Source organism: Streptomyces sp. NPDC059201 (genome assembly GCF_042754585.1).
Lineage (GTDB): Bacteria > Actinomycetota > Actinomycetes > Streptomycetales > Streptomycetaceae > Streptomyces.
This window is the reverse complement of the sequence record NZ_JBHZBB010000003.1, coordinates 1-53,882: the sequence shown is the minus strand read 5'-3', so window position 1 is coordinate 53,882 and position 53,882 is coordinate 1. Positions and strand designations below refer to the sequence as shown.

Annotated in this window: 58 protein-coding genes and 8 pseudogenes (1 of these 66 running past the window's edge); 40 read left to right on the top strand and 26 right to left on the bottom strand. The window is 69.2% G+C overall.

Translation table 11 applies throughout. The features are described 5' to 3' along the window. Positions 1 to 221 (bottom strand): annotated as a pseudogene (locus tag ACFXMG_RS10600) (IS5 family transposase); it reaches 667 nt to the left of the window's first position. Positions 222 to 763: 542 nt separating this feature from the next. On the opposite strand from ACFXMG_RS10600, the gene ACFXMG_RS10595 reads away from it, so the two are divergent. After that, positions 764 to 1,114, top strand: coding sequence for a hypothetical protein (locus ACFXMG_RS10595; RefSeq protein ID WP_383814889.1), 351 nt, complete (start codon positions 764 to 766; stop codon positions 1,112 to 1,114). Between the two features lie 141 nt (positions 1,115 to 1,255). Here the strand turns inward: ACFXMG_RS10595 and ACFXMG_RS10590 are convergent, their stop codons facing one another. Next, positions 1,256 to 1,513 (bottom strand): hypothetical protein, encoded by a 258-nt coding sequence (locus ACFXMG_RS10590; RefSeq protein ID WP_383814891.1) that lies wholly within the window; start codon positions 1,511 to 1,513, stop codon positions 1,256 to 1,258. Between the two features lie 85 nt (positions 1,514 to 1,598). After that, positions 1,599 to 2,087: a hypothetical protein gene (locus ACFXMG_RS10585; protein WP_383814893.1), complete on the bottom strand. Its 489-nt coding sequence runs from the start codon at positions 2,085 to 2,087 to the stop codon at positions 1,599 to 1,601. Positions 2,088 to 3,011: 924 nt separating this feature from the next. Between ACFXMG_RS10585 and ACFXMG_RS10580 the strand changes: the two genes are divergently transcribed. The 4 genes from ACFXMG_RS10580 to ACFXMG_RS10565 all read left to right on the top strand — a co-directional run bounded on the left by ACFXMG_RS10580 (position 3,012) and on the right by ACFXMG_RS10565 (position 5,609). Beyond that, entirely contained in the window at positions 3,012 to 3,410 is a 399-nt protein-coding gene (locus tag ACFXMG_RS10580) for an RICIN domain-containing protein (protein WP_383814895.1), read from the top strand. A 257-nt stretch (positions 3,411 to 3,667) separates the two neighbouring features. Further along, positions 3,668 to 4,228 carry a GNAT family N-acetyltransferase gene (locus ACFXMG_RS10575; protein ID WP_383814897.1) on the top strand — a complete coding sequence of 187 codons (561 nt, stop codon included), beginning with the start codon at positions 3,668 to 3,670 and terminating at the stop codon, positions 4,226 to 4,228. A 58-nt stretch (positions 4,229 to 4,286) separates the two neighbouring features. Further along, a complete protein-coding gene (locus ACFXMG_RS10570; RefSeq protein ID WP_383814899.1) occupies positions 4,287 to 5,000 on the top strand; it encodes an alpha/beta fold hydrolase in 714 nt (237 codons plus the stop codon). A gap of 42 nt (positions 5,001 to 5,042) precedes the next feature. Beyond that, entirely contained in the window at positions 5,043 to 5,609 is a 567-nt protein-coding gene (locus ACFXMG_RS10565; RefSeq protein ID WP_383814900.1) for a GNAT family N-acetyltransferase, read from the top strand. 148 nt (positions 5,610 to 5,757) lie between these two features. Here ACFXMG_RS10565 and ACFXMG_RS10560 read toward each other — a convergent pair whose 3' ends face one another. Beyond that, on the bottom strand, positions 5,758 to 6,357 hold the full coding sequence (locus ACFXMG_RS10560; protein WP_383814902.1) for a TetR/AcrR family transcriptional regulator: 600 nt from the start codon (positions 6,355 to 6,357) through the stop codon (positions 5,758 to 5,760). A gap of 146 nt (positions 6,358 to 6,503) precedes the next feature. On the opposite strand from ACFXMG_RS10560, the gene ACFXMG_RS10555 reads away from it, so the two are divergent. The 5 genes from ACFXMG_RS10555 to ACFXMG_RS10535 all read left to right on the top strand — a co-directional run bounded on the left by ACFXMG_RS10555 (position 6,504) and on the right by ACFXMG_RS10535 (position 10,301). Then, positions 6,504 to 6,917: a nuclear transport factor 2 family protein gene (locus ACFXMG_RS10555; RefSeq protein ID WP_383814903.1), complete on the top strand. Its 414-nt coding sequence runs from the start codon at positions 6,504 to 6,506 to the stop codon at positions 6,915 to 6,917. Positions 6,918 to 6,976: 59 nt separating this feature from the next. After that, a complete protein-coding gene (locus tag ACFXMG_RS10550; protein WP_383814905.1) occupies positions 6,977 to 7,513 on the top strand; it encodes an anthrone oxygenase family protein in 537 nt (178 codons plus the stop codon). 858 nt (positions 7,514 to 8,371) lie between these two features. Beyond that, positions 8,372 to 8,599 (top strand): hypothetical protein, encoded by a 228-nt coding sequence (locus tag ACFXMG_RS10545; protein WP_383814907.1) that lies wholly within the window; start codon positions 8,372 to 8,374, stop codon positions 8,597 to 8,599. A 2-nt stretch (positions 8,600 to 8,601) separates the two neighbouring features. After that, positions 8,602 to 9,492, top strand: a complete 891-nt coding sequence (locus tag ACFXMG_RS10540) for a sigma-70 family RNA polymerase sigma factor (RefSeq protein WP_383815001.1) — start codon at positions 8,602 to 8,604, stop codon at positions 9,490 to 9,492. After that, entirely contained in the window at positions 9,489 to 10,301 is an 813-nt protein-coding gene (locus ACFXMG_RS10535) for a hypothetical protein (protein WP_383814909.1), read from the top strand. The genes ACFXMG_RS10540 and ACFXMG_RS10535 overlap by 4 nt, the downstream gene beginning before the upstream one ends. A gap of 34 nt (positions 10,302 to 10,335) precedes the next feature. Here the strand turns inward: ACFXMG_RS10535 and ACFXMG_RS10530 are convergent, their stop codons facing one another. Beyond that, positions 10,336 to 13,074 (bottom strand): SpoIIE family protein phosphatase, encoded by a 2,739-nt coding sequence (locus ACFXMG_RS10530; RefSeq protein ID WP_383814911.1) that lies wholly within the window; start codon positions 13,072 to 13,074, stop codon positions 10,336 to 10,338. Between the two features lie 535 nt (positions 13,075 to 13,609). Between ACFXMG_RS10530 and ACFXMG_RS10525 the strand changes: the two genes are divergently transcribed. Continuing rightward, positions 13,610 to 15,007 carry a DUF4041 domain-containing protein gene (locus ACFXMG_RS10525; protein ID WP_383814913.1) on the top strand — a complete coding sequence of 466 codons (1,398 nt, stop codon included), beginning with the start codon at positions 13,610 to 13,612 and terminating at the stop codon, positions 15,005 to 15,007. A gap of 171 nt (positions 15,008 to 15,178) precedes the next feature. Then, entirely contained in the window at positions 15,179 to 15,613 is a 435-nt protein-coding gene (locus tag ACFXMG_RS10520; protein ID WP_383814915.1) for a hypothetical protein, read from the top strand. A gap of 154 nt (positions 15,614 to 15,767) precedes the next feature. Here ACFXMG_RS10520 and ACFXMG_RS10515 read toward each other — a convergent pair whose 3' ends face one another. Together ACFXMG_RS10515 and ACFXMG_RS10510 are read right to left on the bottom strand one after the other, a co-directional pair. Continuing rightward, positions 15,768 to 17,513 (bottom strand): FG-GAP repeat domain-containing protein, encoded by a 1,746-nt coding sequence (locus tag ACFXMG_RS10515; RefSeq protein ID WP_383814916.1) that lies wholly within the window; start codon positions 17,511 to 17,513, stop codon positions 15,768 to 15,770. 298 nt (positions 17,514 to 17,811) lie between these two features. Beyond that, positions 17,812 to 18,489, bottom strand: a complete 678-nt coding sequence (locus ACFXMG_RS10510; protein WP_383814918.1) for an FG-GAP repeat domain-containing protein — start codon at positions 18,487 to 18,489, stop codon at positions 17,812 to 17,814. Between the two features lie 194 nt (positions 18,490 to 18,683). Between ACFXMG_RS10510 and ACFXMG_RS10505 the strand changes: the two genes are divergently transcribed. Both ACFXMG_RS10505 and ACFXMG_RS10500 read left to right on the top strand, forming a co-directional pair. Next, on the top strand, positions 18,684 to 19,070 hold the full coding sequence (locus ACFXMG_RS10505) for a hypothetical protein (protein ID WP_384119831.1): 387 nt from the start codon (positions 18,684 to 18,686) through the stop codon (positions 19,068 to 19,070). 291 nt (positions 19,071 to 19,361) lie between these two features. Then, positions 19,362 to 19,682: an alkyl sulfatase C-terminal domain-containing protein gene (locus ACFXMG_RS10500; RefSeq protein WP_383814922.1), complete on the top strand. Its 321-nt coding sequence runs from the start codon at positions 19,362 to 19,364 to the stop codon at positions 19,680 to 19,682. A 51-nt stretch (positions 19,683 to 19,733) separates the two neighbouring features. Here the strand turns inward: ACFXMG_RS10500 and ACFXMG_RS10495 are convergent, their stop codons facing one another. Beyond that, a complete protein-coding gene (locus ACFXMG_RS10495; protein WP_383814924.1) occupies positions 19,734 to 20,072 on the bottom strand; it encodes a hypothetical protein in 339 nt (112 codons plus the stop codon). Between ACFXMG_RS10495 and ACFXMG_RS10490 the strand changes: the two genes are divergently transcribed. From ACFXMG_RS10490 to ACFXMG_RS10480, 3 genes are all read left to right on the top strand, one after another. Further along, positions 20,062 to 20,745: a hypothetical protein gene (locus ACFXMG_RS10490; RefSeq protein ID WP_383814926.1), complete on the top strand. Its 684-nt coding sequence runs from the start codon at positions 20,062 to 20,064 to the stop codon at positions 20,743 to 20,745. The two genes, ACFXMG_RS10495 and ACFXMG_RS10490, sit on opposite strands and share 11 nt — an antisense overlap. After that, the gene (locus tag ACFXMG_RS10485; protein ID WP_383814927.1) at positions 20,733 to 20,876 is read left to right on the top strand and encodes a hypothetical protein; all 144 of its coding nucleotides are present in this window, start codon (positions 20,733 to 20,735) and stop codon (positions 20,874 to 20,876) included. Before ACFXMG_RS10490 ends, ACFXMG_RS10485 begins: the two co-directional genes overlap by 13 nt. A gap of 258 nt (positions 20,877 to 21,134) precedes the next feature. After that, positions 21,135 to 22,724: a hypothetical protein gene (locus ACFXMG_RS10480; protein ID WP_383814928.1), complete on the top strand. Its 1,590-nt coding sequence runs from the start codon at positions 21,135 to 21,137 to the stop codon at positions 22,722 to 22,724. A gap of 70 nt (positions 22,725 to 22,794) precedes the next feature. Here ACFXMG_RS10480 and ACFXMG_RS10475 read toward each other — a convergent pair whose 3' ends face one another. The 3 genes from ACFXMG_RS10475 to ACFXMG_RS10465 form a co-directional block, all read right to left on the bottom strand. Further along, positions 22,795 to 23,292 (bottom strand): hypothetical protein, encoded by a 498-nt coding sequence (locus ACFXMG_RS10475; protein ID WP_383814929.1) that lies wholly within the window; start codon positions 23,290 to 23,292, stop codon positions 22,795 to 22,797. Between the two features lie 398 nt (positions 23,293 to 23,690). Beyond that, positions 23,691 to 24,482 (bottom strand): hypothetical protein, encoded by a 792-nt coding sequence (locus ACFXMG_RS10470; protein WP_383814931.1) that lies wholly within the window; start codon positions 24,480 to 24,482, stop codon positions 23,691 to 23,693. 19 nt (positions 24,483 to 24,501) lie between these two features. Beyond that, positions 24,502 to 27,612: a hypothetical protein gene (locus tag ACFXMG_RS10465; protein ID WP_383814933.1), complete on the bottom strand. Its 3,111-nt coding sequence runs from the start codon at positions 27,610 to 27,612 to the stop codon at positions 24,502 to 24,504. A 430-nt stretch (positions 27,613 to 28,042) separates the two neighbouring features. On the opposite strand from ACFXMG_RS10465, the pseudogene ACFXMG_RS10460 reads away from it, so the two are divergent. From ACFXMG_RS10460 to ACFXMG_RS10445, 4 genes and pseudogenes are all read left to right on the top strand, one after another. After that, positions 28,043 to 28,141 (top strand): annotated as a pseudogene (locus tag ACFXMG_RS10460) (SAM-dependent methyltransferase); the annotation flags it as partial. Between the two features lie 129 nt (positions 28,142 to 28,270). After that, on the top strand, positions 28,271 to 28,468 hold the full coding sequence (locus ACFXMG_RS10455) for a hypothetical protein (RefSeq protein ID WP_383815006.1): 198 nt from the start codon (positions 28,271 to 28,273) through the stop codon (positions 28,466 to 28,468). A gap of 101 nt (positions 28,469 to 28,569) precedes the next feature. Next, positions 28,570 to 30,114 carry a helix-turn-helix domain-containing protein gene (locus ACFXMG_RS10450; protein WP_383814935.1) on the top strand — a complete coding sequence of 515 codons (1,545 nt, stop codon included), beginning with the start codon at positions 28,570 to 28,572 and terminating at the stop codon, positions 30,112 to 30,114. Continuing rightward, entirely contained in the window at positions 30,114 to 30,719 is a 606-nt protein-coding gene (locus ACFXMG_RS10445; protein ID WP_383814937.1) for a hypothetical protein, read from the top strand. Before ACFXMG_RS10450 ends, ACFXMG_RS10445 begins: the two co-directional genes overlap by 1 nt. Positions 30,720 to 30,963: 244 nt before the next feature. Here the strand turns inward: ACFXMG_RS10445 and ACFXMG_RS10440 are convergent, their stop codons facing one another. After that, the gene (locus ACFXMG_RS10440; RefSeq protein ID WP_383814938.1) at positions 30,964 to 31,098 is read right to left on the bottom strand and encodes a hypothetical protein; all 135 of its coding nucleotides are present in this window, start codon (positions 31,096 to 31,098) and stop codon (positions 30,964 to 30,966) included. Positions 31,099 to 31,279: 181 nt separating this feature from the next. Here ACFXMG_RS10440 and ACFXMG_RS10435 point away from each other — a divergent pair, with 181 nt between their 5' ends. Beyond that, positions 31,280 to 32,086, top strand: coding sequence for a transposase family protein (locus ACFXMG_RS10435; protein ID WP_383814939.1), 807 nt, complete (start codon positions 31,280 to 31,282; stop codon positions 32,084 to 32,086). A gap of 541 nt (positions 32,087 to 32,627) precedes the next feature. On the opposite strand, the gene ACFXMG_RS10430 is transcribed toward ACFXMG_RS10435, so the two are convergent. The 4 genes and pseudogenes from ACFXMG_RS10430 to ACFXMG_RS10415 form a co-directional block, all read right to left on the bottom strand. Beyond that, positions 32,628 to 33,257 (bottom strand): class F sortase, encoded by a 630-nt coding sequence (locus tag ACFXMG_RS10430; protein WP_383814940.1) that lies wholly within the window; start codon positions 33,255 to 33,257, stop codon positions 32,628 to 32,630. A gap of 9 nt (positions 33,258 to 33,266) precedes the next feature. After that, positions 33,267 to 34,037 carry a hypothetical protein gene (locus ACFXMG_RS10425; protein ID WP_383814942.1) on the bottom strand — a complete coding sequence of 257 codons (771 nt, stop codon included), beginning with the start codon at positions 34,035 to 34,037 and terminating at the stop codon, positions 33,267 to 33,269. Positions 34,038 to 34,592: 555 nt separating this feature from the next. Next, positions 34,593 to 34,748 carry a DUF6529 family protein gene (locus tag ACFXMG_RS10420; RefSeq protein WP_383814944.1) on the bottom strand — a complete coding sequence of 52 codons (156 nt, stop codon included), beginning with the start codon at positions 34,746 to 34,748 and terminating at the stop codon, positions 34,593 to 34,595. A gap of 94 nt (positions 34,749 to 34,842) precedes the next feature. After that, positions 34,843 to 35,118, bottom strand: a pseudogene (locus ACFXMG_RS10415) (DUF6529 family protein); the annotation flags it as partial. A gap of 27 nt (positions 35,119 to 35,145) precedes the next feature. Here ACFXMG_RS10415 and ACFXMG_RS10410 point away from each other — a divergent pair. Next, a pseudogene (locus ACFXMG_RS10410) lies at positions 35,146 to 35,262 on the top strand (glycosyltransferase family 2 protein); the annotation flags it as partial. A 335-nt stretch (positions 35,263 to 35,597) separates the two neighbouring features. After that, positions 35,598 to 35,837 carry a hypothetical protein gene (locus ACFXMG_RS10405; RefSeq protein ID WP_383814946.1) on the top strand — a complete coding sequence of 80 codons (240 nt, stop codon included), beginning with the start codon at positions 35,598 to 35,600 and terminating at the stop codon, positions 35,835 to 35,837. Between the two features lie 213 nt (positions 35,838 to 36,050). On the opposite strand, the gene ACFXMG_RS10400 is transcribed toward ACFXMG_RS10405, so the two are convergent. Further along, the gene (locus ACFXMG_RS10400; protein WP_383814947.1) at positions 36,051 to 36,668 is read right to left on the bottom strand and encodes a hypothetical protein; all 618 of its coding nucleotides are present in this window, start codon (positions 36,666 to 36,668) and stop codon (positions 36,051 to 36,053) included. Between ACFXMG_RS10400 and ACFXMG_RS10395 the strand changes: the two genes are divergently transcribed. Further along, complete coding sequence (locus tag ACFXMG_RS10395) at positions 36,658 to 37,032, top strand: hypothetical protein (protein WP_383814949.1); 375 nt, start codon at positions 36,658 to 36,660, stop codon at positions 37,030 to 37,032. The genes ACFXMG_RS10400 and ACFXMG_RS10395 overlap by 11 nt on opposite strands. A 982-nt stretch (positions 37,033 to 38,014) precedes the next feature. After that, entirely contained in the window at positions 38,015 to 38,290 is a 276-nt protein-coding gene (locus ACFXMG_RS10390) for a hypothetical protein (protein ID WP_383814951.1), read from the top strand. Between the two features lie 125 nt (positions 38,291 to 38,415). Here ACFXMG_RS10390 and ACFXMG_RS10385 read toward each other — a convergent pair whose 3' ends face one another. Further along, a complete protein-coding gene (locus ACFXMG_RS10385) occupies positions 38,416 to 38,964 on the bottom strand; it encodes a putative immunity protein (RefSeq protein ID WP_383814953.1) in 549 nt (182 codons plus the stop codon). Between the two features lie 41 nt (positions 38,965 to 39,005). On the opposite strand from ACFXMG_RS10385, the gene ACFXMG_RS10380 reads away from it, so the two are divergent. The 5 genes from ACFXMG_RS10380 (at position 39,006) to ACFXMG_RS10360 (ending at position 42,410) form a co-directional block, all read left to right on the top strand. Beyond that, positions 39,006 to 39,608 carry a transposase gene (locus tag ACFXMG_RS10380; RefSeq protein WP_383814954.1) on the top strand — a complete coding sequence of 201 codons (603 nt, stop codon included), beginning with the start codon at positions 39,006 to 39,008 and terminating at the stop codon, positions 39,606 to 39,608. 105 nt (positions 39,609 to 39,713) lie between these two features. Then, a complete protein-coding gene (locus tag ACFXMG_RS10375; protein WP_383814956.1) occupies positions 39,714 to 40,034 on the top strand; it encodes a hypothetical protein in 321 nt (106 codons plus the stop codon). A 262-nt stretch (positions 40,035 to 40,296) separates the two neighbouring features. After that, positions 40,297 to 40,629 carry a metalloregulator ArsR/SmtB family transcription factor gene (locus ACFXMG_RS10370; protein WP_383814958.1) on the top strand — a complete coding sequence of 111 codons (333 nt, stop codon included), beginning with the start codon at positions 40,297 to 40,299 and terminating at the stop codon, positions 40,627 to 40,629. Next, a complete protein-coding gene (locus ACFXMG_RS10365; protein ID WP_383814960.1) occupies positions 40,626 to 41,351 on the top strand; it encodes a DUF2071 domain-containing protein in 726 nt (241 codons plus the stop codon). The genes ACFXMG_RS10370 and ACFXMG_RS10365 overlap by 4 nt, the downstream gene beginning before the upstream one ends. Positions 41,352 to 41,633: 282 nt before the next feature. Next, positions 41,634 to 42,410, top strand: coding sequence for a hypothetical protein (locus ACFXMG_RS10360; protein WP_383814961.1), 777 nt, complete (start codon positions 41,634 to 41,636; stop codon positions 42,408 to 42,410). 473 nt (positions 42,411 to 42,883) lie between these two features. Here ACFXMG_RS10360 and ACFXMG_RS10355 read toward each other — a convergent pair whose 3' ends face one another. Beyond that, positions 42,884 to 43,246, bottom strand: a complete 363-nt coding sequence (locus ACFXMG_RS10355; protein ID WP_383814962.1) for a hypothetical protein — start codon at positions 43,244 to 43,246, stop codon at positions 42,884 to 42,886. Positions 43,247 to 43,982: 736 nt separating this feature from the next. On the opposite strand from ACFXMG_RS10355, the gene ACFXMG_RS10350 reads away from it, so the two are divergent. The 3 genes and pseudogenes from ACFXMG_RS10350 to ACFXMG_RS10340 form a co-directional block, all read left to right on the top strand. Next, positions 43,983 to 44,681 (top strand): helix-turn-helix domain-containing protein, encoded by a 699-nt coding sequence (locus tag ACFXMG_RS10350; protein ID WP_383814964.1) that lies wholly within the window; start codon positions 43,983 to 43,985, stop codon positions 44,679 to 44,681. A gap of 143 nt (positions 44,682 to 44,824) precedes the next feature. Beyond that, a complete protein-coding gene (locus ACFXMG_RS10345; RefSeq protein WP_383814966.1) occupies positions 44,825 to 46,264 on the top strand; it encodes an alpha/beta fold hydrolase in 1,440 nt (479 codons plus the stop codon). A gap of 267 nt (positions 46,265 to 46,531) precedes the next feature. Next, positions 46,532 to 47,331 (top strand): annotated as a pseudogene (locus ACFXMG_RS10340) (transposase); the annotation flags it as partial. Positions 47,332 to 47,334: 3 nt separating this feature from the next. On the opposite strand, the gene ACFXMG_RS10335 reads toward ACFXMG_RS10340, so the two are convergent. Continuing rightward, positions 47,335 to 48,024, bottom strand: a complete 690-nt coding sequence (locus ACFXMG_RS10335) for a hypothetical protein (protein WP_383814968.1) — start codon at positions 48,022 to 48,024, stop codon at positions 47,335 to 47,337. 292 nt (positions 48,025 to 48,316) lie between these two features. On the opposite strand from ACFXMG_RS10335, the gene ACFXMG_RS10330 reads away from it, so the two are divergent. After that, on the top strand, positions 48,317 to 49,390 hold the full coding sequence (locus tag ACFXMG_RS10330; RefSeq protein WP_383815002.1) for a DUF5954 family protein: 1,074 nt from the start codon (positions 48,317 to 48,319) through the stop codon (positions 49,388 to 49,390). 92 nt (positions 49,391 to 49,482) lie between these two features. Then, positions 49,483 to 49,638: pseudogene (locus ACFXMG_RS10325) on the top strand (TetR family transcriptional regulator); the annotation flags it as partial. Between the two features lie 20 nt (positions 49,639 to 49,658). Here ACFXMG_RS10325 and ACFXMG_RS10320 read toward each other — a convergent pair. The 4 genes from ACFXMG_RS10320 to ACFXMG_RS10305 form a co-directional block, all read right to left on the bottom strand. Next, complete coding sequence (locus ACFXMG_RS10320) at positions 49,659 to 49,793, bottom strand: hypothetical protein (protein ID WP_383815008.1); 135 nt, start codon at positions 49,791 to 49,793, stop codon at positions 49,659 to 49,661. A 381-nt stretch (positions 49,794 to 50,174) separates the two neighbouring features. Then, positions 50,175 to 50,348: a hypothetical protein gene (locus ACFXMG_RS10315; RefSeq protein ID WP_383814970.1), complete on the bottom strand. Its 174-nt coding sequence runs from the start codon at positions 50,346 to 50,348 to the stop codon at positions 50,175 to 50,177. A 129-nt stretch (positions 50,349 to 50,477) separates the two neighbouring features. Further along, the gene (locus ACFXMG_RS10310) at positions 50,478 to 50,927 is read right to left on the bottom strand and encodes a hypothetical protein (RefSeq protein WP_383814971.1); all 450 of its coding nucleotides are present in this window, start codon (positions 50,925 to 50,927) and stop codon (positions 50,478 to 50,480) included. An 85-nt stretch (positions 50,928 to 51,012) separates the two neighbouring features. Further along, entirely contained in the window at positions 51,013 to 51,219 is a 207-nt protein-coding gene (locus ACFXMG_RS10305; protein WP_383814973.1) for a hypothetical protein, read from the bottom strand. Between the two features lie 65 nt (positions 51,220 to 51,284). Between ACFXMG_RS10305 and ACFXMG_RS10300 the strand changes: the two genes are divergently transcribed. The 3 genes and pseudogenes from ACFXMG_RS10300 to ACFXMG_RS10290 form a co-directional block, all read left to right on the top strand. Further along, positions 51,285 to 51,707 (top strand): hypothetical protein, encoded by a 423-nt coding sequence (locus tag ACFXMG_RS10300; RefSeq protein WP_383814975.1) that lies wholly within the window; start codon positions 51,285 to 51,287, stop codon positions 51,705 to 51,707. 31 nt (positions 51,708 to 51,738) lie between these two features. Next, positions 51,739 to 51,976: pseudogene (locus ACFXMG_RS10295) on the top strand (MFS transporter); the annotation flags it as partial. A 211-nt stretch (positions 51,977 to 52,187) separates the two neighbouring features. Continuing rightward, a pseudogene (locus tag ACFXMG_RS10290) lies at positions 52,188 to 52,360 on the top strand (transposase family protein); the annotation flags it as partial. A 12-nt stretch (positions 52,361 to 52,372) separates the two neighbouring features. On the opposite strand, the gene ACFXMG_RS10285 reads toward ACFXMG_RS10290, so the two are convergent. Further along, positions 52,373 to 52,678: a glycerophosphodiester phosphodiesterase gene (locus tag ACFXMG_RS10285; protein ID WP_383815004.1), complete on the bottom strand. Its 306-nt coding sequence runs from the start codon at positions 52,676 to 52,678 to the stop codon at positions 52,373 to 52,375. A 289-nt stretch (positions 52,679 to 52,967) separates the two neighbouring features. Here ACFXMG_RS10285 and ACFXMG_RS10280 point away from each other — a divergent pair, with 289 nt between their 5' ends. Next, positions 52,968 to 53,537 carry an SMI1/KNR4 family protein gene (locus ACFXMG_RS10280; RefSeq protein ID WP_383814977.1) on the top strand — a complete coding sequence of 190 codons (570 nt, stop codon included), beginning with the start codon at positions 52,968 to 52,970 and terminating at the stop codon, positions 53,535 to 53,537. Positions 53,538 to 53,603: 66 nt separating this feature from the next. On the opposite strand, the gene ACFXMG_RS10275 is transcribed toward ACFXMG_RS10280, so the two are convergent. Then, positions 53,604 to 53,882, bottom strand: a 279-nt coding sequence (locus tag ACFXMG_RS10275; RefSeq protein WP_383814978.1) for a transposase family protein, incomplete at its 5' end; no start/stop codon positions are given.

The window sequence follows — 53,882 nt, the reverse complement described above, 5'->3', positions numbered from 1 at the left end:
TGCCATCGGCGGAACAGGTCGTAGACCCGGCTCCATGGTCCGTACTCGACGGGGATGTCCCGCCATGGGGCACCGGTGCGGACCCGCAACCGTATGCCGTCGATCAGCTGCCTCCGGGGCCAGATGGGTGGCCGGCCCGCCCTGGTGCCCTTCGGCGTGCCCTTCGGCAACAACGGCTCCAGCGCCGACCACTGCTCGTCCGTGAGATCTCCCCGCCCCATGGACCTTGATCATTCACAGACCAAGATCCACTTGCGACACACGACCTAGGGGCGGCCGAGTCCCTCGACCAATGCCTGGTCCGCGGGTATATCCACGGCACGAATGCGATCGTGATCGGCGAGCCCGCCGAACCGCCCGTACAGACGCGCACACCCCATGTCGCGGTCATCTCACATAGGTTGAGTGCCCGTCCCAGCCCGCGTGAGTACGCGTACTCACGCGGAGCGGGGCGGCTTGATCAGAAGCTGTGCACATGAGACGAACCCCTGCCTCGCCCAGCATCCTCGCCCGCTCCTCCCGCCGGCCGCGGCTCACCCTGGCCATGACGGCCGTCGCTGTGCTGGCACTTGGCGCGTGCGGCACTGAGAAGACGACCACAGGTGGAGAGCCGGCCGTGCGCGCAGAGGCCGTGGGGAACCGACAGCCTGATCCGACCCTCGCGGAGATACAGGAGTACATCGAGCAGTCGTGCCCCCCGCCGGGCGCCCCGCCCGTGGCGCAGCCGAGCAGCCCGCCGTCGGTACCGACCGGAGCGGCGCCGTTGGCCGACATTGTCGAGCCGGTCGAGCCCACAGCGGGGCCGGAAGTGGAGCTGAACGGGCGTGACTGGTGCGCGAGCAACCTCCACGAGCAGCGCATCGCCGAGGCGCTCTGGAATGTGGGGGACCCCACCCCCACGAAGGTCAGGGCGATCCTGAACGACCTCGGCTACGTCGACGAGCGCATCCACGACCTGAAGCAGTCCGGTACGACCACGAAGTTCTTCCTCGACCTGCGAGAGAAGGGCGGGCAGCTCTGCCTGGACGGCACGGCAGCCGGCGACGAGACCGTCGTCGACAAGTGCGTAGCCCCCGCGACCGGCCCGTTCACGCCTGAAGGTCGGAAGCAGTGACCGCGAACCTGGCGTGATCGACCCGAGCCAAGGGCACTCGGACCTCGGAAAGAGTCACTCAAGGTCCAGTACGACATGTACGAGCGATGGGCCCCGCCGCCGTGACAGTGCCGTGGTGGCGGGGCCGTGGCGGTGTGAGGGTCAGGAGACCCAGACGTACAGGTCGTACAGGCCGCCCGCGTTGCGGACGCACTTCGCGGATCCGGCGTACGAGTCCCGGAGTTCGACGCAGTCGCGCCTGGAGAACTCGCCCATCCACTCCCAGCCGGCGGCCAGGGTCGGCGCCGAGACTGACGCCCGGACGGGGGCCGGGGCGGCGGAGGCCGCGACCGTCGCCGTCATGATCAGGGCCGCTGCGGTGGCGATCGCGGCGAAGGCTCGCTGTGCTGTCGTGCGCATGGACTCTCCCTCAGGTTGATGATCTGGTGTACGTGCTGTGGCGTGCAGTGGCGTGCAGTGGCGTGCTCTGACGCGCTCCTGTCCGTCAGGAGCAGTACGTGGTGATCGTGCTCGCGTCCGAGGAGACGTTGCCCGAGTAGATCCAGCCGTAGGGGGCGGCACCCCCGACGCTGACGTAGTACCACTTGTTTCCGGACTCGTTGTACGCGTAGCACCAGCCGCCGAGCCGCGTCCCCACCTGGAGCGTGTAGCCACTGGCGTTGCCGCAGCCGGCACCGGGGCCGGTCCTCAGCCAGATGGCCCTCGTAACGCTGGCCCCGCCCGGTCCGTTCGAGCCGGGGTTCTCGTAACACGACGCGGCGGCCGCGCGGGGCGCGTTCGACGGGATCCAGTCCGGGGCCTTGTTCCCCATGGCGGCAGTGGTGGCCGTGGCGGCGGTGGCAGGGGCGGCAGCGCTGGCGCTCCCACGATCGTGGCTCTCCGCCGCGAAGGAGGCGGACGCCGCGGGCACCACGCCCGCCACGATGGCGGCGGCGAGCGATACGGCGGCGAGCGCCGGACGAACCTTGCTCATGGAGTGGGTCTCCCTCGTTAGTCGATAGTCGATCGGTCCCCCGTTCGGCACCAGAAGGTGTCAGGCCGCAGGACCGCCGATCCAGGGCTTCGGCCCGTCCCGGACAGACCGTCCCGTGTCCTCGCAGGCGGGGCAGCCCTCCCCACCCGTGTCCCGGACGCGAGGCCCGTGAGCCAGTCGCGCTCCGGTGACGGCCTGATTCCGGCTGGCTCGGGCGCAGCCGTACCAAGGATGCTCTGGGGCATGCATCCCACACCCGCGCTCCCGAACCCGGCCGAGGCCCGGAACTCCGCTGAACTCATTGTCTGTATGCGGAAGTTGAGAGAGCAGACCGGGCTGACCTATCGGGATCTGGAGCAGCGAGCGGAGCAGGCCGGCGAGGTGCTTCCCCGCAGCACCCTGGCGACGGCCCTGAGCCGGGACGCGCTGCCCCGGCCGGAGTTGTTGCGTGCGTTCGTGATGGCGTGCGGGCAAGGGGACCGGGTCGAGGCGTGGGCGGCAGCGCGTGACCGGATCGCAGCCCAGGGTGGTGGTAGCGCGGAGAGCGCGGCCGGCGAGGTTCCCGGCCTCGAAGGTGCCGGTGAGCGCGCGGGCGCCGTTGACCAGACGGATCCGGGCCCGGGGCCTCGTAGCCGCCTCCGCGCCCGCTCCTCACGATCCACCCACGGAGGTACGCCCCCCACCGGTCGCGCCGGGCCTCTGCGCCGCCTCGCGCTTCCCGCTGCCGCATTACTGGCGCTCGCAGTCCTGGCCATCGGCGGCCGCCTGGCGCAGGCGGGTGCGGGAGCGAGCGACCCGGCCGCCTCTGCCGTCGCAGACGCTGGTTCGCTCTCCGGGCCGGTAGAGCCCGGTACGTACCGGATCCGGGCGGTGAGCTCCGGGCTGTGCCTGGGGGAATCGACCTCTCGGGACGGCGGGGGTGCCGTGGAGCAGTACGCCTGCCCGGCGAGCATCCCCGTCTACCTCCTGGAACCGGCGGGCGGTGACCAGTACACGATCCGCTCCCTGCACCCCGTCATGGGGCACGGCTGCCTCGGCGTGGACGCCGGCCTGAGGACCGACGGCGCCCGGCTGATGAACGACTACTGCGGCCGCCGCGGCACCGCTGAACGCTTCAGCGTCCGAGCCACGGCCGGGGACGGCGACCGTACGTACCGAATCCTGCCGGTCCACACCGCAGCCTGCGTCTCCATCCCCGGCGGCAACCGCACCCCGGGCGCGGCAGTGGTCCAACTACCGTGCACACAAACACAGTCGGGCCAACTCTTCACCTTCGACCCGGTACCGGCCCCCACGGCCATCCCCGACATCAGGTCCAACTGACGCGGACGTAAGGAAAGTGCCGCCGTATCCGCCCACGGTCGCCTGGGTATGGCCTTCATCGCGCTACGGGCCCAAAGCAGTCCGCCTCCCGTGCGAGGAGCCCTGCTGTACCTCCATGTGCCCGGGTCCAGTACTGGACGAAGCTGGTCGGCGTCCCGAGCGTCCGCCGGTACGGGTGTCACCAGGGACGGGCGCGCCCCGGACCGTCCGCAAAAACGGATGGTCCGAGGCGCGCCTGGCGCGGCAGGATGCTCCGCATGACATTGCCCACCCCCGAGCTGCACACCGCCCGCTTGCGACTGCGGCCGTTCACCGGCGCCGACGCGGCGTCGCTCTACGCGCTGCACAGCAGGGCCCACGTGCTTCGTTACTGGGACTCCCCGCCGTGGACGGAGCCGGCCCGGGCCCAGCGCTTCATCGCGACCTGCCGGACGATCGAGGAGGAAGGCACGGGAGCGCGGGTGGCCGTCGAACGCGTCGGCGACGGCGCGTTCATCGGGTGGTGCGGCCTGACCAGCTGGAACCCGGACTTCCGCAGTGCGTCCCTGGGGTATGTCTTCGACGCCGCCGCATGGGGCCACGGCTACGCCACGGAGACCGCCCACGCCGTCCTGCGGTGGGCGTTCGACACCCTGGACCTGAACCGCGTCCAGGCCGAGACCGACACCCGCAACGTGGCGTCCGCCCGGGTCCTGGAGAAGCTCGGCTTCGTCCGTGAAGGCACCCTCCGCGAAGACTGCGTCGTCAACGGCGACGTCTCCGACTCCTGGGTCTTCGGCCTCCTCCGCCGCGACTGGCCCCCGACGACCAGCAGCTAGGGCGTTTATCGAAAGTATTTTCTAGGAGATCGTCAGGCTGCCCGGCTACGGTGCGGGCATGGTGAATTTCGTGCTGGTTGCAGGTGCGCGGCTCGGGGCGTGGGCGTGGGGCGAGGTGGTGCCGTATCTGCGTGCGGCCGGCCATGGCGTCTATCCGTTGACGCTGTCCGGTCTTGCTGAAAAGCGGGGTGTACCGGCGGGGCAAGCGACTCACGTCCAGGACATCGTTGCCGAGGTAGAACGCCAGGACCTGCGTGACGTGGTCCTGGTGGGTCACAGCTACTCGGGCATCCCGGTCGGTCAGGCCGCGGAGCGGATCGGTGACCGACTGGCCCGCGTGGTATTCGTCGACTCAAGTGTTCCAACTGACGGCAAGTCGTTCGTCTCCGCCTGGCCGGACGGTGGGGCGGCAGTGGAAGCATCGATCGCCGAGAACGGAGGGTTTTGGCCGCTCGCGCCGGCTGCTCATTACGACGGCGAAGGTCTCACCGATGAGCAGATCGCACGCATCGTGCGTGGCTCGACGCCTCACCCAGGTGCCACGCTGACCGAGCCCGCTGTGCTGGCGGGGCCGCTCGGCGAACTTCCGGCGACGTACATCCTGTGCGTGATGCCGAGGGCCGAGCCCGACGACGCCGAGCCCGACGAAGATGTGGCCGAGCTGCTGAACAGCAAGTGCTGGCGGCTGGTCAAGATGGACACCGGCCATTGGCCGATGTTCTCCCAGCCGCGCGAGCTGGCGCAGATTCTCCTCGATGCTGCCGTGGAGTGAGAACACCACCTCCATGCCTGCGGGCTCGCATACGCTGCGGCAATGAACGCGCCTGTCACACTCATTGCCGCCGCGACACCGACCGCTCCCGCTCTCGTCCTTCGCCCCTGGTGCGCGGAAGACGTTGCCAGGCTGGTGGACGCTTTCCGTGACCCCGATCTGCGGCGTTGGACGAGCTTGCCCATGGAGAGTGAGGACGATGGGCTGCGATGGGTGATGGCTCAAGAGCGGGGCTGGGCAACGGGCGCGCGGTTCGGTTTCGCTGTCCTTGAGGGGACCGCCGATGCGGGGCCGTCGCGGTTGGTGGGCAACGTGGTGCTCAAGGGAGTCGGACTCGGCAAGCCTTCCGCCGAGGTCGGTTACTGGACGGCAGCACAAGCTCGTGGGCGAGGCGTGGCCCCGCGAGCCCTGGAAGCCCTCACCGTCTGGGCCTTCGATGCCTTCGGGGCGGATGGTCTGGAATGCCTTGAACTTCTCCACCAGGTGGACAACCTGGCATCCTGCCGCGTCGCTGAGAAGAGCGGCTACGCGCTCGACCGCATCCTGCCGTCGGCTCCTCCCTCCTACCCGCTCGATGGGCATCTGCACATACGGTATGCGGCTGCCTGACGTGATGGACGAGGCCCTGGGAGTCGCGCCATCGGGCGACGTCACCCACCGTCCTTTGGCCGCGTTGGTCCGACCGTGAAGATGACGACCGTACTTGCCGGGGCCGCGCTCGCCGCCCTCACCTTCAGGTGCCCCACGAGGTCGCGGTTCACACACGTCGCTCCGTGGCGCCGAGGGCGCGGAAGACCGTGGTGTGCAGCGCGGTCCTTGCCTGGGCGTTCGTCATGCGGTCGGAGTTCACCGCTTCACCGGCGGCGTGTCCGAGAGCGACGATCATGGACACCAGCCAGTGCGGAGGCAGGTCAGGGGCGAACTCGCACGCTTGCTGGCCCCGTTGGATGAGACGCCCCAGGCGGTCGGCGACGGGTTCGTGGCGCGCCTGGTCGTTCCCTACCGCCGTGTCGGTGGGCATGGCCTGGAGCAGCGGTGCGTTGTTCTCGAAGGCATGCCAGGCGACGTCGAGAAACCTTGTCAGTGCGGCCGTGGCCGGTCCTTCGCCGAGGCGGGCGGCGTCCATGGCTGCGACGGCGTCCTTGGTAATCCGGTCGACGGTGGCCGCGAGGAGTGCCTCGCGCGACGAGAAGTGGGCGTAGACCGTCTGCCTCGTCACGCCCGCCTCAGTTGCGATGGCCTCCATGCCGGCGTCCGGGCGCTGCCGCAGCAGGCGGACCGCCGCATCGAGGATGGCAGTCCTGCTGCGCTCGGCGTCGGCGCGCCGTCGACGTTGGGGTTCCCCAGAAGCGGTCATCTCTTACAGCCTTGTCTAAGTTAGCGTTTCCTCTATATCTTACAAAGGCGTAAGAGATCGTAGTCGGGGCGCGCTCTCCGTGCCATGCCCACCACCCGGCCCCCACCACCCGGCCCTCGCCATCCGCATCCGCCGATCGGAGCGTCATGAAGGCACTCGCCGACACCACCCCCGAGCAGTTCATCGAGGACTTCTTCGACTCCCTCACCGCGCACACCGTCCGGGGAGACACCCCGGAATCGGTGATGGACCGTCACTTCACGGCGGATGTCGTCCAGATCAGCGACGGAGTCCGGCTCGACCACGGCCGACTCCTCGCGCACCTCCGCCCCGTGCACCGAAACGTGACCGGCTGGCGGTTCGACGTTCACGACGCCATCGCGAACGGCGGCCGGATCGCTGCCCGCCTCACGATTCACGCCTGGACGCGCAAGGGTGGCATGACTGCCACCGAAGTTCACGTCTTCGCGGAGTTCACCGACGACGGGCGCATGCGCCGGTCGCACCAGCTCACCCGAGTACTGCCGCCGCCGCTCGCCGCCGCGACCGAGCCGGCCTGACACCCGCCCATTGCGTCTGGCTCCGCTTCACGCGGCGCCCCAACGACAGAGGTACCGACATGCGCGTGCGCATCGCCCATGGACTCGCCCTGGTGTCCACCGGTCTGCTCGCCGGCGCCTTCAGCTATGGCGCCGCCAATCTCGTCCCGACCTTCAATGCCGTGCCGATCGACATGAGGCTCGACTTCCACGCCGAGCTGATGAAGGTCAACGGGATCACCGTGCAGGGAGCCATGGTGGTTTCCACCCTCGGCTCCCTCACCCTCGCCGCCCTGACGCGCGGTCGGGCCCGTGCCCTCGCAGCCGCGGCGGGTCTCCTCACCTTCGCGTCCTTCCTGATCACCCGGCTCGGGAACGTCCCGATCAACGGCCGCATCAAACAGTGGGCCGCCACCACACCGCCGGCCGACCACGCCGAGATCCTGCACCGCTGGGAACTGTTCAACAACGCACGGACCCTCACGGCTATCGCCGCCTTCGTCCTCCTGATCCTCCTCGCCCTCTCTGGCGGGCCGTTGAGCAGGGCGCAGGGCCGGACGCGAGCGTCTGATGCCGAATCAGAAGTCCCTCGCCCCGTTCGCCCCGTTGTGATGTGATACCCCGTTCGGAGGCCGGCCCGGACGGGGCGGTGTCGCCAGGCCGTCCGGGTCGCCGAACGAGCCCAGTTCACCGCCCGCGCTACTTCACCCTCGACGGCACCGACCACGCCACGAGGAACGTGCGGGGACCATCGCAGTGCAGCTCATCGGCTGGTCGCAGGACGGGCAACAGGATGCCGTGCTCTTTGCTTCCACTGCCCGAAGGTAGTGCCTCCGCGCAGCGGACCGCCCCCCCGACCCGCGATCCCTCGCCAACAGGGCAAACGTTGCCTTACGCAGCACTAGCTCTCCGTCACCGCCTACCACCGACGGGTGCACCGGGCATCCGCCTGCGCCGACTTTGCCGCCGCGTGCAGTGACGTCGTTGCTGCCCACTCAGTTCGTAGCGAGCGAGCGAGCGCGCACGGCGCAGGGCGTTGTCAGTGGCCTGCGTTACGGTCGTCGTTCCCTGTGGGGTGCCCCTGCCCCACCCGGCCTTTATGGCAGGCCGGGTGGGGCAGGGATGGCACGTCCCCCATTTTCGGCACGAGGGTCGGGCCGCTTCCGGATGGAAGGGCGACACCGAGGTGTCCTGCCTCCATATGAGGGGGTCTCCGGCTCGAATGCAAGGAAAACGGGGAACTTCGTCGGCGCGGCTGCTCCGGCGTGCCGCACATGTGTGGGAACGGTCATTTCCAGCCGTTCGGATGCCCGTTCGGGACTCGTAATGTTCCGCGATTTCATGATCACGTCGCGTGATCTTCCTCCGTGGGTCCATGCTGATGCTCCCTCAGAAGCGGCTCGGCACCCGCTTGTTGAGGGAACTCACTGGCGTGGTCTCCCGGATGGCTGCGGCACGACCCGAGGAAGGGTGACGTGAAGAGGAAGAAGATGGCGCCGGCAACGGTGCTGGCGCTGACGTTCGTGGTGTTCGGCTGGAGCGTGACCATGGCGGCCATGGGCCACGCGGCCCTCATAGCCCTCGCGGCCCCCGCGCTGGGCCTGACCGTGACCCAGGTCCTCGACGGAGTCCGTACGGGCACCGCACCGGCCTCCCGCCGCCCGGCCGCGGCGACCTCTGACAAGGAGGACGACGCCCCGTGACCATGTCGTCCACCAACCCGGGACCGGACGAACCGGCTCCGCTGCGCCCAGGCCGGAAGCTGGGTCCCATCGCCGACAGTGTCGGCAGCGCCCACCGCTACTGGCTGGACCCCACCCGCGCACGCTACCTGGCCACCGGCCGCACCCTCAGCGACCTCAGCTTCCGCGTCCACCTGGCCAAGTCCAAGCTCTCCGAGCTTCTGCGCGGCGTGGGCCGCTACCCGCGCTGGGAGGTCATCCACAGCCTGGCCGGGGAACTCGGCATCCCCGGCTGGCCCCTGTACCGGCTGTGGAGACAGGCCGCCCTCGACGCCGGGAAGACCCACGACTGGGTCGACCGCTCCTCCAGCAACGCCGTCATGACCGACCGGCCCGGCCCGCCCCTCGCCCACGGAGCCCTCCGCGCGATCGTCGTCGAGGACTACCGCCGCTACGCCGGCGTCTTCCTGCCCGACGCCGCCCGCGACATCGCCGTCGAGGACACCTTCGCCATCCTGTGGCTGTCCTTCGACGACGCCCTCGCCAGCCCCGACACCCGCCGCTACGCCTGGGAGATCCTGCGCGCCACCGTCAAGGCCAAGGCCGACCACCGTGACCACCGGCCCCTGCTCGCCAAGGCCGCGTTCGAGACCGTCGCCCTGCGCGAACAGACCACCCTCGAAGGCGAGATGGCACAGCTGGCCGAGAGCCTGGAGCTGTTCACGGTGATCAGCCGCCTCCCCGACGCCCAGCTCGACGTCATCGTGCTTCGGCGTCTGTGCGGATTCTCCACCGAGAAGGTCTCCGACCTCCTCGGCATCCCGCTGGCCGCCGTCCGCTCCAACGAGCGCCATGCCATCCGATTCCTGGAAGACACCATCGAGCGGCCCGACACCGGAGGAACGACCCCATGACCAAGCTCGACGACATCCTTTCCAGGGCGCTGCTCGCACCACGCGGCGCCGCTCCCCGCGACACCACCCCGCCCCACCCCCGCACCGGACCGGCCACCTACCCCGTCATCCCCGGCCACACGACACCCTCGTCCGTGATCGCCGCACAGGACCTGCGTGCCCTGTGCGAGGCCCTCGTCCGACAGGCCCCCGCCCACGCCGTCTCCGACTTCGTCACGGATCAGATACCCGAACCCCACAGCGCCCTGTTCCTGGCGTGCATCCTGCAACTCGCGGACACCGACGAAGCCGCGAGGTTCTGGTGGCAGTACGCCGCCGGTGCCGGTCACGTCGGGGCCGCCTACTGCCTCTACCTGCACCATCTCGCTCTGGGTGAGACCCACACGGCCCGTTGGTGGCACACGCAGACCAACGAGGACACACCTCCTCGGAAGATGTGGACCAAGGTCCACGCGACCGGCGCCCTGTTCGACCTGTGCCACGAGGACAGGGCATCCACCACCACGATCATGCGGGTGCTGCGCAACCTGACCCGGAACGTCAGCCGCCCCCGGTCCGCCGTCGTCACCGAGCTGATGGAGTACATCTCCACGGCCGTCGCCGTCGGCTATCTCCGCGAGCCGGACAGCGAACTGCCCCTGCCCGGCCCCTCCTTCGCCCGCGAGGTCGAAGCACTCCTCGACGAAGCCGCCGCTCCGTCCCGCCGCCCCGCCGACCGACCGGAGCACCCTGGCGACCACCCGGTCCCACGAAGGAACCCACGCCACACAGCACCAGCCCGTGACACCGGTGAGGCCGCCGTCCGCTGAACCGACTCCGACTGTGTGCCCATGGTGCGCTCTCTCACCATTCACCGTCGTCCCACTGGTCGAGCACAGCCTCGGCGTCCAGCGTGGATTCGGCGACCTGCTCGTTCAGGGTCTGTTCCGCCCAGATGACCTTGCCGCGGTCGGAGTAACGCGCGCCCCAGCGTTGGGCGAAGCGGGCGATGAGGAAGAGTCCTCGTCCGCCTTCGTCGGTGAGGGCGGCTTTGCGGAGGTGGGGTGCGGTGCTGCTGCCGTCGGAGACTTCGCAGACCAGGGTGTCGCCGGAGTGGACGAGGCGTAGTCCGATGGGGGGCTTGCCGTAGCGGATGGCGTTGGTGACGAGTTCGCTGACGATCAGCTCGGTCCCGTACATGACTCCGTCCAGGCCCCAAGCGCGCAACTGCTCGCCGACCTGCGCGCGGTAGTCGGCGACGGCGGACGGGTCGGAGGGAACCTCCCAGGCGGCGATCCGGTCCCGGGGCAGCCGTCGGGTGCGGGCCACGAGGAGGGCGATGTCGTCGTGCTGTTCGCCCGGGGGCAGGGAGGCGAGCACGGCGTCGCACGTGGCCTCCGGTGTCCGGGCCGGATGCCCGAGGGCCGTCCTCAGCTCCGTCAGACCGCGGTCGATGTCCTGCCCCCGCCGCTCGACGAGTCCGTCCGTGAAGAGCACCAGCCGGCTGCCTTCCGGGAGGTCGAGCACCGCCGTCTCGAAGGGCAGTCCGCCACCGACGCCGAGCGGCGGCGAGACCGGGATGTCGGGGAAGGAGACGGTGCCGTCCGGGTCCACCAGGGCGGGGCTGAGGTGGCCGGCCCGCGCCACGGCGCAGCGTCCGGTGGTCGGGTCGTAGATCGCGTACACGCAGGTGGCGCCGGAGACGGGGACGTCGGCCTCTCCTTCGGTGTCGAGACGCGTCACCAGTTCGTCGAGGTGGGCCAGGATCTCGTCCGGCGGCAGGTCGAGGGCGGAGAAGTTGTGCACCGCGGTCCGCAGCCGCCCCATGGTGGCGGCGGCGTGCAGACCGTGTCCGACGACGTCGCCGACGACGAGGGCGACCCGGGCGCCGGGCAGGGGAATGACGTCGAACCAGTCCCCGCCCACCCCCGGGCGGGCGGGGAGATAGCGGTGCGCGGTCTCCAGGGCGGCGACCTCGGGCAGGACGCGGGGCAGCAGGCTGCGCTGGAGCGTGGTCGCGGTGGTGTGCTCGTGGGTGTAGCGGCGGGCGTTGTCGATCGACACGGCGGCCCGCGCGGCCAGTTCCTCGGCCACGGCGACGTCCTCGGGCCCGAAGGAGGCGTTGTCCGAACGCCAGAAGTCCACCATGCCGAGCATCACGCCACGCGCCTGGAGCGGGGCGGAGATCAAGGAGTGGATCCCGTACGCAAGCACCCTGCGCGCCCGGTCGGGATCCTGGTCCCGGAACCCGTCCGAGACCGTCAGATCGGCCTGGAGGACCGCCCGCCCCGCCAGCGCCCCGGCGGCGACCGGGCTGGAGGGGGCGAAACGGATCAGCTCGCCGACGGGGTAGAGCGGGTGGTCGTCGCGGATGCCGGCGGCCGCGGTGCGCCGCATCTCCAGGCTCGTGCCACGGGGTTCCTCGCCGCCCAGCACGGGCTCCAGCAGTTCCACGGTGACGAAGTCCGCGAAGCGGGGGACGGCCACCGCGGCCAGTTCCTCGGTCGTCCGTACGACGTCGAGCGTCGTCCCGACCTGCGCCCCGGCCTGGTAGAGCAGGTCCAGCCGGCCGCGGGCCATCTCCGCCCGGCCGGCGAGCAGGCGGAGTTCGGTCGTGTCCCGCAGCGTGCCCACGGTCCCACCGCCCCTGGCCGGCGGCCTCTCGACGGGCCGCACGTTGACGGCGAGCAGCCGCTTCCCGGACCGGACCACCTCGTCCGTGACGGCCCGGCCCGAGGTGAGAAGCGTGGCCGTGGCCGGTGAAAGGCCCAGGTCGGAGACACGCCGCCGCTCGGCGTCCGCGGGCAGGCCGAGGAGACGGTGGGCCTCGTCGTTCGCGAGCAGCAGCACACCGTCGTCGTCGACGATGAGCACGCCCTCCCGCACCGAGTGCAGGACCGCGTCGTGGTGCTCGTACATCCGGGTCATCTCGGCGGGACCGAGGCCACGCGTCTGACGGCGCAGGCGCCGGCTCACCACGGCGGACGCGCCGGTCGCGAGCAACAGCGCCCCGGCGGCGACCCCGATCAACGCCGGCAGCTGCCGCGCGACCTGCTGGTCGACGCTCTTCACGTACACCCCGACCGAGATCAGCCCGACGACGGACCGCCGCTCGTCGAAGACCGCCACCGTCGTGTCGACGGCGCGCCCCAGCGCGCTGTCGAACTCCTCCTGGAACGGTTCGCCCGACAGGGCAGGCCCGAACTCGCCCGTCACATGACCACCGATGCGCCCCGGGTCGGGGTGCGACCAGCGGATGCCGTCCGGATCGAAGGCGACGACGTATCCGACGTCCGCGTCCCTGCGCATGCGTTCGGAACTCGGTTGCAGTACGGCGCTGGGGTCCGCCGACCGCATGGCGGCCACCGTGCCCGGCGCGTCCCTGAACGTCACGGCGACCGACAGCGACTTCTCCAGCGCGTTGTCGATGGCCTGCCGCCGAGCCTGGAGGACCAGCAGGGTCACGGTAGCCGCGACGAGCACCAGGACCACGAGGACCTGCAACAGGAACACCTGCCCCGCGACGCTCCGCGGCAGCAGCCCGACCGGGCCACGCCCGCCCTCCTCCAGGTCCCGGCGGTCGTCCTGGCGCGTTCTTCTCATGGCCCGAGTCTCGCCGCTCAGGACGGCCGGGCCGGTGAGGCGTGCCCGGAACCGGACGAATGCCCTCCGTCCACCCGGCCGCACCTGCCGCACCTGCCGCACCGGCCGTCCGGGCCCCACCTGCCGTGGTGGAGTGATCGAGGTACGCGCACGAGCCACGCCCGCCGACCACGTGGGTGCGTGGCTTCGTCCCCCGCCCGGCCGGGGGGCGTCCTTGGGCCGTTCGCCGAAGCACGCGGCAGGGTGTCTTTTCCGCCGATCTCGGTGATCGGCAGCACCTCGCGCGGACCGGCGCGGGATGATCGGGCGAGTTGCCGAGGACGGGGCGCCGAGGGCGGGGCACAGAGTGCTACCGGGCCGGGGGAGTGGGCGAGTGAGTGTGAGTGATCATCGGTTCAATCCGCCGCCGAACTGGCCGTTGGCCGAGGGCTGGGTGCCCCCGCCCGGCTGGCGGCCGGACCCGTCCTGGCCACCGCCTCCGCTCGGCTGGGAGCTGTGGCAGGCCGATGCGTCCGATGCGTCCGAAGTGCCTCCAGTGGCGACGGTTCCCCACCAGCACGTGCCTCAGGCCGTCGCTCCCGCCGGCCGGAAGAGGGGCTGGTTCGGCCGTCTGCGGCGTGACGAGGGGAGCGAACTCGAAGAGCTGAGGCAGTGGATCGCGCAGGCCCATGGCGCGGACGCCGCCCAGGTCGCCGGACTCGTGCAGCGGACGCGCCAGGAGGCGGCCGCGCTGCGGACGCAGGCGCAGGCAGAGGCCGAAGCCGTCGTCGTACAGGCCCGCCAGGTCGCCAAGGACGTCAAGGCCGACGCGAAGCAGGCAGCGAAGGAGACCGAGCGGATCCGCAAGGAAGCGGAGCGGTACCGCGGTGAGATCTACCAGGCCGAGAGCCGCCTGACCGAGCTGCGCGCGCAGATCGTCACCACCGACGAGACCGTCCTGCTGCAACAGGCCGGGATCTACGCCTACCATCACCAGCTCCACGACGCGGTCGCCTACCGAAGCCGCCTGGACTCCCTCAAGGCCGAGATCAAGAACCTCGCACGCGACAACCAGGCGGTTCTCGCCGCCACCGACTGGACCGTCAACGGCTCCGCCCGCGAAGGCCGCAAGATGATCCGCGACTTCTCCAAACTGATGCTCCGCGCCTACAACGCCGAAGCCGACTACGCGGTCCGCACGATGCGCCCCCACCGCCTCACCTCACTCGTCGACCGCCTCTACAAGAGCCGGGAGACCATCGCCAGACTCGGCGCCACCATGCACATCCGCATCTCCGACGCCTACCACGACGCCCGCGTCCGCGAACTGCACCTGACCGCCGACTTCCTCCAGAAGAAGGACGAGGAGAAGGAGGCCCAGCGCGAGGCGAGAGCCCGCGAACGCGAGGAAGCGGCCGCCCAGCGGGAGCTGGAGCGCGAACGGGAGAAGCTGAACAAGGAGCTCAACCACCACGAGGCCGCCCTCGAACGCCTGCGCGCCCAAGGCGACCACGACGCCATACGCGACATGGAGGCCAGGCTCGCCGAGATCCAACAGGCACTCCAGGACGTCGACGCCCGCGCCGCGAACGTCCGCACCGGCTACGTCTACGTCGTCTCCAACATCGGCGCCTTCGGCGACCGCATCGTCAAGATTGGCATGACCCGCCGCCTCGAACCCCTCGACCGCGTCTACGAGCTCAGCGGCGCAGCCGTCCCCTTCCGCTTCGACGTCCACGCCCTCATCTTCAGCAAGGACGCCGTCGGCCTCGAAACCCGCCTCCACCAGGAATTCGCCGACCGCCGCGTCAACCGCGTCAACAGCAGAAAGGAGTTCTTCTACGTCACCCCCACCGAGGTACGCACCGCACTGGAACGCTTCGCGGGCGAACACCTCGTGGAGTTCACCGAGACCCCGCAAGCACTGGAGTGGCGCGCCAGCACGACGGACTGACACCGATCCCGGGGCTGTCGCTGGAGGCGGAGCCTGCCGCCCTGGCCATCGGGGCACTGACGGGGGCGGCGACGGGTTGAGGGCGGGAGACTGTGGCCACAGTCGTCAGCATCGTGCGGGAGCGTCTTGCCGCGGGCTCGCGGGCCCGCGAGCCCGCGCGGACAGGCGGCGATGGCCGGGGTGGAGGCCGAGGCCGTGCTCCAGGAGGCGTTGCGGGCGGACTCCGGACTTCAGCAGGCCCTGGCGACGCACCTGAACGTGTCGACGTCCCAGTCCCGGATGACGAACGTCGTGACGGTCAACGGTACGAAGATGCGTGGGAGCCAGATCACGCTCGGGCCGATCACCGTCACCAAGCCGAACACGACCGCCGGCCTGCTGGGACTGGCGGCCGCACTCGTCGTGGTGGCCGCTCTCCTCGTCTACGGGGTGGTACAGCTGGCCGGCGACATGGTGTGCAAGGCGCTTATCAGCCCTGGCGCCCTTCCACCGTCGTGGACGTCCAACAGCCCTGGCGTCGTGGAAGGCCCGCCGAGTGCGCGGTGGTTACGAGCCTCCCGGGATGATCGTCTATGCAGGCTCATCCGTCACCATCCACACCTTTGAAACCGCGGATGACGCCAAGGCTGCGATGGAGGGGGCGGTGGCGACCTTCCGGGCCGAAGATGCGGCTGTCGGCTGACAGCTGACGGTGGGCCGGGTCTCTTCAGTCCTGCGCGAGGGGTGGGAGACCCGGCCGTTCGTGGTGGTGCTGTCGGGGTCAGAACAGGTGGTTGAACTCGCCCCAGCCGTCGCCGACCAGGGTCCGGCCAGTGAACGGAGTGGCCGCCTTGCCGGTGCCCTTGTAGAGCCACAGGACGCCCGTCCTGTCGCGGGCGACCGCGTCGGTCCGGCCGTCGTCGGTGAGGTCGCCGGTGACGACGAGCTGGTCGTACCCCTGCCAGCCGCCACCTGTCCGCACCCTGGTGGTGTACGGGACCGTACCGCTGCCGGTGCCCTTGTACAGCCACAGGACGCCGGTCTTGTCGCGGGCGAGGAGGTCGGGGCGGCCGTCGCCGGTCAGGTCGCTGCCGCCTGCGAGGCGGTCGTACGCGCCCCAGCCCGCGCCGACCCTCACGCGGGTCTTGAACCGGTTGCCGTCGACGAGCCGGCCGGTGCCCTTGTACAGCCACAGGACCCCGGACTTGTCGCGGGCCAGGAGGTCGACGTACCCGTCCCGGTCGACGTCCCCTGCGCCGTCGATGCGGTCGTAGGCGTTCCAGCCGGTGCCGACGCGGACGCGGGGCGCGAAGGGCTTGTCGGTGACGAGCTGGCGGTCGTAGTACCAGAGGGTGCCGGAGGCGTCGCGGGCGACGACGTCGCCCAGACCCCGGGTGACGGCCGACGGCTTCACGCTGCCGGGGAAGTAGGGGGCCTGGGAGGCGGGGGAGAGGGAGGTGAGGGTCGTGTACGCCTGCCAGCCGGGTCCGATCAGGTCCCGGAAGGCGAGCGCTGTGTCGGCGCTGCGCGTGCCGGAGTACTTCCACAGCCTGCCGGTGGTGTCGCGAGCGAGGAGGCCGTGGAAGGGACGGACCGGGCTGCCCTGGACGGCGAACGGGGCGCTGGTCCGGCGGACGAATGCCTCGGGAGGCGTGGCAGCGGTGTAGAGGTCGTAGCTGGTGTAGGCCACGTACTTCTGTGCGTACTGGCCCGGCGCGCTGGTGAGCTCGTAGCTGATGACGTGATCGCCGGGTTCGAGCTCGCAGTACAGGTTGGCCCCGGCTGACCCTGAGTCGAGTTCGGCAATGGGTACGCGGCACGCGGCGCCCGCGTCAGGGGTCGGCTTGCCGAGGCGGATGACCGGATTCGCCCTGATCAACTGGCCCGTTGCCTTGGTGAAGCGCAGGGCGAGCCTTCCGGCGTCCGCGGCGTGGATGCGGAGCTGCTGCCGGACCGTGCCGCCGTCCGGGACGGACGGGGTGTCGAAGGCAACGGTGTTGAGGGCGGCGGAGGCAGCGGACTTCACTGTGACCTTGGCGGTGCCGCGGCTTCCGTTCGCCGGGAGGCTGCCCGCACTGCGGGCCTCCTTCACGGCGGCAGCGAGGTCGCCGTTGGCGGGCATGTACGCGAAGCCCCAGTACAGGGTGGTGTCGGTGGCGTCGGCAGGGACGGTGGCGTCGGGCGCAGCGACCATTTCGCCGTCGCAGACGAAGACACCCGTGTACCCGACGGCCTGGGTGCAGTCGTTGGCGTGGGCGATGTAGCCCTTCGGAAGCCCGGCCCCGGCGCCGGCCGGGTCGGTCATCGGCTTGGTGCCGACTGTGACGACGACCTTCCCCCAGAAGGTCGTGCCTGACTCGACGATCGGGAAGAAGCGCGGGAACGAGCCCGGCCCCGCCACCACGTCGTACCCCGACAGCTTCAGCTCGTCGGCCGCGGAGGCGGTGGGCGGGGCGAGGAGGGTTCCCGCGGTGAGGAGACCGGCGGCCGCGGAAAGCGTGGCCGTGCGGCGGATGAGACGTCTCATGGTTCCTTCACAGATCTGATCAGTGTGCGGCGGACCCCAGGGATTCCTGCGCGTTCACCGCACGGAAGGGACAGGTCACCCGACGTGCCGTTGTCCCGGTGGGACCCGGCACATCCGGCGGACCAGCGGACTCGGCTCGGACAGACCTCCGCCTGCCCGGGCAGGCAGGCGCCCACGACCGAGACCACGGGAGCAGACGGAACGCCGAGGCAAGGCGCGTCATCGGCAGCCCTGCTCGCCGCCGCCGCAGCCGCGGCGACGCCGCCCGCCCGCCGGGATGCGTGCCGCCTGCCGTATGTCAGGCGACGTGGTTGTAGGCGCTCGGGGCGAAGACCATGCCGGTCCTCGTGCGCGGCTTGAAGAGTCCGGTCGCGTTGCCGGTGGTCTTGTACAGGTAGGTGGCGCCGGTGGGGTCGACGGCGAAGACGTCGGCCCGCCCGTCGTTGTCGGCGTCTCCGATGCCGGAGAGGTGACGGTACGTCCCCCAGCCGCCGCCGATCCGGGCCCGGGCGCCGAACACGCCGCTGCCGTTGCCCTGGTAGAGCCACAGCACTCCGGTACGGTCACGGGCCAACAGGTCCCCGGCAGCGGTGCCGACGAGGTTCCCCGTGGCGACCAGGTCGTTGTAGACCCCCCAGCCACCGCCGACACGGATCCGGCCGCCGAACGGAGACGCCGCGGTACCCGTGCCCTTGTACAGCCACAGGACACCGCTCTTGTCGGCGGCCAGCAGATCGGCCCGTCCGTCGCCGGTGAGGTCGCTGCCGCCGGCGAACTTGTCGTACGTGTTCCACCCGCTGCCGACCCTCACCCGGGTCGCGAACCCGGCGCGCCCGTTGCCCTGGTGGAGCCACAGGACGCCCGTCTTGTCGCGGGCGACGAGGTCGGGATGGGTGGCACCGGCGAGGTTCCCGGTGACCTCGATCCGGTCGTAGCCCTGCCAGCCGAGACCGATCGGGGTGCGGTAGCCGGTCATCTGGGGCGAGACCTGGGTGATGTTGGAGCTTGTAGTGCTCGAGCTTTCCGCCACTGTTCCTGACGAGGACGTCAGGGGCACCGTTGTCGTCGAAGTCATGCAGCCTGGGCGTGCGGACGACGGTGAACGAACCGGTGGCGGTGGTGGCCTGACCGCCGTACGGGGTGACCCGCAGGCTCCAGGTGTAGGCGCCGTTGAACGCACGGTCGCCGTTGTCGAACAGTCCGCTCCAGTTCATCCGGGCCCGCACCGTGTCGTCATCGCCCCGGGTCGGAGGCTCCAGCGCCACCGTCTTCGTCTCACCCGTACGCGTGTGGCGCAGGGTCGCCGAGACCGAGACCCCCAACTGCGAAAGCCTCCACTCCAGCACGGCGCGCCCGCCCGGCGTGTCGAGACTGACCTGCGGACCGAACAGCGCACCGGTGACGATCCCCTGGGCCGCCTGGGCCGCCTGGGCCGCCTGGGCCGCCTGGGCCGCCTGGGCCCGCGGCGCGGCCACCGACCCCGGAGCCGACACGGTCAGGCATCCACCCGTCACCGCGAGAGCGACACCCACCGAGCCCACCAGCCGACGGCCGTGAACAAGTCCCTGAAGCACTACCGAAACCCTCCCCTTGAACAGCCGCACAGCAACCAGCGCGGCGCCCTGGCCTCGCCAGACACCCCCTGAATCCCCCTCCAGGGCCGGGTCTGTACCAAGGTCGAGCGGACAGTATCAGCCACCATCCACACTCACACGCGTCTCCTGCCTCACTACCAGGAGCATCCGACCCACCCCGAGCCCCCTGACGGCACCGGGAAGCGCACGAGTTGACGTATTCGTGCCCTTGGAGCAGCCCTGAGGCGGCTGGATCCGGTACAGAACGCCAGGAATGGGGGCGGGTCGCCGAGAGATCCCGGGGCACCTGCGTGTCGACCTGCACTTCACTGACCACGACGAGACCTGGACCATGTGGGTCCGGCGAGGCGTCCTCAACGCCCGCCGGGGCGCCCACCCCGACACCCCGCTCACCGTCAGCGGCCCCAAGGCCGCCCTCGTCGCCACCCTCCTCAAGCCCGCGAGCGCACCCCCGCTCGCCCAGGCCGGGAAGATCACCCTCGACGGCGACGAGACCGTCCTGCCGACCTTCGCCGGTCTCCTCGACGACTTCGACCCCGACTTCGATCCCGACTTCGCCATGGTCACCCCCTGACCGAAGCCGTGTGCGGGCTGCGCGGGGGACACCGGGCGGCCCGCGTCGCCGTCAGGGGAGTGGCAGGGCCTCGAAGTCCCGCTCGCGCAGCACTCGCTTGAGGATCTTGCCCTGCGCCGATACGGGCAGGCTGTCGGCGAACTCCACCGAACGAGGCACCTTGTACCCGGCGATCCGCGTGCGGGCGTGGGCGATGAGCTGGTCGGCCGTGACCTCCACGCCCGGGCGGCGGACCACCACGGCGTGGACCCGCTCGCCCCAGTGCGGATCGGGGAGCCCGACGACCGCCACGGCGGCGACCGACGGGTGCCGGGCGAGGTCCCCTCCGTAAATGATCATGCCCTTCAGGCGGTCGACGACGAAGACCCAGGCCAGCGCAGTGGCACGCATCGTCGGTGTGCACGGGATCGGGAAGCAGTCGATGGGGGAGTCCTCCCTCCTCGCGGAGTGGTGGCCGGCCATGGCGGACGGCCTGCGGCGGGCCGGTGCCGCCGACGGGCTGGACGCGTCGGACGGGACGATGGCGTTCTACGGCGACCTGTTCCGGCCGGCGGGGGAGTGGCTGGCCGTCGGGGATCCCCGCTACACCGCCGCGGAGGTCGAGGACGGCTTCGAGAGGGATCTGCTCGCACAGTGGTGGCGGCCCGCGTCCGAGCGCGACGCGAACCTGCCCGGCCCGCAGTCCGCGTCGGTCACCCTGGCTTCGGCACCACGGTCCGTGCAGGCGGCTCTGCGCGCGTTGTCGGGCTCCCGCTTCTTTGCGGGGATCGCTCTGCGGGCGATGGTCTTCGACCTCAAGCACGTCCACCGCTACCTCGTCGAGGCGGAGTTGCGCGAGCGGGCCCGAACGCGGGTCAGGGAGGCGATCGGCCCGGACACCCGCGTCGTCGCCCACTCCCTCGGTTCCGTCGTCGCCTACGAGGCCCTCTGCACCCTCCCCGGACACCCTGTGCGCGCTCTGGTCACCCCGGCGAGAGCCGGTCGGCCCGCGGATCATGGCCGGGTACGAAGGCGCTGGCGTGGACCAACCTGGCCGACGACGGAGACGTGGTGGCCCTGGTGAAGGACCTGCGCCCGCGATTCGGGGACGACATCCGATGCGGGCGGACCGACAACGGCGCCCACGCCCACGACGCGAGTGCCTACCTGACGGACAGACTGTGCGGCGAGGCGATCGCCGCCGGTCTCGCATGAGTCAGCGGGCCGAAGGTCGCGGCGAGGGGCCGCGCCGGTTTCTGATCGCCACCGCGGTCGCCCGTTATCCCCGGTGCCCCGAGTGGGACAGGCCGGGACTCGTCGAAGCCCGCGACCAGGTGATCGACCTCTTCACCCGTGAGCTGGGATACGAGCACCACGCCGGCCTCGGCCTAGATCCGACCCCGCGCCGAACTGACCGACCGGCTCAGGGAGTTCTGCTGAGCACCCGACCGGCGCGAGGACGACCTCCTGACGGTGTACGTCTCCGGGGACGGCGAAGTCCTGGACGATGCCGGACACCACGTGCTGCTGATGTCGGACACCGACTCCGACGACCTCGCCCACACCGCCCTGCCCACCGCCGACCTGGCGCGCACCCTGCTCCGGGACACCGGTCTGCGGCGGCTGCTCCTCCTCTTCGACACCTGCTACTCCGGCCAGGGGAGCAACGAGCTCGCGGCCACCGCGCTGGAGCGCATCGGCGCCGAGTGGGGCCGGTCGACCGGGGGCGGGTTCGTGATCGTCTCCTCCGCGCAGCCCCGTGAACATGCCGGTGCCGGAGTGTTTCCCCGACTCCTCAGCCGGGCGGTGGCGAGCCGGGCGACAGCGGGCGACAGCCCGAGGACGCTCTCGGTCTCCACCGTCGTCCAGCAGATGAACGACAGCCCGGAACGGCCCGACTTCCAGCGCGTCTTCCCCTCGCTCGTGGGGCTCACCGGGGAGCCGCCCGCCTTCCTGCCGAACCCGCGGTACAGCACCGTGCAGGAGGTGGACCTGTCGATCCAGCGGGCGGCGGAGTTCCACGAGCAGGACCGGCGACGGGACGTGGAACTCACCCGCCGCCTCCTGGTCCACGCCATGGGCCACCACGGGCCCGGCGCCGGACGCTGGTGGTTCTCAGTGCGTCACGCGGCGCTCGCCGACCTCACGCGATGGCTCCAGGCGGAACCGGCGCCCGGAGTGGCGGACGCGTGCCGTGTCCTCACCGCGGACCCCGGCTCGGGGAAGACCGCGGTGCTGGGACTGACCGCCGCCCTCGCCCACCCCGAGCACCGCCGCACCGTGCCGCTGCACAGCCTCGGCCTCGACCCACACCGGGTCCCCGGCGAACGATCGGTGGACGTGTCCGTCTACGCCCAGAGCCTGACCGACTCCCAGGTCGTCCAGGGACTCGCCGCCGAGGCCCGGGTGTCCGCCCGGACCGTCGGCGAACTCCTCGCGGCGCTCCCCGAACCGGGCGACGGCGAGACGTTCACCGCGATCGTCGACGCCCTCGACGAGGCCGCGACCCCGCACACGCTGTGCACCCAGGTCCTGCGGCCCCTGATCGAGCACTCCCGCGGCCGGATCCGCCTCCTCCTCGGCACACGCCCCTATCTCCTGCCCCTCCTCGGCACGAGCCGGGACGCCGCCGGCGTGATCGACCTGGATGCCGCCCGGTACGCGGACCCGAAGGCGGTGGCCACCTACGCGGCGCGCAACCTCCTCGAAGCACACCCCGACTCCCCGTACCTGGAGAATCCGGGTGCCGTGCGTCCGGTGGCCGAAGCGGTCGCGGCGGCGGGCTCCTCGTTCCTCGTCGCCCGGATCACCGCCGGCTTCCTGGCCTCGGCACCCGACGTCGTGGAGGACCCCACGGACCCGGTCTGGCGCGCGGGCCTCCCCCGCCACGCCACGGAAGCCCTGGACCGAGACCTCCGACGCCGCCTGAGCTCCGACGCCGCACGCGTCGTCGACCTCCTGCGCTCCCTCGCCCACGCCCAGGGCCAAGGCTCCCATGGGAGGACATCTGGGCACCACTGGCCTCCGAGATCTCCGGCCGTGCCTACACCGACGAGGACCTGATGTGGCTGCGCCGCACCGCCGGTTCCTACGTCGTCGAGGCGGCCGAGAACGGGGGCTCCGCCTACCGCCTCTACCACCAGGCCTCGCCGACCACCTCACCGACGGCACCGACCCCGCGACGATCCACGCCGCCTTCACCCGCGTCCTCCTCGGGCGCGTGCCCCACCGGACCGACGGGACCCGCGACTGGCGCCTCGCCCACCCGTACACGCGGACCCACCTCTCCACGCACGCCGCCCAAGGCGGCCGGCTCGACGAAGTCCTGGGCGACGTCGAGTACGTGGTCCACGCGGCACCCGAGCAGCTCACCCCCCACCTCGGCCGGGCGAGCTCCGACCGCGCCCGCCTGACCGCCGCCGTCTACCGCACCTCGGCCGGGCTCCACAGGACCGCCACGGTGGAGGACCGCCGCCGGATCCTGGCCCTGGACGCCGCGCGCGGCGGCGACCCCGGACTCCACGAAGCGCTCACCCGCAACATCGAAGAGGGTCGGTGGATAGCGGTGAGCGGCGTGGTCGCCGACGACGAACACTTCGCCGTCACGGCGTCGTGGGGCGGCTGGGTCCACGTCTGGGACTTGAGGACCCGACAGCTGTTACGCAGCCTCCGGACCGGTGAGGGTAGCGAGGTCGTCTCTCTCGCCTGCACCGTCCTGGACGGCCTCCCGACGGCCTTCACCGTCACCGCTCCGCGAGACAACGCCTTCCAGGTACGGAACCTGCGCACAGGCCACCAGGAGGGCCACATCCCGATACGGATCCCCGGCAGGCCGTGGCGGGCGGGCGGGCGCCGCCGACGTCGCCCTGTGCTCCCGTCGTTCCGGTGGCCGGCCGTCAGCCAGGTGAGTCGGGCGACCGACGCCCCTGGCAAGCCTCGCCGGCCCCACACCGCACGTCGGCCTCGGCGAGCGCGTCGAGGACGCCGTGGCGTTACGGACCTCACCGCCGCCGTCAGAGGGGACACGGCTCAGCGGGAAGGGACATACCTGGTGGGGTTCACCCTTCTCCTCGTGGCCCATTCGACGGTTCTCCCGTGCAGCCACATGGCTTCCATGACCGCGTCGCGTTCCGCGTCGGTTGAGCGGGCGACCGACTCCTCCAGTGATCCCCGGAGGACGGACTCGACTCGAGGAAGCAGGCTGAGTGCCGCACCGAGACGGATGCCCGGGGCGGCGGTCTCTCTCCTCGCGTGCAACCAGCCCAGAGACGAAGTGGTCGTGGTGCCCTCGCGATCCAAGGTGATTCCAGCGTGGGCCAGGGCCTCGATGACATCGACCTTCCAGCCCGTCCCCGACTCATCGTCAAACATCCCGTACAGCAGGGGGAGGAGAGTCGCACGGCAGCTCGCGAGTTGAGAGACCAGATGGAGGGCGCCGCCGCGCACTCTCTCATCGTCGGTCCCTGCGAGGATCGCCATGGCGGCGGGAGCAGCCTCCTCGTAACTGTCGGCGATCGATTCCTCCCAGCCGACCATTTCGTCGTACTCCGGCTTCTCGGCGGCTGCGCAGTCCTCCTGAGTGCGTCGCCACGACCAAAGTGCCGACCCATAGACGTTCGCCAGATAGTTGAGCACCTCGGCCTGGACGATGATCTTCTCGGTCAGCGCCAACCCCAGCAGGTGAGGAACGTACGTCACCGCGTCGCTCTCGAACGCAACACCCTGAGGAGCGATGGGATCCGCCAAAGCGGACAAGGCTCTCAATGCTCTCTCGCGGTCAGAACTGCGCAAGGAGTCGGTATGTACCGACAGAATGCTCACTTTCCTCCTCCTGGTGAAATCAATTCGAAACCAATATACCTAATTGACGCAATAGTGGCGAACACCTCATGCACGCCGGGTAGGGCTTCCCGAAATCCTTGCCGCTGGCATGGACCATTTCGATGGTCGCGCTCTTCGTAGGTTCAGGGTTCGCCGCTCCGTACTCAGCGTCGTATGCCTGACTGATACAGAGAACCTCCGCACACCCATAGTGATGCTTGGGGCGAGAGCGTGATATCTGCTTGACCGCAGCCTGATTCAGGTCCTTCATGCTGCGATCGCTGCTCCATCCCTCGTATGTGCCACCTGAAGTCCGAAGGATGGCCACACAGTCAGCCCCCTTGTGTCGCAACGCAAGGGCTTGAAGCTCCGGAGAGGTCCTCCTGTCCTTCTTCGCTATCTGAGTCTGCTCTTCGTCCTCGACACCACCCTCGATGTCTCTCTTGTTGAAACGCTGCCCGTAGTCGGAAATTGCGTCGATCAGGTCATGGCAAGCGGCACCCCACGCCTCTTCCTTTCTGGCGGAACGGCTCTTCATTGCCTCCTTCGCCGTCTTGGCCACCTGGTTGTTGAGGCGCAGAAGAGTTTCCAGTGCGTTCTTCTCGTCATGGGGGTAAGGGGTGATGTGCTCTATCGCGGCCAAACGCGACCGGACTTTGTCCTGCAGCCTCCCTTCCTGCGAGGCCATCCGGACTTCACCGGTCGGTTTGGCTGTGACGGTATGGTCGCTTCCGGTCAGCGAGACGTGCGCCCTGATCGTCTTCAGGCCGCCGGAGTTGTCATCCTTTCTATCTGGCGCAGAGCCGCCAGGCTCTTTCCCTTTTGTCTTGAGTTTCTGCCAGAGGGATTTGCCCTTCTTGGCTATGAAGTCGACGATCTTGTCGATGGCTCGGTTGACGGGCTTCGAGACCGCCTGGAAGACCGATTTCACCTTGTTGGCGAGGCCGCCTATGCCTAGGAGGGAGGCGAGGAGGCCGATGAGGAGGGGGATGCTGGCGGCCAGGGCTGTTTCGACCGTTTTGGGGACGCCGGCTGCGCCGCCGTTGGCGATGTGGATGACTGCGTCCAGGACTGCGTTGACGAAGTCGGCTATTTGGGCGCCTTGGGTCACGATGAAGGTGACGATGTCGATGATGCCCTTGACCGCGCGGATGAAGGCGGAGGCGGGGTTGAGGAGGGAGAGGATCCAGGTGATGCCGGCGATGATGACCGTGGGGATCAGGTATTCCGTCAGTTTCGACAGGATCGTCGATTTGAGGTCGCCTGCTTCTGCCTGGATCTCCTTGACCGCTCCCGCCGGGCCCTCTTTCGCCAGGGACTGGGCCACCGGGACCGTCGACTCCACCGCGGTCATCGCTTCGTCGGGGACGCCCTTGCGGGTGATGCGGGTGCGGATGTTGTCCCAGGTCAGGCCCAGGAGGGAGGCGATGAGTTGGATGATGCCGCGTAGGTCGAAGCGTGGGGGGAGTTCCAGGCCCACCTTTGTCGCTGTGCCCAGGAGCCAGGAGACCAGGCCCGTTTTCAGGTGGGTGCCAATGTTGGTGATGAAGAGGTTGAGGCCGGCGCCTACCGCCTTCACCAGGTTGCCCAGGAAGCCGATCGGGTCCTTGATGATCTTCATGATCGCCGAGGCGGCCTTTGCCAGGATGCCCAGCAGGAGGTTCTTCAGTTCGTTGATGGTTTTGATGACGCCGGCTATCGCGTCTTTCGCCTTGTCGATGAGGCCCTTGTTGGCCTCCTGGAGTTTCTTGATCTCCTCGTCCACGGCGTTCAGGGCGGCCGTGTACTTGTTGGCGAGGTCCTGGACCAGCTGTTCCGACTTCTCGTCGACGGTTGCTTCCAGGTCCTCGAATTTTCCTTCGAAGTCCTTCCGCGCCTCCTCGCCGAACGCCTTCAGGTCGGCGGGGAGTTTGTCGACCTCCGCCTTCAGCTCGGTCCGGCCCTGCGCTATGCGCGTCTTCGCGCGGCCCAGTTCCACGCCGATCATGTCCGCCACCTGCGAGATGACCGTGCGCATGCGGGCCACATACAGCTTGCGGGACTCCTGGTAGAGGTCGTTCGCCTCCTTCGGCAGGCCCGCGAACTTGTCCTTCAGCCACCTTCCCTTGCCCAAAAAGCCGCTGTAGCGCTTGTCCTTGTACTTCTTCATGCGGGCCTTGTGGTCGGCCGTGAACGCGTCCCGCGCCGCCTTCTCACCCGACGTGAACGCCGCGTCGACCTTCGTGTCGAGGCCCGTCAGCGTCGCCTCTACGTCCTTCTTCGTCGCGTCGAAGACCTTCTGAAGACGCGCCGTGACCTCGGCCCGCTTCTGCTCGTCCTTCGACTTCGTCTCGCCCTTGCCGCTGTCGACCGCCTGGCCCGACGCCGCCCTCGTCGCCGTCAGCGTGTTCATGGCCTGCGCGCCAGCCGCCGCCGCGCCCGCCTTCGCCGCCGCCAGTTGCTGGTCCTCGGCGGTGTGCGCCTTGCCCGGGGCCTTCGCGGAGTCCGTCTCCGCGGTCTTCTTCGCCTTCAGCGCGTCGTTGAACTCCGGCTCGTTGCCCTTGGCGAGCTGCTCCTCCGTCACCTCGGCGTCGGCCATCGCCTTGTCGTTCTCCGCCGGGCCCTGCGAGAAGTCCGTCACCGCCGGCGGCTGCTTCTGCGGGATCGCGTCCTTCGCGGCAGGGGCGCCCGGGTTGCCGGGCGGGCGGTCCGGATCGAGAGGGGTGACCGGCTTGTCCTTCGCCGCCGACGTGTCCGGCGGGGCCTTCGTCGCCGTCTCGATGTCCTTCGCCGAGGTGTTCTTGCCGTCGGTGACCTTCCCGTCGACCTCGTCCTTCACCTTGTCGGCCTTGCCGGACTTGGAGAACTTGTCGGCCTCGTCGAGGTTCTTCGGCGCCTGCGCCTCGATCGCCTTGTCGACCGCCGCGACGAACGCCGCCTTGTCGAACTCCCCCGGCTTCGCCGCGTTTATCTTCTCCGCGTTCGCCGCCTTGCCCTGCGCCTCCTTGTCGTCCGGAGGCGCCACCGCCGCGTCCTGCGCCGACCTCGACTCCGCCGCCGCCGGCGCGTGCGCGGCCATCGTCCGCTTCTTCGCCGCCACATCCGCACCCACCCGACGAAAACCCGGCGCCGCACTCGCGGGCGTCTTCACCGGAGCCGTGTAACGCTGAGCCACCAGACGCGCCACCGCCGCGTTACCGGCCGCCCCCTGGAGGCGCTGCAACGATCGGGCATCAGGAGACGACGTGGCCGTGCGGGGTGTGTCGTTGCGAGAGGGCTCGGCGGGGGTCCTATCCGGAACCGACTTCATCGGCTGTCCCTCTCGCCTGCCGCGGATCACCCCTGGACGTCAGCTGGCAGGCTGTCGCACGTTCCGGGCCACGGGCAGCGTGGACCAGGTCAGATTCGGGGCACCACGGGGTGGGCCGTACGGATCTGGACTGCTGCCTCTTGGGGCAACAACAGAGAAGCGCAGCCGAGGTCGTAGGAAGACGATGTCGAGTTGTGGGCAGTGCGCGCTGCGGAGCGGAGGCCGTAGTCGCGTCGACCTCGTCCTTCGGCACGCGGGAAAGTGGCCGTCCGTGACGAGCAGCGGGCTGTGGGCCCGTGCGACCGCCGATCGCTACGACGCCGAGGAGACCGAAGCGCTCGCGGCTGCCGTTCTCGGACCGACTCTCGACCTACCTCTCCGAAAAGCGCATCTCCGCCTGCCCCAAGCCACTCTGAGGTCGCCCACTTGGAACTCCTCTCGGGAGTTCAGGCGTCACCAGCAGAACAGTGCGTATCCGAGGATGAGGAAGGCTTCGTGCATGTCGTCGTGTATCTCCCAGCTGGTGCGTGAACTCCGGATCTCGGTCGGTGCGCTCATAGTGGCCGCCCTGGCGCTCACCGTGGCGACCGTCCGCCGTGACGACGCGGGGTGGCTCGTGCCGGCCCTGTGGGGCGCGTGGCCGGTGTGGGCTGCCCTGGTGGCCGGCACCGTCTGGCAGATTCGCTCGCAGAAGTAGTCCGCACCCGGCGCCCGCAGGGGCGAGGAGCCGCCCACCACCGCCTTCCCGAACTTGCATTCAGTATGCGGATAGAGCATGGGAAGGGCTAGATTTGCATCATGCTGAGTGTCGAGGAGAGTCTCAGGCTCACGGTGGCCGCGCTGATGACGCGGACCGGTGAGCGCCAGGGCGCCCTGGCTGCCGGGATCGGGCTGTCGCAGGCCCAGGTGTCCCGTAAGCAGTCCGGGGCCGCGCACTGGTCGCTGGAGGACGTCGACCGGCTCGCCGCTCACTTCGGCCTGTCCGTGCTCGACCTGCTCGCGGGCCCGACGCACGCGGTCGGAGTCCTGCACGGCGCTGTGCCCTCGCTCCAGGTGGGCACCTTCGCCGCGCCCCTCGTACCCCTTGCCCAGGCCGCCCCGGCCCCTGCCGAGACCCCGGCCCTGGTCGGGTTGGGGCTGTGTGTGCTGTGCGGACAACCGGCGGTGGAGGAAGTCGACGGCTTCCCTCAGCACTTGAGCGCCGAGGAGTGCGCCGCCGCCGTGGCTTCCGCAGGGGCGATCGCCAACGCGGTACCGACCTCGGCGGCCCCGGCCGAACCCGTTCAGCCGGTCGCTCCGCCCGCTCCTTCCGCCGTACCGGTGGACGCGGCACAGCAGCAGCCCGACGCCGCTCCGACCAGGACGGAGCCCCGCCGGCCCGCTGCGGGGTACGCCTCCGGGACCCTGGTCGGGCAGATCACCGGCCGCGTGCAGGACGTCATCGCCGAGCATTCCGGCGACCTCGACGCCGCACAGGCCGCGCTGATCAAGGCGGCGATTCCGGACGTGATGGCCATCATGAAATCGTCCCGGGTCGGCGGCAGATACGAGCATTCCGAGTTCCCGCCGACCGCCGGCATCCTGCACAAGAAGTCCCAGAAAGGCGCGGACGAGATCTGGGAGGGCCGCCCGAAGTGGCGGAACGCCGCCCTGTTCAAAGCCGCGAAGGGCGGCGAGAAAATCGAGGTGACCGCACTCGACATGAACGCGGCCTACCTCTCCGCGCTCAAGTGCTGGCTTCCGATCGGGCAGCTCCGCGAGGACACCAGCGGCGTGCACGACCCGAAGAGGTCCGGCGTCCACCTGATCACCCCCGCCGACTGGGACCACCCCGACCTGCCCAACCCTCTCGGAGCCCGTCAGGAGCCGGGGGAGCTGTGGGTCACCGAGTCCACCCTCCGCGCGCTCATCGACTGCGCCCACCAGGGCCTGGCCGCTCCGCCGGCCATCCACCGCTCGCTCGTCTCCGGCGCCACCGAGGCCCTCTTGGAGAAGATGCGCCGCGCGCTCGCCGAGGTCCGGAAGAACGCGATCGCCGAGGGTGACGAGATCACCGTCGCCTACGTCAAGGCGATGTACTCGAAATTCGTCTCGACCATCGGCGAATCCAGCGCGAACCGCGACATCCGCCGCCCCGACTGGATGCACATCATCCGTTCGAAGGCGTTCGCGAACCTGTGGATGAAGGCACTCAAGGCACACCAGGCCGGTCTTCAGGTCGTGGAGATCTCCGGCACCGACGAACTCCACGTCGTGGGAGACTGGCGCGAACTGTTCTCGGAGGGCAGGGACCTAAACCAGGTCAAGGTGAAAGACACCTACATTCTCGGAGGTAGGCGGTAATGGCAGGTTCCCCCGACCTGTGGTCCCGCTGGGGCGAGTTCCAGCGGTTCGACACGCGCGGGATGAAAGGCGGTGAGGCCCTCGTCCAGGAGCTGAACCGCATCGTCTACTCCTCCGGCGTCTCCTCGCCGGTCACATCGAAACGCGGTCTGGCCGCCCGGCTGCGCTACCTCGACAGCAAGGCCGGCCGCGAGGCGCTGAAGGAACAGGGCGTCTCCCCGCGGACCCTGCGGTCCTGGATGAGGAACAAGGGCAAGATCTCCCCCACGGCGCGGAACCGCGACAAGATCGACACCGCCTACTGGAACCGCCGCCGGGAGAACCTGATCCGTTCCGGCTGGCTCGCCCGCCACCTCGACAACAAGGGACAGGGCCGGCGGATGGAGATCTACCCCGTCGACCAGCGACACGTACCCGAATCCCGCCGCCGCCCCACCCTCTCCCAGCGCACCATCACCGTCCGCTACGTCTGGGGCGACCTGGTCGACGCCTGGGCGAAGAAGGACGCCGACACCGTGGACGAGATCTGGGACGACGTCATCACCGACCTCGACTCCGACTACGGAGCCTACGCGTACGTCTCCTCCGTAGGCATCAACGCCTGACCCCCACACCAGCCCTTCCCGCGCCCCGGCCCACGAGCCGGGGCGGACCGCACCCACCCCGGCCCATCCGCCACGTTCGCCGCCTCTTGGGCATGTCGTCGACGAGATGGCTGCCCTCCTCAACCGTAGGTTCCCGTGAAGGGGGACAGACCCTCTGAAATGTCAGGGTGTTCCGTCCCTCCGGGCCATGCCGCACGAGGTCCACTCACATGAAGCGGGTTGCAGAAGGTTGCGTTCGGGCAGTTCAGTGTCGGGTTTCGGTGCTGCTCTGGTCAGGGGGTGTGGGGGCGAGGTCGTGCATGTGGACGACGCCCAGGACCGTGTGGTGGAGGCCGTTGCCGCGCCAGCGGCAGTCGCGGAGGAACTCGGAGTGCTTCATCCGGCGCACTGTCGTAGGCGAGCAGCCGAACAACGGCGCGAGCTGCCGCATCCGCAGACCCGTGAACGTCTTCACCCGCAACGGCTCAGCTCTCAACACTGAACGTCTTTCATCCTGTGCTGGAGGGTGAAATGGGCTGGTCGGCGGGGGTGGTGACGAGGCAGGGCCCCTGGTCGTTGGCGTGGTGATTCCACTCATCACACCGGCGTCCGAAGGGGCCCTGTTGGTTCGGTATCCTGCCACGCTCGACGTCCCGTACGAGCTCGTCGAGCATGTCGCCTGGCTGCTGTACCAGCACCGCCGGGCCCGCAACACACGCCGGCGCAAGCTCAACTGCTGCCAGCAGGCGCTGCTCACCCTGGTCCATCTGCGGAAGAACGAGACGTTCTCGCAGCTCGGAGCGGGTTTCGGGATATCCCAGGCCACCGCTTGGCGGTACGTCGACGAGACCTTGAACGTCCTGGCCGGCTGGGCACCCGGCCTGCACGAAGCCCTCACTGGCCCCGGTGAAGGCGACCACGTCATCGTCGACGCCACGCTGATCCCCATCGACCGGATCCGCGCCGACGAACCGTACTACTCGATGAAGCACCGTCGGCACGGGATGAATGCGCAGGTCATCGCCCGGTCCGACGGCACGCCGCTGTGGTTCTCCCCTGCGACACCCGGCACGCCCCACGACCTGACCGCGGCCCGTGCTCACGCCATCGTCCAGGCCTGCCTCACCCGGCAGATCCTCGTCCTCGCCGACCGCGCCCATCAAGGCGCCGGCGCCACCTTCCGCACCCCGTATCACCACCATCGCGAACAGCCCGCCCACTACCAGCAGTTCAACCGCGACCACGCCAGACTGCGAGCGCCCGGCGAACGCGCCTTCGCCCAGCTGAAGTCCTGGCGGCTACTCCGCCGGGCCAGATGCTCCACCCGCCGTATCGGCACCATCGTCCAGGCTGTCCACACGCTGCTGGCCTGCAACTATTCAGGATGAAAGAGGTTCAGTGACGGGGAGAAGAAGAGGAGAGTCGCCTTCCCCTGCTCTCGGCACAGCATGTACAGCCGACGTTTGAAGGCCCCCTGTTCGAGACTGCCGCCGAGGAGTGCGAAATCGCTCACGCATTTGCCTACGTCGGGTTCTGCCACCTCACCAGCCTGCTCTCAGGTCGTGCCGCACCTTCATTGTGGCCCTGTGTGCGCGGATAGCCCAGAGGGCGGGCAGCTTCCGGCAGCGGTGTTCCCCCACAGGTGTGGCTCTTGGCCGGTCGCGAGCGTCGAAGTGCCCTGCCGGTGAGGCGGTGAGGTCTGATGGAGGCGCAGCCTCAGGGGTGTGTCGTCTTCCGTTGGGGTCGTCGCCGCCGTCTCCGGGCCCTTGAAGCCGTCACGTCGCCCAAGGGCCGGGAGACGGTCAGCCATCAGGTCGGCCGCGGCGAGGGGCAGTCCGTGCGGGCAGTGTGCGCAGAGCCCGATCGTCGTTCTCGCCGGACAGATGCTGTCATTCCCGGAGCCTCCTGCGAGCGCCGTCGCCGGTGGGGTCAGAGGTGGCCGGTGACGACGAGGTTGGAGCGGTAACGCTTTCTGGATCTGTCCCAGTCGGCACAGGTGATCAGTGTCAACTGCGGTTGGAGAGTGGGGGCGTAGACGCTCTGGGAGGGGAAGTCGCCCTTGGGGTAGACGGCCATGCGGGTGACGGTGAAGGTGACTTTGGTCCGGTCGTGGCGTGTGAGGGTGATGCGGTCACCGTTGCGCAGGGCGCCCAGTCCGTAGAAGGCGGCGGGGCCGTTGGACGAGTCGAGGTGCCCGACCACGAGTGTGTTGCCGTGTTCCCCCGGTGTCGGGGAGCCGTGGTACCAGCCGGCCTGGTCCGCGTCCGTCGGCATGGCAATGGTGCCGCCCTCAGCCGTGCCGACGGACACGATCTTCGCGGTCAGCCCGATCTCAGGGATGTCGATGCGCTCGGGCTGGGATGCCGGCAGGGCTGGAACTCCTCCCTGCGGCGGCCGTGGTGAGGGATCGGATGGCCCCGCGAGGACGGACCGGGGCGCGGCGGGGGGCGCCGAGGGGGATGCCGCGACCTTGGCCAGGAGGGCGAGGGCGGTCGTGGTGAAGGCGATGGCCGCCGCGGTGTGGATACCGCGGCGGCCACGAGGCCGAAGGCCTTTCACGGTCGCCCGTCAGTTCTGGCGGCTGCCGTGCCGGCGCAGGTACATGGTGCCCGCGGCGGCGGCCAGCAGGCCGGTGGCGGCGGTGAGCGCCACGGTGTCACCGTCCTGGGTGCCGCCCATGCCTCCGGCGACCGCTCCGGCCGGGGTCGTCTTCAGCGGTCCGCACAGCGCCGGGTTGGTGGCCTCCGAGGGCAGCGTGGCATCCAGGTCACTGGCACCGAGGACGTTGTCGTACTTGCCGTTGCCGTTGCCGTTGTAGTCGATGCCGTGGACGACGACGACCGCGTTGTCGGAGCGCAGGCTCTTGGCGGTCTCCTCGTCGACCGTGATGGTGCGGTGGTAGGTGTAGGAGGAGCCCTTGGGGAAGCGGTCGACCGCGAGGGCGGAGTGGGAGGCGCCGGTGTCGCCGGTGGTGGTGAGGGAGGCGCCGATCTTGCCGTAGAACGGCAGTCCGTCGGTCGTGTTCATGCTCAGCAGGCCGTTGTGCTTCATGGCCGCCGACGCGGGCGGACACTGGCCCTTGGCGCCGATGTGGAAGTGCTGGGCGTGCGGCGCGTCTGCGAGAAGACCCTGGGTCTTGATGGTGATGGTCGCCTGGTGGCCCTTCAGGTGGACCGTCGCCGTGCCCGAGCCGGTGACCTTGTTGGTGGGGACCGGGGAGAGCGTCGCGTGGAGGCTCTTGCCCCCTGTCTCGTCGGCGGCGAGAGCCGCCGGGGCGAGGGCTGTGCCGCCGGCTATGACGGTGAGGACGGCGATCGCGGCGGAGGTGGCCTTCTGCACGGGTGCTCCTACTCGATTGACAGACGGTTGCGCCGTGTAGTTATTCGAGCGCATAAAGTAATGCTTGTCCGCTTGGATCCGCTCCGGCCACCGCAGTGGAGCGTTAGGGCGACATCACGTGCAGGGGTGCCACATCTCGCAGTCACGCCGGACCTTGTGCAGGCACCCAGGGTTCAGTGAACCGACAGCCCGCGAAGAACATGCGGCAGAGGTCTCTGCGCACGAACGCGGACGGCCTTCCGCTGTCCGGCCCCTCAACGCGAGAGTGGCGGTGAGGCGGCGGCCACCGCAGAGCGTCTGGTGACGATCGCGCTGGTGAGCCTCAGCGTTCTGGCCGGCCCCCGATACCCCACCTGATGGTCTACTCGCGCAGATGACCGGAGCGCATGCTGGGCCTGCGAGAGATGCGCCAGCGTTTGATCTGGACGGCCTGGCGGGCTCCGCGGGAAGGGGGGCCTGTTTACGGTGGTGACCTTGATCAGGCAGATTTCTGAGCGGCCGTGGCCGATGCCCCGAGTGCGTCCCTGGAGCGGGATGTCCTTCCGATCGTGACATCTACCCCGGTGGCAGGTGGTGTCCCAGTGACAGGAGCGGCACGCTGTCTCCGTTGAAGTGCCACAGCGCGCTCGTGTACCAGAGGACCACCACCACGACCACCAGCGCGCCGCCGACCAGTGGCAGTGCCCAGCCCGGCAGGCGACGACTTTGCACCAGCAGGACCTTGGCGGCGAACGCCCCGTAAGAAGAAGCAGCCCGCGATCGAGTGCACTGCCAGACGCGAGCCGGTCAGCTGCACGTCGTACGCCCGGACGCAGTGCACCGCGATCGGGACGGTGAGAGCGAATAGGACCACACCGACGATGCGATGGGTGATCGGTACCGGGCCCGGCACTCGGCGCACCCGGGGCAACCGGTGGTACACCCAGAGCGCCAGCAGCAGCTGGAGAGTGGCCAGCCCCAGGACGCCGGTGGCGAGCTGTGCCTTGAGACGCACGGCATCGGTGCCCGTCTCACCGAACGGTGCCGCGGTGTAGTCCGGCGTGTTCGCCCGGCCGAACAGGAAGACGGCGACGAAGACCACGGCGGCAGCCCCGAACGCCAGCGCGAGAGCGAGCCCGGCTTCCGAGCGGCGCCGAGCGTACGCGTACCGTGCCCGCCGCGGCGTCCCATCCGGTGGCGGACCGTGAGGCGGATGACCCGGCTGGGTCGGCCGCCGGTGATCTGAGACGACGAAACCCCGCTGGTCCGGATCGCTCCGGGGCGGGGGCCACGCGAGGCAGGAGTCATTCTTCTTGCCGACCTTGCGACTTCCCCAGGGCCGTCGCGAGGTCCGCCTGCGGCATCCCGAGACGCAGCCTCGCCCTGCGGATGCGCCGGCCGATCTCCTCGGCTTTTCCAGCATCAGGACACCTCCCCAACGGTCGGGTGCAGAGTGGGGGCCGCCGGTCTGTACAGAGTTCGTCACCAGCAGGTACCCAGATGGACGCTGGTGCGAGAGGCGTCGGACGGAATCTTGCTGTGACGCAGTAACCACGGCCATCGCTCGCCGTTGGGCACGCCATGAAGAAGATCATCTCCGTGGCCGCCCTGGCTCTTACGAGCCTCGCACTGGCCGCCCCTGCCCACGCCGAGGGCGACAGCAACTTCGGGCCGGGCGTCAACGCCGCCAACAACTGGCACTTCAGCGCCGCTGCCGTCTGCTTCCAGGAGCTGGCGGTTGTCCCTGCCGGAAGTGCCTGGGACGGCAACACCGTCAACCACTGCACCAACGGCAACATCCTCGACCACAGCAACGGCTGATCGCTCAGCAGCCATCTGATCCGAGTCGGAAAAGGGGGGGCAATCCGACTCGGAACAGGTCCTCGTGTCGACCGAGGCGTCCACTGTTTCCCGTTCGTGCAGGGATGGTCCCGCGAAACGACTGCCAGGTGGCGGGCCTGCTTTCCCCGCCGACCTCACGGCACTGCCAACTGTGCGTCTGTCGCTGTGGAGTGGTGTCCGGTGCGCGGGCTGTCACGATGTCATGAGCGCAAGCCCGAAGGCGGTGTTGGCCAGTCCCATCGTCGCGTGCCCCACTCGCTGCGGCACGGAGTCGGTGGAGCTGCTCAGCACGCACACCATCAGCAGGAAGACGCCGCTGCCGGTGAGCGTCCAGCTCCAGAAGGACCCGTCCAGCGAAGCGGCGGAGTGGATGTGCGCCAGCGCGATCAGACAGGCGATCAGAACGATCAAGGCGCCGACGGCGGTGTTGACGAGCCGGCCGCGCGGACTGTCGAAAAGGCAGATGAGCACCACGGCGGAAGCCGCACACGGCGCCACGATGGCGAATCGGCCGGTCCACCCGGGGATCAGTCCCACGCCACACAGCAGTGTGCACCCGTACATGGCTGCGGACGGCCTGGTGAACTGGGTGACACCCGCGCGCCGCGGGCGGATGTTGAAGTACACGGGGGCCAGCAGGAAGAACGCGAGGGATACCTGTAGTGACCCCAGCAGAAAGGCCGAGTAGGGCGCCTGCTTCAACGACTCCACTAACGTACCCGCGAGCCCCCGGATTCGTCGTGTCGCAGAGATCGCCGTGTCGCATGCGTCCGCGACCGACCGGACGCGGGTTGGCGGCATGGCGTTCATCGCTCGGTTCCGCCGCCGTGCGAAGGGTCCAAGTTTTGTCTTTTCGGAACCAATTGGGCCAGAGTCGCTGGAGGTCCGGAAGAACGCGATCGCCCAGGGCGACGAGACCACCGTCGCCTACGTCAAGACGATGTACTCGAAATTCGTCTCGACCATCGGCGAATTCAAGCGCGAACCGCGACATCCGCCGCCCCGACTGGGGTACGGGCCGGAGGACTGTCCGCGCCGGACGTTCGCCAAGACGTTGTTTAGGATGGCCGCCCCGCACGCACGGTTCACCACTCGACTCAACCATGCACTGGAGCGAGTGGGGCTCGCGCCGGCCGGACGGGCTGGCGCGCAGCTGGGCTTCGGTGGCGGGTGATCTTGCTCCGGAGGCCATGGCGCTGCCTGCTCCACACTGCAGCACTCCGCGGGTGCGGGCGTGGACGGCTTCGCGCTTCGCTGCGGCCAGACCTACTCCACAGTCTAGACCAGCGACGAAGACCATCGCGTGGCCGGCGTGCTCCCGACGCGTGAAGTCGGTGGCTGCCTGGCTGATCTGTCATCCCGGTGTGGAGATGATCTGCCGGAGGCGGGCAGGCACCTGCGTCGAGGGTGCCCGGCGCGGAGCCCTCGATGCTCTGCAGGTCGCCGCCCGGTTTCATCTGTGGCAGGCACCGGCCCCGTCGCCGAGACCTGCGTCGCCGTTCGCCGCGATTCTCTGTGCAACATCTCCCAACGGCACACTGCCGCAGACACCCCGCCCAGACTCTGGCCCGACACAGGGCGACTCGGACCTCGTTGGCCGACGGGCCGAGCGGAAGAAGGCAGCTCACGTGCTGGTCCACGAGCCGCTCGCCCAACACCACTCACGCGGGGCGATCGGCCGGCGCCTGGGCTGGGGCCTCGACATCATGCTCCGTACGCAATCGCCTCAAGTCGGCAGGACCCCATTCGCCAGAGCCGCCCCCGGCCCGGCAGACCGGCCCCCTACAAGCCCCACCTCGAACGACGATTCAATGAGGGACGCATCAGCCTCGTCCGACGGCACAGCGAGCTGATTGCCGAGCAAGCCCCCCCCCGTCACCCACAGCATGGTCCGAGCCCACATCGCCACCTTGCGCGGCGCTCCGTCCGCCACGCCTCAACGGGCATCGACGACTTTGGCCGAGGAGGGCCGGGCCCGCTGCCCTGAACCGGACACGGCCGCCCAACGCGTCCGCCACTTTGGAGAGATCCTCATCGACCGCCTCGGCGCCACACTCCCCACCTGGATCACCGCCGTCGACGCCAGCCCAGCTCCGAGAGATGATCCTGTTTCAGTGACGCGCCGCCCCCTTCGGCGACCGGTCTACCCTTGCGCCGTGACATGGAACGAAGCTGAGTATCTCGACTATCTGCAGGCCGAGCGGCGTGGCTACGCATGGGTAATGCAGCATCACGGCGGACTGGGGCCGGAGGAGGCGAAGGAGGCCGCTTTGGCCCACTACCCGTACGAGTCGGCTGAGAACTCGTTCCGCGAGCTGGTCTTTCACGACGAGGCATGGCACTGGGCAATGCTGTCGATCCACGGCGATCGGTACGTAGTGGAACATCCCGAGCTGGTTCATCCGTCACCTGGCTACCTGGCCCTTGAGTAGCCGATCAACGCGTGCGATCGAACAACGTGGTGACACCCCGCGACCTCTCCCCGAGATCTGGGTCAGAACCTGACTCTCGCCTGCGGAGCCCATGGTGGTGAGGCCACGCCTCTGGACGGTGAAAGTCACTCAGCGAGGGAGAGTGAACGAAGGTCGGCGTCCAGCATGCGGATCAGCTCCCCAACCCGCCCGCCGCCACTCGGCGCCGTCGGGAAGCGTTCGAGCACGTCAACGAGGACTGGTGTCGCCCGATGTACCGACTGCTTCAGGTGTTCGGCGCCAACGCTCCGATCGTCGCCGGCGACGAGTTCGGCTGCTCTGGCAGCGTAAGCGCCGGCTCCTAGAATGTGCTTGACCTGGGTGGCCTTGGCCAGCGGATGCAGATAGGCGGCCGCTGCCGCAGACATCGCTGCCCACGCTGCCTCGCGGGCAGCCTCAGTGTCCGTGTTCTTGGCCGCTTTGAGGGCGGCGGATGCAGTGTCGCGCAGAGATTTCCCTCGCTCGCCGCCCTGAGCGAACTCCCATGCAGCACGGACAGCATCACGAGGGCGCGAGTCGTCCGGCTGATCGGCCTCGAAGATCTCGAGCACCGTCTCCGCGCACGCCGCAGCGAAGGCGGCGACCTCACGAAGGTCCTGCTTGCTCAGAACGATCTCGTTCGCGTCCCCTGTCATGGTTCCATCTTGCACGACGGTGCTGGCTCCAGCTCCCCGCTGTGCTGGTGACGAAGCTGCGGTCTGTCAAGCAGATGGACTGGTCCAGGGCGGTGATCGACTCCAGCCACGTCATGGCGGCCGGCCCGAAGGGGTGGCCCAAGAGCGGACCCGGCCCGGTCGACCGAGCGCGGCCGGGCAGCAAGCCCCACATCCTCGTCGACGGGCAGGGCAACCCGCTTGCCGTGTCTCTGACCGGCAGAAACCGTAACGGCGTCACGCAGCTGATGCTCCTGCTCGCCAAGGTCCTGTCCGTTGCGGGCCATGTCGGCGGATCGCGACGACGCCCCGACAGGCTGTTGGCCGACCGGGGCTTCGCCCACGACAAGTACCGCCGTCTCGTCTGGGCCCAGGGCATCAAACCGGTCATCGCCCGCCGCGGCGTCCCCCACGGCTCCGGACTCGGCGCCCACTGCTGGGTCGTCAAACGCACCATCGCCTGGCTCCACGGCTTCCGCCGCCTACGCTCTGCCGGGAACGACGCGACGACATCCACGAAGCCTTCCTCGGCCTCGCCACCTGCCTCACCACCCGCCGGCACGTCCAACGCCCTTGTGGTGACTTTCTGTAAGCAGTGGACCGGTCGGCAGCGCGCTGTCCCGTAGTGAGGCTCCTTGGTCGTCACTTGAGGATGCTCGCTTTCGCAACCCACTTCGATGCATCAGCGTCCAGTTCTATGACGGACGGCTGCCGATCACCCGGGAGAGCACGTGACGAAGAAGGACCAGAGGACGGACGCGGCGAGGGAGAAGGACCGCGAAAAGTGGATGGCGCGTTTCCAGGTGCGACTGGCCATTCAGCCGGGCGTGGACCGGGCAGTCGTGCTCCAGGCGGTCAAGGACGTCACGGCCCACTGCGCCGATACGGGAGAGCACCCGCGAACCGCCTTCGGCGACCCGGACGTCTACGCGGTGCAGGCCGCCGCGCGGCTGGTCCCGGCAGACCGGGCGGCGCGCGTGAAGCAGCGTAACGCCGTGGTGGACGCGCTCGACTCCGCCCTCAAGAAGGCCAGAGACGTCGGCGGTCTGTGACCGGTTGAAGCCTCCGGCATGCCCTGGCAGGCACACAGATTCTCACGAAGACTCCGCCCGCCGAGCCTGCGCGTCGGCGCAGGCAACGGGCGAAGCGCCGGAGCCGGTGACACCCATCTCGCACTGGGCGCTTCAGCCGGCGAGCGAGCGCTCTGGTGGGGTGGGAGGGCGGGCGAGCTGAGCCGAAGCGGCCGGCCGCAACCGCTGACGGAGGGCGCGAACCACCTTGTTAGCTATTTAGCTAAGATGCTAAATATTGCGTATGACAGAAGCCCAGGATGAGGCGGGCGCCTTCCGAGCCCTCGCCGATCCGACAAGGCGCCAGATCCTCGAGGATCTGAGAGACGGCGAGCTCGCGGCCGGCGAGATCGCCGCCAGGTTCGCCATCAGCGCCCCCTCCATCTCCCGACACCTCGGCGTGCTCAAGGGAGCCGGATTGATCACCGAGCGACGGGAAGGCAATCGGATCCTCTACACGCTGGCCGAGGACCGCCTGGCCACCAGCATCGGCCGCTTCCTCAGCGCCGTCTGTCCCGAGCAGTTCGTGCTCCGCCACACCAAATGGCGCGCCGGGGCACAGAGGGAGGAATCATGAGGCAGACGCGACTGTCCAGCGTGATCGAACGACGGCTCCTGGTGAACTACCGAGTCGCCCCGGATGCCGCCGCACGCCTGCTCCCCGGCCCACTGCGCCCACAACTGGTGCACGGCTACGCGGTCGCGGGCATCTGCCTGCTGCGCCTGGGAAGCGTCCGGCCGTCCTGGGCACCCAAGGCGTTCGGTCTGCGGAGCGAGAACGCGGCACACCGAATCGCCGTCGAGTGGGACGGACCGGACGGCCTGGAGACCGGCGTCTACATTCCACAACGTGACACCGCCTCACGGCTCAACGTCTGGGCCGGAGGCCGCCTCTTCCCCGGCGAACACGGCCGAGCCGACTTCCAGGTGCACGAGACGCCCGGTCGGATGCGCGTCGCACTCGCGACATGGGATGGCGACACCCAAGTAGATGTCACCGTCGACCTAGCCGACGAACTGCGAGGCAGCGAGCTCTTCGCCGATCTCGCCGAGGCTTCCCGCTTCTTCCGAAACGGGGCGAAGGGCTTCTCAGCTACCAACTCTGGCCGCCACCTGGACGGCATGGAACTACGCACCGACGCCTGGCATGTGGAAGCCGCCCAAGTTCGCTCCGCCGCCTCGTCCTTCTTCGACGACCCGGACTGCTTTCCCTCGGGGAGCGCGACCCTGGACTGCGCTCTGCTCATGCGGGACATCCCCGCCAGATGGCTGCCACTTCCGGCCATGGCTGCCGAGTAAAGGCGCTCAACTCGCCAGGAGGTCGCTACGGCCGTCGCCGGTCACATCGGAACCGGGCGCCGGTCGGGGGATTCAGAGACCGTGCCGCCCGGGGTGGGGTGCGGCGGTCTTGTACGCCGTCCCCACGGCGACCCTGGGGCATTCTCGCGTGGACTGCATGCCTGTCCTGGGCGGCTGACGGCTGACGACTGCCGGCTGTGGGCTCAGGGCCGACGTCCTGCCGGATCTCGCCCAGGCGAGGGATCGTCGGCCCCGGGGGGGCTTCGGTAGGCTGGGCCGGTCATGGACGTGCACGCCGAACTCGAACAGACGCGGCATGACACGACTGTTTCCGGTCCGCCGATCCGGCGGCTGTTCCGGGACGTCATCGCCGACCGCATGCCGGGCCGCAGGCCGCCCCAGGCGGTGATGCTGTTCGACTCCGGGATCGACCCTCGCGGGGACGACCGGAGCTTCCTCGCCGACTTCTACAACGAGATCCTGCATCAGGACACCTGCCGGCCCGCCACCGCCGATGGCCTCTCCTGGGTCGGTGCCCTCGCCGTCGACGACCGGATTCCCGCCCGACAGCGGTTCCAAGCGGTCAGCCTGCTGTTCCACGCTGCCACCGTCTCCGAGCGCCACCTCGCCGAAGCCTGGCCGGCCGCTCCGCAACATGCCGATCCCGACAGCGAAGCCGGGGCTCGCAGCGCGGTCCAGACGCACGTTCCTCATCTGCTGGCCCGCTGGTCGGCCGAATGCCCGGCGCTTCGCCTCGCCCTCGCCGGCCTGGCCGTCGTCTTCCCGACGGACCGCACCCTGCCCGCCCTGACACCGCGTCTGCGGACCTTCACACATCAGCACCCCCAGGGAAGCGACATCGGAGACTACGTGCGGTTCGTCCTCGTTCTGGCCGCTCAGGACGACGACCGGACCCTCGGAGTGATAGAGAAGCTCACCGACGCCTACTGGACGGGAACGGCGCCCGGAGTGCCGACACGGGCACGAGCCCTCCACCTCCTCGGCCAGATGCTGACCAAGGTCGGAGCCGGACTCACCCGAGCACCAGCCGGGCAGTGACGCACCGCGCGTCGCTCGCGCTGCTGTTTTTCATGTTCTGGCTCGCTTGAGGCAAGCGGTCATGCTGAGTGACGAATGCCGCCGAGATGGACCATCCGGAGCTTGCCTGAGAATGACCAACGCCGAATTTGGTGTGGTCGACACCCCGTGAGCGGTGTGGCGCGCAGGCCGGTGTTCCCGCAGAGGAGTCGCATCAGGCGCCCACCCGACAGGGCAACCGGGACCGGTCCCCGCTGTGCCCCCACCGGAGACCGTCCTTGCGTAAAGACAGAGTCCCCGTCAGCGAACCGACTAGGACTCACGGGCGATCGAGCGAGGGGAAGGGCCTGCCGGCAGGCTGACGGACCCTTCATACAAGGCGCCAGTCGGCAACCCCCGGGTTGATTCATGGGAAGCCCCGGATTCCGTCCTTCGTCATTCGTCATTCGAGCCTGGCGAAGTGGGACCGCCCGGCCCGATGCGGTGAGGTGTCCTCAGCCGTCGAGCAGATCGACGGTGAGGAACCCTGTCAGGGCCACAACGAGGAGCAGCCGCAGGGCGATGAGCCCGTCACTGACAAGCTGGACGTTGGGCTTTCGGGTGGTGATTCTGAGGAGCCAGGTGACGCCGATGGAGGCGAGGGCGCCGACCGCGAGCCAGGCCAGCTGCACCTGGCCGCGCGGCTGGCGCGGAGCGCTGGGGTCGAGGTCGTACGACTCCATGTACATCGCCAGGGACAGCAGCAGCCAGCACAACGACATCACGGCGGTGACGGCCGACTCCGCGATGGCGAACACGAGTCGGCCGGTGCTGCCGCCGGCTTCCGCCCAGGGGCGCCGATTCTGTGCGCTGCTCATTTGGACGATTGCTTCTGCGAGGTCCGTCTGAGCCGGCATCTACCGCGCTTCTCGTTCGCTGATGATGTGTGCTCAGACATGTTGAGCCTTCCTCCCCTTGGAAAGTCGTGGTACGGCCGGCGCAGGGAGCATAGAGATCTGGGTCGATGCCTTGAGGCGGTGTCTCACGTGGTGATCTTGTTCAGTTGTAGAGCCAGAGTGGCAGGGTGGGAGCTGCCGATCAGGTTGACCGGCTGAGCCGGCCGTTCGCGATGGCAAGGAGAGACGCAGGCATCTCAACGGGATCCAGACGAAGTTCAGGGCTGCGAGTGCGGCTCCATGGTCCGTCCACACGAGGACCCTGCCGACGAGTGACGCTGCGCTGCGATCGTCCGGAGCAAGGACCTCGGTCCGTTCATGACGATGGGCTTGATGCTGGCGGCCTGCTCCCCGTACTCATCGAAGGGGTAGCGGTGTGTCTCCTGACGCTCTGAGGGCGGGTTGGACGGGGTCGGTCAGCTGCGCGGACCGGCGGCGACGGGTTGGTCGTTGTGGCGGAAGGGAGGCATGGACGAAGCCGGTGCGGGCAACCGGGAGTTGTCGGGGAACGAAGCCGTACGGGAGCGGCGCGGCGCGCTGCGCGGACGGATCACCGCCGCCGGGATCACCGTCCAGGACATCCTGTGCTGCGAGGACAGTACGGGCTTCGTCGGGCGCGGGCACGCCGACGTCTACACCGTCGTCCTGGCCCGGGCAGGTGGCTACCTGCGTCGGATCGCCGGGGGAGGAGTTCTTCGTCGACGCGAGCGGGGGCTGCGGCTACCTCACCCGACCCGGCGACGAGCAGCAGGGAGCTCATCCGATCGGCCCCGGCGACGGGGCCACCCCGATCCGGTGCGGCGCCGGTCTGTTCGCCGACCGTTTCGACGGCCCGCCACTCTCCCGCCGGTTCACCGCCACCGGCACCGCCGACGTCGGCCACCACGCGCTACTGGCAGAGGCCCGGCACGGTGCCGACGCCTCCGAACTGGGCAAGCGACCGCACCGGTTGCTCAACGACGTGACCGGCTACACCGGGCACTGGCACGCGGACACCGGAAGCCGTCCCGGCGCCTGCCCGCGCACGCCCGGATGTTCCGCGATGCACCCTGCGCCGTCCTGGCCGGCGGAACGCCCGGCCCGCGTCTCTCCCTGGAAGAACCGGCCCGTGCGGCCGGAGTCGCCACATCACCCCAGCCGCGCCTTCCGCTCCGTCACCGGCACCACCCTCACGTACCACGGCAACGACCTGCGGATCCGGGGCGTCCTGCACACGCTCGAGGAGGGCGAGGAGAGCGTGCGCTCCCGCGCGTACGCCTACGGGTGCGCCGACCAGGCTCATCCGACCAGAGTGTTCCGCAGCCATACGGGGAAAGCGCCCAGCGCCCTGAGGGTTGTTCTGGCGCATCGCGCATGAATGTCCACTGCCACGGAGGAGGGCGGGCCGCAGACTGGCGGCAGCCGGACAACCCGGCCTGTGCCGTGCCCCGTGCCCCGTGCCCCGTGCCCCTGCCTTGGGTGCCGTGCGGCGCTGCGACTTCCTCGTGGGGGAACGTGACGATGACCTTCCTGACCAGAGCCGGTACGACCATGGCGGCTGCCCTGACGGCCATCGCGTGCGTGAGCTCGGCACCACCGGGCGCCGCCTCGGCCCCGTACACCACGGCCCCGTACACCACGGCCCCGACAGCCCCCTCGGCCCCGGCGCCGAGGCTCACCGATCCGCGTCCCTGCCCCGGACAGACCGACGTGACCTGCGGCGATCTCACCGTGCCTCTCGACCGTACGGGTGCCGTACCGGGCACGCTCACGCTCCAGGCCGCCGTCTTCGGTGCGGCCGACGCGCCCCGGGGAACGCTGCTTTTCCTCACCGGCGGCCCCGGCCAGCCAGGCGTCCCGTACGTTCAGCGGATCCGTGAGCGGCTCCCACGGGCCCTCGCTCAATACCGGCTGGTGATGATCGACCAGCGCGGGACCGGTGGCGCGGCGGTCGACTGCCCGGCGCTCCAGAGGGAGGTGGGCAGCAGCGACACCGTCGCCCCCACACCCGGTGCCGTAACCGCCTGCGCCGAAAGGCTCGGCGTGCGCCGGAACTTCCACACCACCGCCGACACGGTCGCCGACCTCGAAGACCTGCGGCGCACCCTCGGTGTGGGCTCCTGGACGCTCGACGGCGTCTCCTACGGCACCTTCACCGCCGGCCAGTACGCGCTCGCCCATCCGCACCGGGTCCGCGCGCTCGTCCTCGACTCCGTCGTCCCGCTCGACGGTGCCGGTGTGCTGTACGAGGACTCCCTCGGCCACAGCGCGCGCGTGCTCCGCACCGCCTGCCGCGAGCAGGGGTGCGGGTTCGACCCGGCCCGCGACCTCGCGACGGTGGTGCGGCGGGACGGCAACGGGGTGGGTGTGTTCAACCTGCTCGTGATCGCGAGCATCATCGACCCGAAATTCGACAACCCCCGGTTCGGCATTCTCGACGCCCTCCACGCGTCCGCCTCCGGCGACCGGTCCCGTCTCGACGGTCTCGTCGCGGGGTTCTCCGCGCCGTCCGACGAGCCATCGTCGGAATTCAGCTCCGGGCTGCACGCCGCGACGCTCTGCGCCGACTCGCGCTGGCCGTGGGGTGACGCCTCCGCACCCGCCGAGGGGCGGGAACGCGCCCTGAAACGGGCCGTTCAGCGGATCAGGCCGGCCGCGGTGTGGCCCTTCGAGCGCGAGACGGCGGGCGCGCAAGGCATTCCTCAGACCTGTCTGCCCTGGCCCGCCTCACGCCCTCACCAGGCCGCGCCCGGGCGCACCCTGACCATGCCCGTCCTACTCCTTGCCGGCGACCGGGACCTGTCGACGCCCGTGCAATGGGCCCGCGACCTGGCAGGCGTGACCCCGAAGGCCGAGCTCGTCGTGCTGGCCGGAGTCGGCCACTCCACCCAGAGCCGCAGCGACGGGGGTGCACGGGCCGCCGAGGGATTTCTGTTGCGCCAGGAGGTGCCTGCCACGTGACCACCCGGCGTGTGCACGGGTCGGGTCGTCAACCCGTCCGCCGCGTGGAGGAAACACCGCTGATCTGCCGCTTTCACGAAAGCTGTCGGGAGCACCACACGCCTGGGCTTCACACGAGTGGCTGCCGGACGATCGAGAGCAACCGCGACGCGTCATGAAGAATTTCGATTCCCACCGCTCCCAGGCGCTGCCCCTCATCGGGCACGCCGTGCCGCTGTTACGGGCTCCGCTGGGCTTCCTGAAACCGATCCCCGCGCACGGCGACTTCGTCCGCGTGCGGATCGGTCCCCTCGGCATCGTCGCGATCCGCGATCCGGAGCTGCCCCGGGGGTCCGCCACCGCTGCCGTCGATCACATCCCTCCGACCTGGGATTTGCGGGCCAGCTGTGGACACGGGGGCAGACAGGCGAGCTGATTTTCAAGCTGTACGGAGTCCGGTTCACCGAGCCTAGTGTGGGCAAGTACCTCAAGCGCTGGGGGCTGACCTTTCAGCGTCCGGACAAGCGGGCGGTCGAGCAGGATCCGGATCTGTTCCGTGTCGCCAACGGGCAGACTCCGATCGTCCGCCGGACTGGAACCCGGTTCTCTGTGAACGCGATGTCCGCGATCAGCACCCGTGGCCGGATGTACTTCATGGTCTTCACCGAGTCGTTCGACGCGAAGGCCATGTGCCGGTTCCTCGCCCGGATCGTCGGGCACTTCGACCGGAAGTCCACCTGGTTGTCGACCGGCACTCGGCCCACCGCTCGAAGGCCGTCCAGTCATGGCTCGCCGAGCACGACGACGAGATCGAGCTGCACTTGCTGCCCTCGAACTCACCCGAGCTGAACCCGGACGAGCTGCTCAACGCCGACCCCAAACGCAGCCCGCCTCACACCCACCGGGCCAGGAACCAGGCCGAACTCGCCGCCGAAACCCGCAGGTTCTTCCGCCGCCGACAACGCCAGCCCCACATCATCCGCGGCTCCTTCGGCGGCCCCCACGTCCGCTACACCCTCGCCCCGTCTCACCGAGGTGTGACCGTTCTCAGCAAAGTTCGACCGGTGCCGATATCGGGCTCGGCCTGAGGTTCAGGCGCGCTGGAGGATCCGGCCCCACCAGGGCTGCCGTGCAAGGGGCGCCGGGGTCTCGGTGGTGACGGGGCCGAGGCCGCTCTCGATCGGGGTGTCCCACTCGATCAAGGCGCCAGGGAACCAGGTGACTGGCTTGGTGTCTCCACGCGTGTTCGCCCAGGCGGCGACTCGTAGGGCGGCCTGCCGGTCGGGCAGCAGACCGCGTTCATCGGTGTCCACTACGAGGTGGAGCCTGCCCTCCTCGTACAGGTCGTTGCAGAGCCAGGTGTGGAGCAGGCCAGAGTCGTAGCCGAGTACCTCCCAGCCGAGCTTGTGCCCGCCCTCGGCCACCTCCCGGGCGACCTCTCTACCCCGACCGTGGAGGTGGGCGAGCAGCACCGGCTCGTCCGTCCCGGCCGAGCGGATGTCGGCGACGAATCCGCCGACATGTTCGGAGGGCACCAGCAGGGCGTACAAGCGTGCCTCCACGGGCAACTGGAGAGGCAAGCAGGCCGCGAGTGCCTCCTGCGCCGTGCCGAACCAGCAGCCATCCTCCGGAAACCGGTCGATCAGGCAGCCGGACGCCGACGTCAGCTGCTCCCTACGGGGCAACCCCGAGACCGTGAACCGCTCGGGCACCGCAACGAAGTAGCCGGCGAGTCGCATCTCGCCGGGCACGTCAACGTCGGAAGGAAGACGCTCAATCATGGGCGCACCGTACCTGGCCTGCGACGTCAAGGTCCGCTGAGACGAATCCCGAGTGGTCGAACTCCCGTGAGACTCCGGTGAGACGGGACAACCCTCAACGAATGAACCACATACGCTTCTGATCAATAGCACGACCGGCAATGCCCCCAGTCACCGCAGGCCACCCGTGCAGCCCCGTGTCCCTGCTGCCTAAAGACCAAGGTGGAAATCCGGTGAAACCGCGATACGAGTGCGTGAGAGCCGTCACGATGGTGACGTGAGCGAAGAAGACGCAGGGCCGGGGGAGTGGCCGATGGTGGTGAGGGTTCCGGTGGAGCCGGTAGAGGCCGTGATGGAGGCCGATGCCGCCGACGCGGCGGCACGCCACAGCGGCCTGGCGGTACGGGGCCCGCTGTTCGGCGTCGCCGCGCACGGCGAGGACGACGGGCGGCGGTGGCGGGTGGTTGTCGAGGTCACCCACAGCTGTCCCCAGCAGGCCCGCGACGCCCTGAACTCTCAGCTGTGGTTCCGGGCGAAGGACGAGGCGAAGAGCAGGCAGGAACGCCGCGCGCTGCTGGCGGCGGTCGCCCGACTGGAGAAGGAGTACGTCGACGAACTCACCGTGCTCGACACCCGCTACCGCGTCGTACGGGCCGAGGAGTACGCGGCCATCGATCCGAACGGCGGCATCGAAACACCGCGGCCCACCGACCCCGAACCCCTCACCCCCGACTGGAGCTCCGGCGTCCGCAGCCCGCGGGTTGACGACAACCTCGTCCTGGACCCGGACGCACCCCTGTCCCCGATTCAGGCGGCGGAGCGGGTAGCCCTGCGTCCCCTGGCCTACAGCGGAACCCGCTTCCCCACTCCGGTCCTGACCGATTCCGCACAGGCCGTGGAGAGCCATCCGGACGTCCTGCTGATGCCGGCGGCCTTCCTGATCGTCGAGCGATCCGGCGACGACGTCTGGTCGCCGGGGAGCGGCCTGCAAGCCACCGCCCACGCCGCCCGCCGCACCCTGGACTTCGCCCTGACCTGGATGGAACCGCGCACTCGCGGCCTGATCCCCTACGAGGCCGACCCCACAACCGACGCCCGCCACCCGGCCGACGGCGCCACCGACAAGGTAGCTGCAGAGCTGAAGCAATACGCGGACGCCGCAGACCGGCTGCGCGACGGCCGGTGCGACGAGGTCGAGGCCCACGGCACCGTCTACCGCATCGCCCGCTCCCGACGCCTGCTGCGCTGGGGCCCCGACGGACCGGAAGGCCCGCGCCCCTCCGACATCAGCAACCACGCCCCAGCCGTGCTCCACCCACGCCTTGACGAGGACGGCACCGTCCACTTCGACGAGCCCGAGGGTGACGAACCCGCAGCCTCGCCCTGATTCCCGTGACGGCCCCCAGATTCGAGGGCCGCGGCTCTCTCGCCCCATCGCGCAGTCGCTCGCCGCCTGGCCGCTCCTGTGATTAGGTTGGCATGTCTGCTCGTGAAGCCAAGGCTCAAGCATCTTCGGGCGGTTACGCGAACGGGCGGCGCGTCGCGAGCAGATCGCCACAGCGGCGGGCCGAGGTGTACGCGGATGTGGGGTATCACGGCGCTTCGTTGCGGGAGATCGCGAAGCGGCCCGGGATCAGTCACGTAGGGCTTCACTACTACTTTCCCCACCGGGAGGCTCTGCTGGCAGCCGTGCTGGAGCGCCGGGAGCAGGAGGACATCGCGCGAATGGCGCCGACGGTGTCGTCGCCGAGGCTGCGGTGGAGCATCTGGTAGATCTGGCGGATCATCATGCACGGAGTCCGGGCATGGTCGAGCTCTATGTGAGGCTGGTCGCCGAGGCGATTGCCGAGGAGCATCCCGCGCATGTGTACTTCAGGGAGCACTACGACGCGCGCGTACGTCGTCCAGGCGTCGAGGGAGCTGCACGAGCAGGGCGCGCTGCGGGACGGGGTCGATCCCCAGGTCACGGGCGACGGGTTCGTGGCGTTGCTGGACGGGCTGCAGGCGCAGTGGCTGACCAGCCCCCGATGCGGTGGACATGGCTGCCGTGCTGCGTGCTTTCGTGCGGCACCTCCTTACGGAGCCTTGGACGTGACGTCGCGCAGGCGTCGCAGCAGGCCGAGCGCGACGCCGGCGGTGGCCGGCTCGCCGGCGGCCAGGGCAGCCCGGACTCAGTGGGTACCGAGCCGGCCGAGGGGGACCTTGATCAGGAGCAGGGCGCTGATGGACATCAGGTACGCGGGGGCCAGGCGTCCCAGCGACTGGGCGTAAGCCGCCACCAGCGGCCCGATCCCGGCGACGGTCAGGCCGAGCGATGGCTGGCAGCGCCTGGCCCACGGTGGCAATGGTGTCGGCATCCTTCAGGAACAACCCGGCCAGGGGTGTGGCCAGCAGCGCGAGTGGGGCGGCGGTGCACAGGCCGTACACGAGAGAGGCGAGCAGGGCGAGGTTGCGGGCCCGCAGGGCGCGGCTGCTCAGACCGCGGCCGTTGTTGTAGTCGACGATGGGCTGCAGCCCCTGGCTGATGCCGGTGTGGGGGGCATCATCCCGAACGTCTGCAGGCGAGAGCGGTGGCCGACGCGGTCGCCGCGAGGGTGGCGTTGACCAGGACGGTCAGCAGGGTGACGCCCGTTTCGGCCAGAAATGACGGCAGGCCGATGCCGAGCAGCCCGCAGGGTCGGGCCGTGCGGCAGCAGGTCCTGCGTGCCGATGCGGTGAGGGCGTTGCCGCAAGCCGAAGAAGAACCACAGGCTCATCGCCGCGGAGACGGCCTGCCCGCCGACGGTGCCCAGGGCCGCACCCCGCACTCCCATGTCGAAGCCGAAGACCAGCAGGGGGTCGAGGGTGATCTGCACGGCCACCGGCACGAGCCACAGGAGGGTCGAGTAGCCTATCCGGCCTTCGGCGCGCACCAGGCTGGACAACCCGGTCGCACCAGCGCCCCGCACAGCAGGACCACGGCGTAGGGGCGGGCGAGGTCGCGCAGCTCGCCGTGCGCGCCGAGCAGCATCAGCAACGGGGCACCAGGTTTTCAGCGGCCATCGCGGTGTCGCCCACACCGTGGCCGACGAACCAGGCATTGGTCAGCGCGTAGATGCCGTAGACGCCGACCGCGGCCGTGGTCCGTGTGCAGGCGCGCCACAGCAGCCGGCCGACCGGCTCGGTGCCGAGCCGGGTGGTGTGGTCGGCGGCGGGTACGGTGTGTGCGCTGGTCACCGGCGGGTCTGTTCCCTGACAAGCAAGCCCTGTTCGTCGCAACGATCGGGCACTGCGCTACACGCATGGGGGAGAGTCTTGCGGACGGCGTGGCTCAGGCCCAGGGCGCCGACCCGGCCAGCGTCCTTGCTGTTGTGAAGACTTCCTACGGCCGGCTCATCGACGACCGAGACCTGTTGCTCGTCCTCATGCACGCGAACTGCGCGGCGAGCGAGCCCCTCATCCGCGAGGCCATTCGGGCCTGCTACGCCAAGCAGGTCGAGTACGTACGGGGAGCCTCGGGGGCCAGTGACGAGGAGATCCAGCAGTTCATCGCCAACGGACTGTTGGCGAACGCGCTGCTCGCGATCGATGGGCGGGACGTCGACGCCCCCTGGGCACACTCTGCTGAAGGGCTTCGAGGTCCCCTGACCGCCCCTGCCGCCAACCATCCGGGGTCGACTGCCATGCGCTCGGCCCTCTTTTTCGGCTCGAGAGTGAGTGGTTAACCACTCACTCTCAGGAAGGCTAGAGAGTCACATGACTGCTTCAGCTCCCCATCGGCCCCCGCGGTCCGGGCTCATACTCGGTCTGCTGGCCTTCGCCCAGTTCATCAGCGCCACCGACTACAACATCGTGTACGTCGCCTTGCCTGACATGGGTCTGGATCTCGGGCTTCTCGGCCCTGTCCCTGCAGTGGGTGGTCAGCGCCTACGCGGCTGCGTTCGGCGGGTTCCTGCTCCTCGGCGGCCGCACGGTGGACCTGTTCGGACCACGGCCATGTTCGCCCTGGCCTCATGGCTCCACGGCATCGGCGTGGCCAGTGATCGGGTGACGCCGGTGAGGTTGAGGTGAGGGCCGCAACGCACAATGCCCCCGTGCCGTTGGTGGAGGTGTTCGAAGTTTCAACCCACCGGCATAGGAGCCTTGTTGGTTCCCTGTCCTGCCGCACTCGACCTCCCGCATGCCCTCGTCGAGTGGGTCACGATGGCAGTGAACTCACCCTCACCCAGCGCACTGTCAACCGCGCCCTGGCAGCGGCTAGGGCACGGTCGACCGCGGCATGGTGCGGCTGAAGTCCTGGCAGATCTTCCGCAGATCACGCATCAGCCCCAGCCTCATGAGCGTCATGACCAAAGCCGTCCTCACTCTGGAGAGGCGATGCTGGAAACGCTCAGTGGTTCGCGGCGCGGGCGGCGTTCCAGCCTGCCAGTTCTGCTGGGCGGTCGGTGATGATGCCGTCCACGCCCAGGTCGGCGAGTGCTTGCCGGAACACAGGGTCGTTCACGGTCCAGACGTCTACCGAGACGACGGCGGCGTGGAGCCCGGCCACTATCTCCGGTCGCGTCACCAGCGATCGGTCGGAGATGTTGTACGCCGTCCCTCCGAGTTCCTTGACCACGGACACGGGATCGGTGTCGAGCTTGTCCCGCAGCAGCCCCATCGGAACCTCGGGGGCCAGCGTGCGGAAGTGCTTCAGTGAGCGTTTTCAGCTTCGCCACTTCAGGGTGATGCCGTGGTTCTCGCTTGAGCCCCGGAAGCTACTTGGCTGGGCTCACCGGGCACGGTGGGTTGTCTGTGAGAAGTCGCGGGCGGTCACTTCGCTGCGGGACAGCCCTTAGCTCCGCGCTTCGGGGCGGAAGACGATCGCAGGAGAGATAGAACACATGCTCGAAGTATCATCCCTGCAAGGTTCTCCGGCCGGTACTTCCCGACCTCCGCAGTGGCGTAGTCGGACGGAGGCATCCCTGGAGAGAGGACAGAGGGCGATGAGTGTGGCTGAGAGTTGGTCACGTGTGATGAGTCTTCTTCGAGAGCACGCGCCGGCCGATCACGCGGATCTACCCGGACCCGCCACGGAGCAGATGCTCGCGGCAGCCGAAGAACGGATGCGGATCTCCCTGCATAGGGACCTGCGGACCTGGCTGCTGCAGAACAATCTGGATCTGCCGGAGGAAGACTTCGACGCCGAAGTGCAATGTTGCGGTTTCGACGGGTTCCCCGACGAGGGGAGCTTCTTTCTGGGCATCCGAGCGATGGAGAGGCTCTACGCGAACCGCTCCACGTCCTGCGGATTCGACCCTCCGGACCAACCGGACTACCCGTTCTGGCGGAACGAGTGGATTCCGTTCCTGTCGGACCAGGACGGCTGGAGTGGAAATTTCATTGATGTGCGGGACGGGCGCGTCGGCAGCTGGTTCGTGGGTGACCCCACGGTCACGGGCGAGTACGAATCGATGGCCCAGTATTTCGACTCTGTGGCGGAGAGATTGACGAGGATCGCCGGTGGAAGCTCCCGGGTCAGTCGGTTCTCCGAAGGTCGGCTTGTCTGGTCGTGAGACGGTTTCCGACTGGATGACGGCCGTTGCCCATCCGTCCTCCCCCTGGAACGGCCATGCGGTTCATCAGCGTTGGCGTTCCAGAGTGAGGATGGCTGTGGCGATGACGGTCATGCGATTGGGGCTACAGCGGGCCCGGCGGAAGATCTGCCAGGACTTCAGCCTTGCGATGCTGCGTTCGACCGGTGCCCGCGCCGCCGACAGGGCCCGGTTGATCGTTCGCTGGGTCGTGGTGAGGTCCCGGTTCGGGAGCCGTCTGATGGGTGTGGTCACCCAGGGACCGGCGCCGATGTAGGCACGGTCGGCAAGAACGGGGACCCCCTGGCGTTCGCAGATCCGGATGAT

What these genes read in the sequence shown, in the direction of transcription:
- ACFXMG_RS10345 (WP_383814966.1), top strand. Translation starts at nt 44,825, where the DNA reads ATGACCTTCCTGACCAGAGCCGGTACGACCATGGCGGCTGCCCTGACG.
- ACFXMG_RS10570 (WP_383814899.1), top strand. Translation starts at nt 4,287, where the DNA reads ATGGTGAATTTCGTGCTGGTTGCAGGTGCGCGGCTCGGGGCGTGGGCG.
- ACFXMG_RS10370 (WP_383814958.1), top strand. Translation starts at nt 40,297, where the DNA reads ATGACAGAAGCCCAGGATGAGGCGGGCGCCTTCCGAGCCCTCGCCGAT.
- ACFXMG_RS10530 (WP_383814911.1), bottom strand. Translation starts at nt 13,074, where the DNA reads ATGAGAAGAACGCGCCAGGACGACCGCCGGGACCTGGAGGAGGGCGGG.
- ACFXMG_RS10405 (WP_383814946.1), top strand. Translation starts at nt 35,598, where the DNA reads ATGAAGAAGATCATCTCCGTGGCCGCCCTGGCTCTTACGAGCCTCGCA.
- ACFXMG_RS10385 (WP_383814953.1), bottom strand. Translation starts at nt 38,964, where the DNA reads ATGACAGGGGACGCGAACGAGATCGTTCTGAGCAAGCAGGACCTTCGT.
- ACFXMG_RS10445 (WP_383814937.1), top strand. Translation starts at nt 30,114, where the DNA reads ATGGCAGGTTCCCCCGACCTGTGGTCCCGCTGGGGCGAGTTCCAGCGG.
- ACFXMG_RS10560 (WP_383814902.1), bottom strand. Translation starts at nt 6,357, where the DNA reads ATGACCGCTTCTGGGGAACCCCAACGTCGACGGCGCGCCGACGCCGAG.
- ACFXMG_RS10515 (WP_383814916.1), bottom strand. Translation starts at nt 17,513, where the DNA reads ATGAGACGTCTCATCCGCCGCACGGCCACGCTTTCCGCGGCCGCCGGT.
- ACFXMG_RS10360 (WP_383814961.1), top strand. Translation starts at nt 41,634, where the DNA reads ATGGACGTGCACGCCGAACTCGAACAGACGCGGCATGACACGACTGTT.
- ACFXMG_RS10450 (WP_383814935.1), top strand. Translation starts at nt 28,570, where the DNA reads ATGCTGAGTGTCGAGGAGAGTCTCAGGCTCACGGTGGCCGCGCTGATG.
- ACFXMG_RS10400 (WP_383814947.1), bottom strand. Translation starts at nt 36,668, where the DNA reads ATGAACGCCATGCCGCCAACCCGCGTCCGGTCGGTCGCGGACGCATGC.
- ACFXMG_RS10550 (WP_383814905.1), top strand. Translation starts at nt 6,977, where the DNA reads ATGCGCGTGCGCATCGCCCATGGACTCGCCCTGGTGTCCACCGGTCTG.
- ACFXMG_RS10320 (WP_383815008.1), bottom strand. Translation starts at nt 49,793, where the DNA reads ATGATGATCCGCCAGATCTACCAGATGCTCCACCGCAGCCTCGGCGAC.
- ACFXMG_RS10590 (WP_383814891.1), bottom strand. Translation starts at nt 1,513, where the DNA reads ATGCGCACGACAGCACAGCGAGCCTTCGCCGCGATCGCCACCGCAGCG.
- ACFXMG_RS10300 (WP_383814975.1), top strand. Translation starts at nt 51,285, where the DNA reads ATGGGGGAGAGTCTTGCGGACGGCGTGGCTCAGGCCCAGGGCGCCGAC.
- ACFXMG_RS10510 (WP_383814918.1), bottom strand. Translation starts at nt 18,489, where the DNA reads ATGACCGGCTACCGCACCCCGATCGGTCTCGGCTGGCAGGGCTACGAC.
- ACFXMG_RS10365 (WP_383814960.1), top strand. Translation starts at nt 40,626, where the DNA reads ATGAGGCAGACGCGACTGTCCAGCGTGATCGAACGACGGCTCCTGGTG.
- ACFXMG_RS10440 (WP_383814938.1), bottom strand. Translation starts at nt 31,098, where the DNA reads ATGAAGCACTCCGAGTTCCTCCGCGACTGCCGCTGGCGCGGCAACGGC.
- ACFXMG_RS10395 (WP_383814949.1), top strand. Translation starts at nt 36,658, where the DNA reads ATGGCGTTCATCGCTCGGTTCCGCCGCCGTGCGAAGGGTCCAAGTTTT.
- ACFXMG_RS10500 (WP_383814922.1), top strand. Translation starts at nt 19,362, where the DNA reads ATGGGGGCGGGTCGCCGAGAGATCCCGGGGCACCTGCGTGTCGACCTG.
- ACFXMG_RS10585 (WP_383814893.1), bottom strand. Translation starts at nt 2,087, where the DNA reads ATGAGCAAGGTTCGTCCGGCGCTCGCCGCCGTATCGCTCGCCGCCGCC.
- ACFXMG_RS10455 (WP_383815006.1), top strand. Translation starts at nt 28,271, where the DNA reads ATGTCGTCGTGTATCTCCCAGCTGGTGCGTGAACTCCGGATCTCGGTC.
- ACFXMG_RS10555 (WP_383814903.1), top strand. Translation starts at nt 6,504, where the DNA reads ATGAAGGCACTCGCCGACACCACCCCCGAGCAGTTCATCGAGGACTTC.
- ACFXMG_RS10335 (WP_383814968.1), bottom strand. Translation starts at nt 48,024, where the DNA reads ATGATTGAGCGTCTTCCTTCCGACGTTGACGTGCCCGGCGAGATGCGA.
- ACFXMG_RS10575 (WP_383814897.1), top strand. Translation starts at nt 3,668, where the DNA reads ATGACATTGCCCACCCCCGAGCTGCACACCGCCCGCTTGCGACTGCGG.
- ACFXMG_RS10535 (WP_383814909.1), top strand. Translation starts at nt 9,489, where the DNA reads ATGACCAAGCTCGACGACATCCTTTCCAGGGCGCTGCTCGCACCACGC.
- ACFXMG_RS10495 (WP_383814924.1), bottom strand. Translation starts at nt 20,072, where the DNA reads ATGCGTGCCACTGCGCTGGCCTGGGTCTTCGTCGTCGACCGCCTGAAG.
- ACFXMG_RS10355 (WP_383814962.1), bottom strand. Translation starts at nt 43,246, where the DNA reads ATGAGCAGCGCACAGAATCGGCGCCCCTGGGCGGAAGCCGGCGGCAGC.
- ACFXMG_RS10330 (WP_383815002.1), top strand. Translation starts at nt 48,317, where the DNA reads ATGGTGGTGAGGGTTCCGGTGGAGCCGGTAGAGGCCGTGATGGAGGCC.
- ACFXMG_RS10565 (WP_383814900.1), top strand. Translation starts at nt 5,043, where the DNA reads ATGAACGCGCCTGTCACACTCATTGCCGCCGCGACACCGACCGCTCCC.
- ACFXMG_RS10280 (WP_383814977.1), top strand. Translation starts at nt 52,968, where the DNA reads ATGAGTGTGGCTGAGAGTTGGTCACGTGTGATGAGTCTTCTTCGAGAG.
- ACFXMG_RS10520 (WP_383814915.1), top strand. Translation starts at nt 15,179, where the DNA reads ATGGCCGGGGTGGAGGCCGAGGCCGTGCTCCAGGAGGCGTTGCGGGCG.
- ACFXMG_RS10540 (WP_383815001.1), top strand. Translation starts at nt 8,602, where the DNA reads ATGTCGTCCACCAACCCGGGACCGGACGAACCGGCTCCGCTGCGCCCA.